This is a genomic window from Pantoea sp. GbtcB22, from assembly GCF_019091025.1.
In the GTDB taxonomy this organism is placed as follows: domain Bacteria; phylum Pseudomonadota; class Gammaproteobacteria; order Enterobacterales; family Enterobacteriaceae; genus Pantoea; species Pantoea leporis.
The window spans coordinates 1-57,671 of sequence record NZ_JAGXKB010000010.1 but is presented as its reverse complement, the minus strand read 5'-3'; the positions used below and the strand labels follow the sequence as shown (position 1 = coordinate 57,671).

Here is a 57,671-nt window from a genome sequence, read left to right as displayed (position 1 = left end):
GGTTCAATACCGGAACTGGGCAACCCGGGTCGCGATATAAAATTTCAAAATTCTCTATACGAGATAGTTATGTAAATCACTTCTCTCTCTCGTTCTTTAATTTTCCGACAGAAAAGCGAGGCAAAAAAATGGAGCCTTTCGACTCCTTCTTACTTACGCTTTGGTTACCGCAAGTATCTTATTTATTTCACCCTGAATGCCCTGACCATGGCCAAAGTAATCCGGACGGATACGCCAGAGTTCGCCAGAATTGTACCGGGCAACAGAAACCTCTTCCCCATCAAGCAGGTGATCGTATTTGATTTTAAGGATCCCGATAGCCTGCAGTTTCATTGCGTCTGAGTAATCACGGTCAACAAAGACATAGCCTACCCCGCCATAAATTTCATTGAACGGAGACGAGCAGGAAACAGACATATCCTGCATCCCGTCAAAATAACTGTCCCGGTATTTCCACGTTATCTCTTTTATCTGCTCTTCCGTCGGGCCATCTGTCCAGTTCACGCTGACGCTGTCATAACTTCGCTTGCGAACAGAAAATTTAACGCCCGGAAATTTCGCCTTCAGCTCTTTGCGAATATTTTTCGTCACCTGCACCGCTCCTTTTTTCTCCTGCGACAGGTCTGAATATTCCGGTGCGGATTTCATGCGTTCACATTCAGCACGATATTGTTGCTCTTCTGCCTCCCGATCCAGTTCTTCCCGGCGCACTTCCGCTTCCGCATTTTTAACTATGCGCTCAACTTCTTCCGGCGTTTTTATTTCCGGAAATATACTCCACTGCCTGCCGTGCAGAATGCTTTCGGGCAGCCTCCGGGATATTGTTCCGCTCTCGAACGCAATATCAAAAGTGGCATTTCCGCCATATGAAACTACACCTGAAAGCGTTCCCACTGAAGCCGTTTTCTGCTCGCCGTGGATGGCAAACACCACCCCACGACCGCGATTGTAGAGCACCGTACTGACAACCTGACCAATGACTACTGCCTGCGCATTTTGCATTTTCATTTCAGTTTTCCTTAAGTCGGTAAAGATGAAAGCGCGACCCGCTGAGGCAGGCCGCCGCACGCTTTCAGAAAGGGATCTCGTTAAGTCCGGCATCAACGCCACTGGCAGTTTCCTGATTTGCACGCTCAGGATTCAGGGCTTTCTCTAGCGTGAGAAAACCACGCGCAACGTCACTGGCCTGGTAGTGATCAAGCCCAGCCTCAATCGCCGCATCGAAGGCCGCCAGAAACTTCTGCACTTCCTCGTTCCGCACCTCAGAAGCCCGACGGATATACTCCCGGCTGGCCTTCTGATATGAGTCCGTGCGATAAAAGACCTGCTCACGACTGGCAATGAGATAACGCCCGGCAGTGTTCTCTCCCATGTCGTACAGCGCCGTCATGCCGCCCTCTGAACCCGTCAGACGTGGCAGCGCCCTGTGCCCCGCCTCAATCAGCGCGTGCGCAGGTCGTTTGCACTGACGCAGATTTTTTGGCCGTTAACCCATGTTTTGGAAGATTCTGAAGCGGCGACGTTGACGTTGTTTGTGTGCATGCTGCATCTCCTGTCAGGTGGTTAATTCATGTTTCGGTGAGTTCCTCGCGGCAAAGGGCTGAGAAGTACGGGCAGGCGGCAGTGACCAGGGCGCCTCCGGCGTGCATTTCACCCTGGTGACTGACGAATGACTGTGCTTGGATTCGCCCGCCGCGTGGAAGCTACCGCAACATGACCACCGCGCCGGTAATGAGCAGGCACACACCCGACCGCAACGCGGGCGTCCTTAGCGGCCACGTCTGTTTGTGGCCAGTGAAAGCGCTGGCGAGAGCCAGCTGCAGGGGTTGGATTGGCCGTTGCCATCAGACCCTAGCCGTCAGGCCCGAAACGCCGCTTCTGGTGGTTCGGCGGAGCTTACCGGCTTGCCGGTTAGCGCAGTCGGGCTCGACGACCCGGCCTGCCGGGGAGCCGAAGGGGGCCATCCGTTTGTTGATGTTTTGAGATTTAATGACCAGGAAACCGGAGAAGCAGCGGCTGCACACTACAAGACTTAACCGCTACAGAAAGCAGAGAGAGAAGTAAGAGAAATGAAAGAGATAAGCGACAACGTAGAGACAGCGCCCCGCACAGATAAAGCGCAGGCGATGGGGGTTGACCGGTGCGTCAGCACCGGTGTTCTCCGGCCCGCAGGGCCGCCCGCTTTTGAGAGCGCCTGAAGCGGGCAGGATTTCCCCCCGCCCCGCTCCCGGCTGACCTCATATTAGTGAGCAAGTCTGTTTTCATACAGGTTAGAGACAAGAGAATCCTTTATGTCTTCCCAGACCATTTCTCCATTATCACCAAACAGCTCAGTGACAATCTCTCTCGTCAGGAGCCAGGCACAGATCACCGCCGCCGGGATCTTCGGGCAACGGAGTGACCAGTCTGTGACTGATTCGCTCACGTGCCCGGCAATGCTCAATGCCACGCTGTGCAGCGCTTCAAAACGATCGCTACGGGATAACTGCGAAGTGCGGTCGCTCAGTGCAATCAGAGACGTCATATCAGCCGCCATAAACGGCGATAAACCACGGGTGTTAAGCCGTGCACCCCACGTTTTGTGCTCGGGACGGACAAAGGCAGCGAGCGCCGCATTAACGTCTGAGTTGCCCAGCCAAGACGCATCAACAACCGGTGCACCTAATTTATCTGCCTGTACGCGAAGCTGACGGGCTGTTTCAAAGTTGTCCCAACCTGATTCCATTGCGGCTTCCTCGCGAAGCACCTGCTGCTCTTCTGCGATGCGGGCAATTTCGACGGGATCGGTGACGTGCGCATACCAGGTCATCTTTCTCGCATCCCCGGTCAGCACTCTGCGGCGCTCGCTGTCATGGATGATGATAATGCGCGGAGAAAAACTGACCGGCCCCATATCGCGCCCGAAATCGCTGTCGTAATAGTCGTGATCTTCTTTGCGCGCGTCCCATTCATCTTCAAGCCAGGCAGCGGCAGCAATAGCCATTGCCTCAGCAATACTCCAGGCGCGTCCCAGATGCATGGTGCTGTCCCGCCAGTAGGTGCCGAAAATCGGGTCGTCTTCCGGATACTCTGCACGGCCTTCCACGTCCACACTGAATGGCTTCTGTTTCTCCGTTTCAACGGCAACAAATTTTTCACGCCCACCAGCTGCCTGTTCTAAAAACGTTTGCAGACCTGGCAGCGTACGCGGATGGATATCCCACCAGAAAATGCGGCCACAATTGATTGCCAGCGCCTCAACGGACTTGACCATTTCATAAACTGCCTCAGAGTTAACAGCCCCTATCTCTGACAGGCTTTCAACGGTAATGGCCGCATCACGCGCGCAGTAAAGCAGATCGTTCTCTTCATCCCACTCAACACCCAAGTGATCCAGTGAATCAAACATGAGCAGCTCACCCTCAATCCCGGCGAGACGAAACAGCAGGTCATTTTTACGCTCAAGCCAGAGCGCTGTCGGGCTTTTCACCCATGTTTTGGAAGATTCTGAAGCGGCGACGTTGACGTTGTTTGTGTGCATGCTGCATCTCCTGTCAGGTGGTTAATTCATGTTTCGGTGAGTTCCTCGCGGCAAAGGGCTGAGAAGTACGGGCAGGCGGCAGTGACCAGGGCGCCTCCGGCGTGCATTTCACCCTGGTGACTGACGAATGACTGTGCTTGGATTCGCCCGCCGCGTGGGACCAACCGCAACATGACCACCGAGCCGGAAATGAGCCGGCACACACCCGACCGCAAGGCGGGCGTCCTTAGCGGCCACATCTGTTTGTGGCCAGTGAACGCGCGGGCGCACGCCCGCTGCAGGGGTTGATTTGGTCGTTGCCATCAGACCCTAGCCGCCAGGCCCGAAACGCCGCTTCTGGCGGTTCGGCGGAGCTTGCCGGCTTGCCGGTTAGCGCAGTCGGGCTCGACGACCCGGCCAGCCGGGGAGCCGAAGGGGGCCATCAGGGTGGTAACGCTTTCAGGTTGAATTATTAGCAAACCGGGGACGCAGCTGCTGCACACAACAAGGCTTAACTGCTAAAGAAAGAAGAGAGGCAAGAGAGAGAAGTTAATCACAGTAAAGATAATCGAGAGACTTCGCCACGCAGAGAGTTAGAGCAGGCGAAGGGAGATGACCGGTGCGGCAGCACCGGCTTTGAGCCTCTATTTTAAGCCCAAAATCTGGAGTATTCCCTGAGTTTGCCGATAACAGCAGTGATTTGTTAGAGGGAAATAATCGGTATGCTGTTATTCAGAATAAAAATTCTACCGCTGGCTGCGATAATGTCTGTTCCGACACTGTCCGGCTGCAGCGCTTTACTCCCACTTGATTACAAAGATTATTCCGGGAAAGATGCCGCGACGTTGGTCGTCCAGCACAGAAAAGGTGAGACAGGTACGCTGTATGTCTCCTTTTATGAGAAAAAGGGTGCGTGTTATGACAGAGTCGAGCGCTACGAACTGGATTCCAGCGTATTCGGTGCTGTAGGCAGCGTGATTTCACGCAAGATCCCACCAGGCAAATTAGTTGCTTTCCAGCAAATCCACGGCGGCGGCAAATTCGCTAAGATTGATGGTGATATGAAATATAACCATGACGGTTACACCGAGATCCAATGGATACCCCTGATCCCACAGCCCGGCAAGCGTTATTATGTGGCCCTGAACTACGGTGCCCGTGAAATCCCGGCTAACTACAGCATTACGACGAATACCGACCCGAGCAAGGTGTTCAACGAGTTTAAGAACGAAATCAAACCCAACTGGGATGCCAACCTACGCTGTCCACATCTTATTGGCGGCAGTTAAAACCGGATGAGCAATATTCCGTGGCCCGAAACGCGCCACCGCGATTCGGCGGAGCTTACCTGTCTGCCGGTTAGCTCCGTCAGACTGACGCCCCCACTTGCCGGGGATCCGAATGGTCATCGCCATTACCTGGCACCAATAAGAGATAATCAGGAATTAATGGGCCATCTGCGGCATCATCGCAGTAGCCTGAGGTCAAGCTGAAACAGCGCGGATAAGCCTGTAAGGTATATCAGGCAAGCCTGACAGCCCGTACATACATGCTATGTTTTGTGTTACTTCTACTCGCCCTCCTCAGTCCAGTTCTCGCTGACCGGAACCCACCCTGGTAAGGTTGCCATGCTCATCGCACAGATTACTGATATCCATGCCGCACCAGATAACGACCATCTGAACCGTTTTGAGCGTGTGCTTTCATGGTTGAGACCTTTGCAGCCAGATATACTGGTGCTGACCGGTGATCTGACAGACGGGAACTGGCCGGAAGGATACGCACAGATAGCAGCGATGCTGAATACGCAGTCTTACCCTGCGCTTGTTTTACCGGGTAATGCGGATAACCGCGACCTGATGCGACAGGTGTGGGGAAAGGATCATTGGGAACTGGACGCTGCTGAAGACGCAATGCATTTCATTCACAATGCACATGGTATGCGTCTGATAGGACTGGACACTTCAGTCAGTGATGAAAACTACGGCGACGTGACAGAGCATCTGGACTGGCTTGAGAAGAACCTGGCTGCGGAAGGTGATACACCAGCGATGGTGTTTATGCATCATCATGTCTTCACATCAGGCATCCCTACCCTCGATGAGACGATGTGCCGTGGACTCAGTGGATTAGAGGCGGTTATCAGGCGGTCCCCAGCCAGGCTGTTAGAGATTGCCTCTGGCCACGTTCATCGCCCTGTCGTTGGCACCTTTGCCGGTATTCCGGCGAGTATCTGTGGTTCTGTCTGTCCGGCAAATCCATTATGGCTGGGTTCAGATACCGTGCCTGCTGCGCATGAGCCCCCGATGCTGATGATCCACCGCTATGAAGGTAGAACACTGAGTAGCCACCACGTGTGCGTGGCGTGATGCATGCGTAAATTACAGCCGTGCACCCGGATGGAATTCAGGTTCAGACATCAGGCAGCAAGTGGTGAATAACCTTCACCGTTGAGTCCATCTCAATGGCAGGATAGTGTTCACGCATGCCTTGCAGCAGCACATCATCCGGCCACTCCTTCGCTTTTCCCATCCTGTCAGCAACATCGGACAGCTTTATTGTCTCAACGCACGTAACCACCACCTGTATCGTATCGGAGGCATCCTGCGTATTCACGTAAAGCATAGGGCCGGGCACAATTTCAGGTTCGCGCCAGCGGATGGTGTGCAGCTTATGCCCTGCTCGAACCTCCGGTAACAGGCGCGGGACAATCATCAGACTCTGCAAGAAAAACTCCTGTGACTGACATCCGGTTCTCAGCCTCAATAACAAAATGTGTGATGTCAGAATAAAGATAAACGCACAGGCGCTGAACCTTTTCAATCCTCTATCAAAGACCGGTCAGCGTTTTAAGCCTTTCTGGGTTTTGCTGCCCCATCCGGAACAGTAACACCGTCTGGGCATTCGGCCGGGTACGGCCCTGGTCCCCATTCTGGTGTGAGGGTGGCTGGTGGACGCCTGGCTACCCTAGGGGATTTGAGCGTGATGTTCCCTTCCTGATAATCCCGGAGCTCCTGCATCCCCTGCAACAACTCGCCAAAAATATTGCGTTCAGTCATTTCTCATCCTCTGTAGATGACGTTGAGCGCAGCAAACTGAGATGTGCGCTGATCTTGAATGCATTAGCAGAAGGGCTCATTTAATGGAGCCGCACTGGATTATGCATTCGCCGGATTGTGTTCTATCTTAATTGACTCATTTTTCTGGGATAAAAGGAATTTCATGAAATCACTACATCTGCTGATGTCAGTCACGTTACCGGTCATGCTTGCTGGATGTGCGACGCCACCCGCCCCGCTCCCCACCGGGGTTGAATACGTTAAACCTGCTCCTGGTGAGACCAGTACCGCTTACATGGGCGATCCTGTTATTAAATCCACGACGGCGCTTGTCGGGGACGCGCTGGAGTTAGGCAGCGCTAAAGGCAGCTTTTCCATTGTCTCGGCCGGGACGTATTGTCATGTCAGTGGAGACGTATACCGTAACTTCGCCAACCCACTGGCTATAGGGCTGGTTAACATCTATGGCAGCGTCGTGATGTACAAAGACTACGTCACCTATGATGCCGCTAAGAATGCGGTTAGTCTCCCGAACAACACAACGTATGCATCGTCTGAGATATCCATCAAGCGCGTGCCGGATGGCGTCTGTATGGTGGGTAACACGACCGTTAAAAGTATTGATTACAACGGGAATGCAGGCGGCGTAATGAAATTCACCTACCGTGAGGCGTCGGCCACACGCGGAGAAACAGCGACCGACTTTACCATTGATGCTAAAGGCAATGATGTTATCACCTATAAAGGCGCACGATTTAAGGTGATCAGCGCGGATAACACATCGATAAAATACACCGTGCTGTCCGGTTTTACCCGCAAGGACAAGTTCTGAAACTGACACGCTGAGGCGTCAGGGCTAAAAAAGCAGCATCCTGCCTGACGGGAGTTCACGGGGAAGTTATTCCAACCTGGTAACGCTTTACCAGAGGTGTATTTTCGCCGCTGTAACGCCCCTCAATAGAAAAACATCGGGAAGAGCCAGTAAGCCATGACACCGCACAACACCACCTCCACCAGCGCAATCACAAAAGCAATGGTACCCAGCACGGTGATTTTTCGGCGAAGCATGTACGTCAGCCCGGAAAGCACGGCGCTGAACAACACGACTTTAAGGATGTAAGACAGCGGTACGAATGCCGGGTGTTCTGTATAGATGGCCAACTTGCGCATGATGCCGAGTAAGACCCCACCGCAAAAGCCCCATCCCCAGAACGTATTCGCCAGACTCAACTGACCGGTAACCAACTTTTTCAACAAAACGAGATCCCTTTTGTGATTTTAAATAGTGCGCTACGCCCCTAAGTCCATCCGTAACGCAAGAAGCCATCATGGGTTATCGACCTTTGAGCGTATTGGTTTAGCCGAATCGTCCCCAAACGTACTTGCTGTCGTTTCAGGTGGCGGTCATCCAATCTGAGGCGTGGACATCATTCGATAGATCATAAATAGGGATAATTGAGTGAGTCTCGAAAATCAACCTGCCGTATTGCCATCAGACCCTAGCCGCAGGCCCGAAACGCACCCGAGCGGTTCGGCGTAGCTTGCCGGTTTACCGGTTAGCGCAGTCGGGCTGACGACCCGGCTTGCCGGGGAGCCGAAGGGGGCCATGAGTTATGAGACAGAGCTGACACTGAGACAGGAAGGAAGAGACAGAACCCTGTGTCAGCACCCACGACATCTCTTATGCCGCCATTAAAGCCGAGATACAAAACCGAAAGCGGATCTGAAAGACCGGGATGTTGAGAGATAAGCGCTGCGTAAAGAGAGGCGCGGTGCGACAGCACCGCCTGTCTCTGGGCCGAATGCCCGCAGGGCTTCAACGGCGGCGGAACATCTGCACCGACATTAAAAGCAGGTAGACACCCAACGCCATAGAAGCGAGCATGATGGCTGAATCATACGTACCAATTACGGCATAAGCCTGATCACCCGCCTCTGTAACAGATTCATTATTGCTCCACAGCCAGAGGCCATACCCGAGAAAACCCATGCCTCCCAAAGGTATCAGCAGTTTCAGTACGGCCATGAAAGCATCATCACCCGCTGCATCGCGTGCTCTGGAGCCAAAAACGCGCGCCACGACAAAACACAGCACCATGCCTGACCAGTATTCAAACGGATTTAACGCCTCTGGAAACGCATAGGCAAAAACCACGCCATAAATACCGCTCAGCACGGCGGCCAGGAACAGAAAACTCATCGCAATCCTCTCATTACAGTTTTTTCAGAGGTCAAAATCCTCTGCACTCACCCGTCGTGTTACTGTAAGCCCATGATACATATAAACATCGTCACTGAACATAAAATGACCCGTGATTATCGTCTGAAAATGCCGCCCTTCTCATGTGCGGACCTTTACTACTGGAGAAGTATCCCCGCACGCTCGGGCGGCATCACAGACACGAGCACCATCACGGCAGGTGCATATCCCCCTGCTCTTCGCTAATAAGCACAAAGTAACGGTGCCGCTGATCCAGCAGGTATTCCCGCGCCTGTTCGCTTATCCACGGTCGCGCCGCCTCTGCGGTGTAGAGGTTATAGGAATGGCATTCTGCTTCGGTCATGACGTGCCCGGTCCAGGTCACATAGCCGGGTTTTAACGGATTTTTAATTGCCTCTGCCAGTCGTTCATGCGTAGTCATAGCTGCCTCCTGTTGCCCCCGCAGCGCACTGCAGGGGATCGCTCGTTAACCTCGCAGGCGTGAATACTGCCAGTGGCAGAACGGGCTCTGCTCATGTGCTTCCGGCAGATGCGCCCGTGCATATTTTTCTAAGCCATCATGTTCTGACCAGAACAACTCCAGCGCGCTCACGGTTAACACGCCGCTGACCTGATAGACATTCGTGCTCTGAAATTCGCGGTTTTCCGGGTGGTCCTCATTTCCAAGGGGATTGGCTGAATGCACGATCCGCGTTTTATATGCCTCGGGTGCCGCGCCTGCTTTGGAGGCGTAAACCGTGACGGTGACCTGCAACTGCTCCAGCGGCTTGATCAACAGCATCTCGGTTGAGGACACATACTTATCCGAGTCAAAATCCGCTTTCTCACGCGTAAACGTGGCGGCCGCCAGGTATTCAAGGTGCATAGCAAAATCGGTCCGCAGCGCGGCGCTGTTGACGTTGAAATCGGGCCGGTTAATGACAAAAAGATGGCGGCGCAGACTGCGGCGAATGGCATCAAAATCGACACCGGAACGTTGAGACTCTTTAACGGGCATGGCAGGTGATGTCATGATGAAATCCTTTATGTGATTTGCCTGAACCAGAGGCGCGCCCGCGCCCCTGCTGTGGGTTGTGTTATCAGTCAATGGCACGAAAAATCGCACTCCCCTCTTCATGCGCAGCGGCATAGGCTTTAAGCGCTTCTGCCCGCTCGTTGAGCACATCGATAAACGGGTCACTGGCGTTTTTAACCCACAGATGCCAGGCAACATGGTTCAGCGTAAACAGCATGGCGGTGATCCCTGCCGCCTCAGCGGTCATTTCGCCGCGATAAAAGTTCGACGGGATCGCCACCCGCTGCTTGCCCTCATAAGATGGCACGACAAAGCATCCGCCATTGTCCGTGGTGAAATACTCGAAAAAGCAGCTCTGGTATTCCGGGCAGTGGTTTCGGAACCAGTTGATGAGCATCCCTTTCGCCTGCCGGACATGGCTGCTGAAATACAAATTAAAAAAAGCCGGACGCTGCAAAATCCCTACCCGCGTTGCCTGGATGGGAGTGTCACCCGATGATTCTTTAGATTCTGAAGCCGTGAAGTTGATGTTCTGCTGTGACATGTTGCTTCTCCTGTTTGCGCTTAATTGATGTTTCTCTGAGTTCCTCGCCGAGAGGGCAGAACAGGCGCGCGGGCATCAGGCAGAACGCAGGGGGAAACGGCAAAGCCGCAGCCCGGAGGGACCGGGTGACGCCGTTTAGCGAAGCGACCCTTGCGTGAGGCCGCCCGTGTGGCAGGTTTCTGCACGGCGAAGGGGCTCAGGAGAACAAAACAGGACAGTAGGTGATGAACAGGGCACAGCCCCGGACGGCAGCAGTACGCCGGTCCGGTCCTCAGCGGCCATAGCAATATGGCCAGTGAAGGCGCTGGCGGACAGCCAGCTGCAGGGGTTGACCTTGGTGTTGCCATCAGACCCAAGCCGCAGACCCGAAACGCGCCCGAGCGGTTCGGCGAAGCTTAACGGCTTGCCGGTTAGCGCTGTCGGGCTGACGACCCGGCCTGCCGGGGAGCCGAAGGGGGACAGAGGAATCAAAACGCCGTCATGGATGATAAGAGGCAGGATAAGTGGAGGAATACATCAGCATGAAGGCCGCCCTCAATACTACAGAACTCATATAACCATCAATGAGACTCGCCATGACAAACGCACCGGCAAAGAATCCACCAGCCTGAACGTCTGTGACGGCCAGAGCTGGCGGAAAGCCATGAGCGGTGCGCCAGCACCGGCTCTATTCTTCCCCTTTTTAAATTCACCACCGCGAAACAGTCTGACCGTTCCCGGGTCATCGTTACACCAACCTGCAGATGCTTTATTCATCAGCCAAATTAAAGATTTCATATCCTTCGCCGATATCACCTTGGTCTTCGTCTGTGATGCGTTCAGGGTCAGCGCTGATTGCAGTACCCCTCAGGACTGATTGCAGGCCGCCACCGAAAAGCCAAGCCTTACTCTAAAGGGAACTCATGAGATTAAAATACGCAGCACTCTTATTCGCCGTGGCCATTACAGGCTGTGATAACAAAAAAGACGTGATTGGTTGTTCGTCTGAAATGACCCAGTCAGCCCTCATGGATTTATTAAAAAAATCTGCTTATGAAGGGCTATCCGAACTGGTCGACAAATACCCTGACGTCACTAACCAGACCAAACGCAGCGCGTTAGACAAGATCAAACTGGTCATCTCGGAAATCTCCACAACCTCAAGTGACTCGGGCAGCACAATGAAAACCTGTGAAGGTACCGTGACGATTACCCTGCCTGCGAACGAATACGCTCAGCTATCTGATGATTCCAGAAAAAACTTTAACCGTAATCTCGACAAGCTAATGGAAAGCCTGTCGCTGGATAACAACGCAAACGCATTCTCAAAACGCATCTCCTATACCGCGCAGGCGACCGACGATCAGAAAACCGTTTTTGTAAAAGCGTCTTCGGAAAACCCTATATCAGTGGGTGCCGCTTCACTGGCATCACTGTCCATCATCAACCCGATCGTTGAGCAGCAGAAAATCCAGCAGGCTAAGGATGCCCAGCAGCGCCAGATTGAAGCACAACAGCAGGCACAACTCCGGGCGCAGCAACAGGCGAAGTATGAGGCGGATCAGCAAATCCAGAGACAGGCTCAGCTTCAGGCGCAAGAAAAAGCTCAGCAGCAGGCGCAGCAAAATACGCCACAACAATCCTTCCAACAGCCTCAGCAGCAAAACGCTGGCAGCCTTGATCAGTCCCGAATGGCGTTTGCGAATGCCGACTCGGACCTGAATACGGCCTGGGGCTCGTTAGCACCAGCGAAGAAAAAGGAGTTGCTGCCCTCTCAGCGTCAGTGGATCAAAACCAAGGATGCCATGTGCGGCAAAGTTTCCATGCAGGGCACAGATGCTGAAGTTAAAAAAATGGTCGACTGCCAGACGCAAATGACGATTTCACGGGTCGCTTTCTTCAGAAACCAATAACTGAAGCCCCTTTAGGCTGGTGGCCGGTGCCTCGCTGGCACCAGCTATCTGCAGGGCTATTCCAGCCGTTTCTAATCAAAATAATTTTAAGGACATGAAATGATTCAGGTTCGTGCGTTTAAAGTTGCAGTAATAGCCTCCTTGTTTACTCCGTTATTCTTACATACAGCCTCAGCAGATCCCGACAGGGACTTTTCAAAAGTTGATTGTAACAGTACGAAAGTGAGGGGGATGCTCCTCGAGACTTACAATGATATTAAGAGCAACTCAGACGATCCTACTGTCATTGATTTGTATGACCAGACAACGTTAGCAGGTGGGGTGAATAAGCTGACCTGTTTCGGGACCTATGAGTTTTCCGACGGTGATAAAATCAAGATGACGTACAAACTGTACAAGAACAGCATCGGCCAGTTCATCAACAGCTTTGAGCCTGACACTAATAGCTAATGATTGTGGTGTATGACGTCTTGGTGTTAGCGGCAATTTGCCGCTAACCAGAACATACAACCCATGAATTAAACGGAAATGACTACGACGTAATGCATTCTGCCTAGTGATGTGGTGCTCCGGTCACCGAAAGCGCAGAGTGAGCAAAATCAGAGAGCAGTTCGCTCTCCGTCCGGCGCAACATGAATCCGTCATTTACCGATGGCGTTGCAAATGACACTTTCCTTCAGTCCGCACCTTGCGCTACATGACAATAAGCTAAATCACACGGTCAGAGCTTCTTACCTTCAAGATGGCAATTATAAGATGTGCCACCGTGTTCATGGATAAACCAGTTTACAGCCTGACCGGAGATACGGTTGATTGAGACCTTCGACATAGTAAGCCATTGCTGTTTATCTCTGGATACTTCGATTGTGTATTCAATTTCTCTGTCATTGACTGTCGGCCTGGCAACCTTAAACCAGGTATCATCCCGCCCCAGTGACTCACCATCAACCGTAACGATCACGGCCTCGGTAAACCATGTGGTTGTCAGTCCGTTTTTTACACACGTACTGCCAGCCTGAGCTTTCATGTTGAAACAGAGTTTGTTCTGAGACAGATAGAGAACAGGCCAGATGCCGGTGGCTGAACGGTCATTTTTTGAAGCAGGCTCACAGACGATCATATTTGTCGCGGCGGCCACATCTGCTAAAGGCAAAGCTAACAACGTTAATAAGATAATGCGTTTCATATACCCGAAATCCTTGTCGATAAATTATTTGTAAGCCATCTCTCCTGCACTCTCTTCAGGCTTTTGAGACAGACCCTGTAGTGACTATCGGCTGTTATGTGCGGATCATTAACCAGTTAAGCCAAACTGAAGGGAAATCTACACCTGTTCAAAGTGTCCCTGCGCTATAGATGGGCCAGCGCTTTTAGCGTGTCGGGATTTTGCTGCGCCATGCGTATCAATAACACCGCCTGGGTATTCGGTCGGGGACAGCCCTGCTCATGGTTTTGATAGGTAGCTTCACCTGTGTGGAGAAGCTGTGCAAATACCGCCCGGGGAAGGTTCAGCTTTTACCGGACGCTGCGACGTTCATCAGGTGAGATAGTTGCTGGTGCCCGCTGAGGAACTTTGTAAGGTTTGAGAAGGACGGATGAAATCGTTGATCCGACAGCACGACCCCATCCCATTCTGTCGATTAGCCATGTCCTACTCGTTCACCGGTCATTTCAATAATCAATATCCGGAGTTAATGGCTCCGGACAATACAGAACATCAGGTTATTTACGCCTGCTGCCAGTTAAATAGCGACATTGACGCAGGTATTAACCTTTCATAGTTTAAGATTATTCATCAGATTTACAGAGAATGTTTTTTCTAATTTTTTCTGTGAAAATGAAATGCTATCAAGTTCCGTATACAAATCACAATATATCCTAAATCGTTTATAGGAAGTGTATGTTTCAGCATGCTCCAGTAAATGCTGAATTACAGTGGACAACCCTGCGGTCTGTGGTGCAACCACTGCCTTGGAAAAATCCCCAAGCGACACTTTCCTTTTAAATAAAGACGGTTCTCTAAAACTACTATTTAGTAATTTACTCCATGCATCATTCCAATCATCAATCACATCCTTTTTTTCTCTTAGCCCCTTACAACGAATTATCTCCGCACTGTATAGCGAACCACTGGCTCTTAACTCTTTATAATCCTCTCTGAGCTGCGCAACAACATCTATCGAGTGTTCCTGGCTTAAGGATTGATCAATAACTAATGATAAAAAGGGAGGGACGTTTTCTAAATAATCATTGAACTCCTCTCCTAATGCTACAGAAACTGATTTAATCAGGGACTGATAGTGAGTGTTTAGTTCATTTACCTTATTCATATGAAAAGGTAATGTTTTTGGCTGGTAACCATCAATATCACGAAGAGATAGTGGAAGAATAGCACAGCATTTTTTTAGATCGCTGATTTCATTGATTAATGATAACTGCCACAGCCTTAACCATGAAAATGACAGAAAACCTTCACTGGCCATCTGGTTGTACTCTTCTGGATCATAATATCCAGAATGTTGTGAAAACCATAAGTAATCATCATTTTTTAATGAATCCATATCAGGAAAATTAAGTGACAAATCGATGGTCAATCCTTTGGTCAGTTCATCTGAATTCAGAAGTGAACTTGATTCAACATATTCAAATATAGATTGATCGGGATCCAGCTTTTTTAGTACAAACTCGTCTTTATATCTTTCTGGAATAACAACCTTATCAAACATTATGTATGCATCTAAAAAACCCGAGACACGCGACATCAACTCTGAAGACCACTCAGAGATATAGCTGCGAGGCATAACCCAGTACAGAAACGCATCTATTGACCAAAAGGGAATCGTTGTTTTCATATCACTCCATACTTTAAAAAATGAAACCACAATGAAATAAAGTGAAAAGTCATTTCAGGATTTAGCCGCCCTTGATTGTCATGTTATATCGCTGGGAAAACGATACGACAACTGAAACGTTTTGGTTTAAGTGATCTTTTACTTATCTGCCTACTGTATGATAACAGCCAACATTCTCTTTTCGCTTCCAGCGCACTTTCATTAATTTCTACAGGAATAACCGGGACAAAAAAACCGTTTATTGGCGCAAATCTTACTGACTTTACTTCAGACGTTCGCCATCAGACCCCAGCCGTCAGGCCCGAAACGCACCCGTGCGGTTCGGCGAAGCTTACCGGCTTGCCGGTTAGCGCAGTCGGGCTGACGACCCGGCTTGCCGGGGAGCCGAAGGGGGCCATCAGTCTGTTAATACTTATAGCTTTTCACAGGTGGGAACCTGCGCAACAGCTGAGGCACCCTGAAAAGATTAAGATCAGCAGGAAGAAAGGAATTAGAAGCAAGTCAGGAGTGAAGCAACATTCCAGAGAGAGCTGGCGAAGGGGTTTGGGCGGTGCGTCAGCACCGGCTTATCCCGGCACGAAGTGCCGCCCGCTTTCAAGGCCGCACCCGCTACGGGCACTGGCCAGCCTGATAATCGGCACTAAAAAGCCCCTTTCAGGGCTAGTGATGTTACTCAGTGAACAGCATCAGTGACCCAGCGCTTTCATGGCAAACACCGTGACCGTTGCAACAGCACCGATCATGCCGCTCGCTATCGCGACAGGATACCAGAACGTTTCACGGGTCAACTTGCCGGCTTCCGCATTCAGCTTTTGCGTTTCTGCCATCAGCTTAGCGATTTCCGCGTGAATTTTATTGGTGTTCAGCTCGTTCATATCGGTCGCCGACATTGGTTTTCCCTTTTCGGGCAGGGTCGCAGCCTTTCTGCGCCCTTCTGTCATTATATCCCGATGGTCTGCCCTGCACCACGCCACCGGATAAAGTTTAATCAGGCCAGTTTCCTGGCCTGCTGCGTTCAGTTCGGCTACCAGCGATGGGCGATCATGCCTGGCATCAGCCGGTAGCCCACGTCGTACTCCAGCACCGCGACGGGCCAGTTATCTCGCAGGTAAATCCGCAGCCCTTCAGGCTCCTCGGTTGGCTCATGAATGACGCTGCACATGCCAAGCTCCTCCCACGGCACGGCGCTGAATCCGGCAAAGGTTCCCGCTTCGCAGATGTACGCATACAGATCCGCAAACTGCGCCGCAGTCAGATCCTGCAACGGCTCCTGCCCTGCTCCACTGGCGGCAAGGTTTACATCCGGTGTCGCCTGTGCGACGATTCGGTTATCAAACATGTCGTTACTCCTTCGTGATTGATGTGACCGATAAGAGTTGCCGCTCGAACCGGTCGTTAAGAGAGCAGGCTTATGCCTGCTTTTTTAATGCGCGTTTTCCGCCGCCATCGCCAGCACGGCATCCAGCACCAGATCCGCGTGTTTTTTCCAGGCATAGTCCCGGCACTCGAAATAACGCCCGCGAATATGCGCGAAAATATGCGTCACCTTCCCGGAATACATTTCACTGCATTTGAACGTCTCGCCTGCGGGTGAGGACTGCCAGTCCAGCGGCGGCAGCACGGTCAGCTGATCCATCCAGCGCGCTTCACTCACCTCCTCCCACGGCCTGAACAGGCGCGTACAGAACAGCGCATCCGCTTCGGATTCGGTCATCAGCACCATGTCGGCATACTGCACCTGCAACTCTTCCAGGGTTTCAAAGCTGAAAACGGACATGGTGCTCCCGTCGTTCAGCGTGATCGCCTCACTGAAAATTTTTCCCGTATCGATCCGCACAAACACCCGCTCCTCAGCCTGTGTGTTCCTGCCCTTAACCCATGTTTTGGAAGATTCTGAAGCGGCGGTGTTGATGTTCTGTGTGTGCATGCTGGTGCTCCTGTCAGGGGGTTAATTCATGTTTCGGTGAGTTCCTCGCGGCAAAGGGCTGAGAAGCAACGGCAGGCAGCAGAGACAAGGGCGCCGCAGGCGTGCACTTCACCCTTGTCTGTGATGAGTGTCGGTGCTTGGATTTGCCCGCCGCGTGGACAGTTCGCAACATGACCACCACGCTGGAAATGAGCAGGCACACACCCGACCGCAACGCGAGCGTCCTTAACGGCCACGTCTATTAGTGGCCAGTGAAGGCGCTGGCGTGAGCCAGCTGCAGGTGTTGATGTTCGCCATCAGACCCCAGCCGCAGGCCCGAAACGCCCCGCGCGGTTCGGCGAAGCTTACCGGCCTGCCGGTTAGCGCAGTCGGGCTGACGACCCGGCCTGCCGGGGAGCCGAAGGGGGCCATCTCCATGAAATGACACAACGAAGCGACGACAGGAGCAAAGTGGAATGTGTAGCAGCGGCAACATCATCGCAGCAGCCGGAGGGGACCGGAAATAGAACGGATAATCGCTACCCGGAGTATTCGCGTTATCTGATGCTAACTGGAGCTGCCATGGCCCCTGAATTCAAAGATTCAGTCAGGGGACAGTAGATTGCGGAGTTGGGAAGGCAACGCTCATAACAGGGAATACGTGCGTCTGTTTATCAGCGTTGCCTCTTGAGGCGTATCTGGAGATCAGTCAGCGCACAGACTGTTTAGTCTGTTCAATAAGGCCCATAAAATCTTCCACAAAGCGCCTGGCAACCGCTTCATTCGATATCATGTACTCTTCGTGCACGACGGATTTGAAGCGAATGCTCATCGTGCCGTATATCGCCCAGGGAATGGCATAGTTGTCGTTGAACCGCTTGTCCGGCCCCCCATTTTTGTTTGCATACCGCCACGTATTTCCATCAACCTGGCTGTCTGCCGGCACGGGATCAGTTTCAGCGAACCTTGTACGCCCGTATTCTAAATTGATATCTGAGATGGAAACGACCGCAAATTTTGATTCGCTCTCGATGAGCAGGAAACCCGGGAAGATATAGACGTCCCCTCCGTTGCGGTTCTCCAGATGCGGAACCAGCGCGAACTCGTCATTATTCGAGGCGGGTAAACATGACGGTCTGCCCAGACTGAAGGTGACCGGCTCACGGGAAACCTCCTGGTCAGCCTGAGTACGCTGCTTAAATTTATCGGTCTGTTTGTAGGACAAGATATCCCAGATTTTTTTACTCCGGGACACTTCTCCAAAGGACCGCCTCAGCGCACTGTAGTACGCCAGTATTTTCTCATCGCCCCCCCAGTCAAACATGACACCCGTACTTTCGAGCGCAGCCTGTCCGTTATTGATCTCTTCACCGGCTGCACTGGCTTCTTCCGTTATCGAAGCGAGCTTCTTGCTGAAGAGGCTGCGCAGGACGATCATGCCGTAAAAACGTGCCTTTTTATCGAGCCTGGTTTTATGCGCATGTAAATTCTGTAGGGTCTGAGTAATCGTCTGACGCGTCATTTCAGCCTGATTTATCACATCCGCAAGTTCAGACATCCCCATGTCACCAATCACGTCTATATCAGCACTCGCAACAGGCGTGGCCAGACGATCATCGTAACCAATACCCGGGGAGGGAAGATTACCGGGGTCTGAATCATAGAATGTATGCCCCTGAGAGGAGCGAGGTCTGGGTTTTTGTCCGCCGAGTTTTTGACTGTATGACAGACCTGAACCTGGAATACCGAACGTGGCCCGGGCTCCATTTCTGCCACCAAAATTCAGCATGGCGCCAGGGGCTCCTAACGACCAGCTGGTTCCGCTTGACGACACGTTGAGATAAAGCCCCGGCGCAATTTTAAGTCGCTTTCTGAATCGTAATCCCATAATCCCTCCTCCATGACATTAAGAATAATCTTAACGACATTACTCTGATGAAGGAAGCATTCGGGCTTTGCGTTCACTGAATTTGCGCCGTTTACGCTGTCGTAACAGTGTATGGGGAAAACAAGCTGATCACTCACGGGCGGAATTCATGTTGTGCCAGTGAGAGTGTCGCTACCAGACCTTTTTGACAATACAGGACTGCTTTTCACCCGATTTCATCAGGATAAGGGTAAATTTATAGCCAACCGGAACGGCGCCTTCACTGGGCATTGCTAATGCAAACTTCTCAGAAATGACCCGCGACGTTTCTTTAGCATTGTTATCGAGCATGAAAATCTTGAAAGAGGTTTTATAAGGTCCCTTTTTTCCGAGGCAACTGGCTTCAATATCGTAAATGCCATTCTCAGGTATCCAGAGCCCGGTTAAATTAACCCGGTCAGTAGGCCGGGAGGCCTTGACCTCTTGTCTCGTCTGTGACTCGCCATCAAGCTTTCCCGCTTTATAGCCTTCCGCGTAGATATCGCTTTTCGTAGCGAAGTGCGTTATCACGCCAGCGGCAATCGACACCCCTAAAAACCACCCCAGCTTGCTGATAGGGGTACCTTTATGCCTGGCGAGTTCCTTCTGCAGATGACTGACTTTTTCCTGTGCCGCTACAGCAACTGGGGCAAGCTCCTTTAACTGAGTCTCATTAGACTCAGAGCGCTTGTACCATTTGATGGCCTGCTCTTTGGCCTCACGCAGTTCAGCGGCATATTGCATGCCGGACTCACCTGTACGGCGCAACTCAACGTTCTCAGCTTCAAGCTGCCTGAGCCTGTTTTGCGCAGCCTGATGGGAACGCACTGCCTGTGCGTGCTGCTCACGCAGAATGAGCAGCTCTGCCTGATGCGTATTTTGTCCTTTTTGCTCGAGATAATCCGATGGATTTACGCCTTCAGATTGCATTGTCGCGGCTGCCAGCTTCAGTGCCTGAGCAGCTTCATTTGCATTGCTGTTATTCAACGCTGACTGCAAAAATTTTGCTAATTTTGACATTAGTGTTTAATTATTGAGTGGACACAAACAGATGCACGCTGATGTCGGGCATCCACATTGCGGCAGGGCACCAAATGTATGCGCTTTCCAGTGCCTCAGAACGCCGTCCGATAGATGCCGAAATCGCCGTTCGACCCGTAGCCGACACGATAGATGAGAACGCCATCTTTTTTGACTACCCCCGGAATTTCTACCATCCCTCCGCCACAAATTCCTTTGGGCCAGGCGCTGAAAACATGTTCACCAGTAGGGGGATAGAAGATAAATTTTTCTGCGGTATCCATTTCAGCGAGAATTTTTCCATCCATAAAGATCTGAGTGAGGCATGCACTTCCGCCAAACCCTGAATCACGCTTAATGATGACCTCACCACTTTCGTCGCCAGCTTTCTTAGATAAAGAATGGTCCAGTACTCTCTGTTCTGGGACGGACTTTGCTTCTTGATTGCTGACGGGTGTACTGGCGCAGCCAGTGATGGCCATGCTCAGCCCACAGACAATGATTGCTGTTGTTTTCAACATATTCTTCATTCGGTCAGATACCGACACTGTGCCAGAGCATAATGGCTTATCGCCTCGGGGAACTTGCCCATGGCTCTCTGGGCGGCAGGTGAGAAAGGTTGCCCCTTCATATCCTTATCGGTAGGAAATGCCTGTTCTGTTTTTTGTTTGGCTTTTAATGAGATAGCATCACAGTCCGCGCCATGATTAATGCCTTCGGTTACGAACTGATTAACATTCTGAACAAACTCATCCGCCATTTGCATGCCGGCCAGTTGAGGATTCTTTAGCGCTTTATCGGTCAGACTGTCAGTGAGCGTTCCGGCTTTAATGAATGCCTCCGCTATTTCCTGCTTTGCCATGTACACGGCCATTTCTGTTTCTGTGGAAGCACAGGCAAGTGAAGTATTTAAAAGCGCAACACACAGAATTATTCTTATTGTTCTCATGGAAATCTCGTCTCGCTCATCATCCCTGAACCGCTAAGGGGGTTTCATTCAAAGCCTTGAACAGGGCTTTCCACGGACCTTACCGACAGATGTAGCTCGACCCGACAAACTGACAGGAGGTGCCGTTAGTGCCAACCAGGCTACTGCCAACCTGGTTATACAAAACCGTATTGGACCCTGAAGAATATGACTGAACTTGTGGCGCGGTGTATGACTGGCTTTGATTCAGGACCTGCTGGCCTGCGTTCTGAAAAGACTGCCCGGTCTGCTGCAACTGTTGGTTAAGCTGTGCCATCTGAATCTGCTGGGTGATCTGCTGGGTTTGATACTGCTGCATATCATATGCGGTTAAGGCATGGCGATACTCTGTACCGTCTCCGTTTTCATCCATACACATGATGGTCTGTGGTGCGACAACCCGCATCAGACGGCAGTTGTCATCACCTGCCATATAATAATCACCCTCAAAAAAATTTGGCTGTGCCTGACGCGCGCACCCCACAAGCAACATAGCGAAAACAAATATAAGTTTTTTCATTTTTATCCCTGAATATTGAAAACAGATTCTTCTTATTGCACGCAATCCTCCAATAGAGGTTACAAAAAGTAAATATCCTAATTAATTAAAATATCTACAGTTTGAATGCATTTTTTACATCCCTGATGGTTAATTGAGCACCCCACATTGAGATAACTGGTCTGACTCTTGCCATCAGACTCCAGCCCCAGGCCCGAAACGCCAGCGCGGTTCGGCGGAGCTTACCGGCCTGCTGGGGAGCCGGAGGGGGCCTTGAGACCGGGTAAACGTTGAGACCCTGTCACACGGGACAGACAGAAGAGAAACCGATTAAGGCAGAAGGAAAATGAGGGGGGTGTATCTGAATACAAAAATCGGTGAGCCTTCCATTTAAGCTGAAGACATCCGCTATCCGCACGCAGGCATGAATAAAAGCAGTCTCTATAGTTAATGCACGGTTATCCCACTTACGGGATGCTGCATAGGGAATACACGCATGGAATCATTTTACTGCTATGCAACGCCCACCAGTGCGGGAGGCGTTATCATCCACCAGAAAGGATGCTCACACCTCGGGGACGCCGCTTCACGTATTTTTCTGGGATCAGTCTACAAATCTTACCAGGCAGTCAGCCTTGCAAGGCGCCACAGTCCGGATGTGTCACTTTGTCCCCGGTGCATGGGCATGTGAGTTACCCAGTCAGTAGCGTGGCAGCGCAAGTGTCACCAGAAGCTGTGAACGTTTCACCACCGGATGATCATAACGGCCTCGACGAGTCCGCAATCGCTCTTAAACGGAAAGCGCGGGTATCGGGTGCGTAAGCACCAGACTGGGTTATCCCGTCGGGCTTCTGGCCGGTTCCTGCTGATGTGCATTATCCCACAGGCAAATCTTCCTGCCTGCGGGAACACCCGTTATTTTCGCAGGGAAAGCAGCCGGGTCAATAGCCCACGCGGTGCGTTCAGGCGTGAAGTCTCAGCAGGCGTCAGCACCTTCGCTGGGGGAGGCGTACGCTGTTCAATCTCAGCCACAACGTCATTCCACGCCCATTCTTCATCCTCCGGTTCGCGAGCCACGTAGCATGTCAGCGCACAATCGCATGCCCGGGCAATGCTCCGCGCGAGCGACAGCAATGACGGCACACCCTCTGAAGGATCGGCATCGGTAATAAACTGGCCGTTGAGGTAAAAGGCCTCGGCACAGTTGCTCAGTGTGATATGGCAGCACTGCCCCAGCACCTCACAGGACTTTGTATGCGAATCCGCATCCCCACTCACATTCCCTGTCATACGCGCTCTCCCTGAATCTGTTTGACTCTCGCCATAAACGGCGGCCACTGGCTGAACCGTATGGCGGGCATACGTGCAGGCCTGCCCGCCCGCAGGGCCAGGGCAAACTGCGCTGCCAGTATTTCAAGCTTATGATCATAACGCATCACATTATCTCCTTCCTGTCGGGTTATCCGGGACGGTTGCCGCCGCCCGGTCGATGTAGCAGAAAAGCGCACTCACCAGTCGTGGGTCACAAATCCCTGCTGAACAGGCGCATTCTGATCGAAGTGAAACAGACAAATGTCCGCCTCCCGCGCAACAGTCCCCAGCAGGTGGCACAGATCTCCCGACGCACCGCGACTGGCAAGCCAGACCAGCCTTTCTCCGTCTGTATTCAGGCGAATGAGCCAGCCGCACCCGGTGTCATGGATCCAGGTAAATGCACCCTGCACGCTCTGATGCGGTGTGGAAAGCAGGGTGAGTAGCGCGCTGTCGGCGTAAGTGAGGTGCGCATTATTGAGGACCAGGCATTTTTCAATGCTCTGTGAGGCCTGCGCCTTCCCTTCCTCCCATCTTTCCGAGGGATTTTGAGCGGCGGTGTTGACGTTTTGTGTGTTCATTCCGGTTCTCCTGCAGGTTGGTTAATTCATCTCTCGTCGGGACTTCTCGCGGCAAAGGGCGTATGCGCAACGGAGAGCGGAAAAAGCAGGGTCGGCGCAGCCGTACATTTCAGCCTTGCTTTTGTCCGGGCGACGGTGCGATTCCCAGCCCTCCGCGGGAAGGCAGATGAGAGAGAGCCATCAGCACAAACCGGGATGCACACGCCCGGCGCGCCACCGGCGGGACGTCATAAGAACATCGGAGAGGCCGATGTGGTGAACGCGTGGGCCGTGGCCCACTGCAGGCGTGGGGGTGTGGTACCTGTCCACCCTCCAGCAAGTCCAAACCTCGTGTCCACTGCAGAATGTCGCAGAGTGCGGAATGCGCATGAGTGTCGTAGAGTCACGGGAGATGTTGTGAGAAATTGGGGATTGATAAGGAGCGGCATTGAAGCTATTCGATTATCTGAAGATGGTGAGTCCGGACCTGACGCCGGAAACCACCAAAGTGCATCTGGCGCAGATCAATGAGTACAAAGAGGATCCGCTGGTTAAATTCCGTGAAGAGACGTTTGATGACTGGCAGTGCTGGCAGAAACGGCTGGAATTCAGCCGCCGTTATGTCGTCTCACTGATCAGGGTATCGGGCACCGAAACCTGGCTGTTTGCCGGTGCTTTTGAGCAGCTTGGCAATACGGGTAAGCAACCTTACCCTGACCGCGAGGAGCTGTATTACCACTACAACCTTATGAAGATCCCCGAGACCGAAGAATACGTGGGGCGCATGTATGTCAGCTTTAAAAATAGCGCCCGCAACTTCATCCGCTTGGGGGAAAGCATTCAGGATGAACTGGTTGTCAGCGCCATCTCGCCTGCCCGCCTGAGCTTTGGTGAGTTTCCCGGCTTCCGGAACGTTGTACTCGACAGAAACAGCATCGGTGCGATCCTCAGGCTCGATCTTCAATCCTGGAGAGCGGCCCTCTCCGTGGTTAAAGGTATCTACGTATTAACCGATCGAGACGGCGGTAAACTCTATGTGGGCAAAGCCGATGGGGTTAAAGGTATCTGGGGCCGGTGGGAGGATTATTTCGGCTCGGGCCATGGCGGGAACATCGGCCTCAAAGAGGCATTCGGGACCGGTGACCCTGGCAGGCTTCAGAACATTACCTTCGCCATCCTTGAAGTCATGGATCCCAATGCCGGGGAAGGCGAAATTGATCGCCGTGAAACACACTGGAAACAGATACTGCTTTCACGTGAATTTGGTCATAACAGAAACTGATGCAGAAAATGGCCTCCCGGACAGGTGCAGCCACGCCGTCCGCGACTGCGCCCAGATGTTGAGAAAAAACTTTTCTCTGGGCGTGGCGATTTTAAGGCCGGAGGGGCGGGTATATATCAAGCTTCGACAAGGGCACTACGTTCTTGCAGTGATTTGATGAGTGCTTCCGTTGATATGATGTAACACTTGGGGAGCGGGTGTGCATCAAAACCCAGCTTAAGCGCAAAGGCCTCACTGTTTGCATTAACAGACTCAATCGCCAGAAATTTATAGTCGTATTTCTGTGCAATCACCGCCAGATTTAGCAGCAGAGCCGTGCCATGTCCCGCATGTTGCTTTTCAAAGCCTATCCGGGCAATAACGATGCTTTTCTGATCCTCACAGACCCACGTGCGGCCAAACCGGAGATAGATATCATATCTTTTCCTGTGTGCCATAATGCGAAAGTTTTCTTGCCCCGCCTCTAAATTGTCACAGATGTATACGCCCTGCTGCTTATAGGCATACACCTCGAGAAGGTACTCACTGACCTTCCCAAGGATAGCTTCGGCCTCTTCCTTATAAATCATGATGGTGCTGGTATCACCAGGGATGTTATTCATATACACCTTCCTCTTCATCACTGTTTAGACTGGTAAGGTAAATCCGTGACAGGGCTCAGGGGATCTGATTTTGGGCGAACTTCAGCCCGTCACACCCCAAACCCTGAACCCCAGAATCACAACTGCATACAGGCTGATCGCGATTATGCTGACGCAGGTCCCACAGGTTATAGGCTTCGCTGACTCACCGGTACCGAGGTAGTGCGTCTCAAGCACAATGATATTGGCCGCAGGTGGCAGGAGACAAAACAGATACAGCGTTGCCGGATTCTCAGCGATGAGCCTGAAATGAAATATCCTGGCGAGGATCAGCAGCAATGAGATCAGTATGGCCATCACAACAGACTTGAGAAGAAACGGCTTGATCTCCTGCAGGATATCGCTGCCCGATAGCCTGATTTTCGACAGCCAGATCCCCAGAACAGCCATGCCGAGGAAACTCATCATAAACTTGGAAACGTCATAGAGCCCTGCGCACCAGCGGGTCACCTCCTGACTGAAAGGAATCAGCACCACACCGGCAATCAATGCCAGTACCGGCGGTGTCTGGACCAGTTTGAACAGACTGAAGCGGCTTCCTGACAGCATACCCGCTCCCACCGAATTGCCCACGATGGAACTGCCGACGTAAGCGGCAATGATGATGGTCGAGGCGTCGTTACCGAAAAGCGCGCTGGCCACGGGCAGCCCCAGCCATCCGATATTGAGATAGCTGAAGCACAGGCTTTTAACAGGATCGCGCATTATCCACCGGCTTACCACCAGCATGGTCAGCATGCATACCGCCGTGGCAGTAATAATGGTACTCATGCTGCTGAACCGGGAGGAGATGTTAAACATGATGACGATGGGGATCGCAATGCGCGTTAATACCCACGACGCTGCCGTTTTGAAATCCAGGGCGGTTTTGCCGAGAAGCCAGCCGGCAAAGAGATATATCAGAGGAAAGAAAATGGTCACAATGCTTCCTTTGCGTCTGCTGAGCTGAACTCTACAGCCCATTTTTTTGCCCAGGTCTCCGCACAACGAGCGTTAAACCAGAAGGCATTGGTCGAAAAAAGACTTCCTTTACTGAGCGGTCCGATATTAAACAGGCCGGGTACATTGCGGTTATTTACCCGGCACTGGAAAGTCAGCGGGTCGACATTTATGCCGCCGCAAGGGTGCCCCTCAATCAGCGACTGGCTCAGCAGGTCCTGCAACAGAGGCTGCGTCGTATCACTGATGTTAAGTCTTCCCCCCGTGGCATCCCACAAATGATGGAATGAAAGCGTTTCTGAAGGGGTCTGCAGATGATAACAATTGTCAGCGTATTGCGGAGCGGCCAGCGCCTGATGGAATCTCACTCTACCCTGAGCGGATGCCTCAATCAGTTCGCTGAAGACCTCTTGCGGGATCGGATGGCGCCAGGCGGCCCATACCGCGCCGTACATTTTCATAAAGCGCAGTTTTTGAACCGTGGTAAAAGCGTTCCAGAGCTTGTGCATATAAGGGCGGGTTGAGACCAGCACGTCCTGCCAGGGCAGGTTGCTGTTAGCGGCGCGCGTAAGCAGCATTCGAAAATATTCAGTCTGCCTCCCTTCCCGTAGCAACTTCATTGCAAACCGGAATTCCCCGGTTTCCCGGAGCAGATAGAATTCTTTACGGAGCAGGCGCGAGAATACGTTCAGCATATCTTTATTGCCCGCGGTAGCAGACATAATGTTACGCCAAGTCAGATGTACCGGTGTATACCGGTTACCGTCTGTCAGACACGTCAGAACATAACCGCTGCGTGAATAGAGATGGATCTCCGCCTGACTTTTGCCAAATGCATAGCGGAACGCATCTACGGCTGTGAGACCGCTTCCGGCGATAAGCAGCGGTGCGGCAGAAGACAGATCAAACTGCGAATAATGCGAAATATAACCAGGCTGACCGACGAACGCAGGAAAGGCGCTTTCAGACAAGGCTCCCAGGCACATGACAACGTTGCGGGCATTTACGTTGTTACCCTTCTCGTCTCGCAGGGCAAATCCTGCGCCGTACCTGCGGATGCTTACCACACTGTTGTGAAACTCGTCGATATGCAGAATTCCTGCCTGCCTGATGTCCCGATAGGTCTGGCGAATAAAATCAGAGTATCTGAGGCGGGTGGGCCAGCGCTCCCTGGAATCAAACCGGGATCGCAGCCAGTGAGCAAACTCATCCGGCTCGGTCGGCGTGACCGACATCATACCGGGTGGGGTGTTGACCTTGTGCAAGGTATCAGCATCACCAAAGGCTAATCCCTTGGCAAAGCTGGCAGAGGGATTAAATACGGCAAATCGCGGTTTAACAGCGCCAACATTATACACTTCATCCTGGGCCTGGCTGAGCAGGCTGGTTCCTGTCGCCCCCAACCCTACGACTGCAACGTCATACATGATCAATACATCCTGTTAATCATACGGGACGCTTATATAACAACAACTCACTCAAAAGGTAAATGAATCTCAATTAATGTAAATAAACTTAAAGAAAAAATTTAACTTAATGATAAATGGTTTATTTTACCACTAATAAAAACAATCAATTAAGATGGTGATGAAATTCGGTAGTTCCATCCGTGCCAGCAATTGATAAATTTTACTTTTATTTGATGCTTATGGAAATCAAACGGAATGGGCTACAGTGTCTGAACTTTCTGCAGAATGGCTGAGCGGATCACTCCCGCATCTGGATGCCGTAAACATCCGGCCGTTCAAATCCCATAAAATGCCTGCCTCGGTGCTCTATAAAATGGAGGTGGTATCAATGAGCGTCTTTACAGTGCAATCCGCATCATCTGATACCTTGTCCGAATGATTGGGCGCAGTTTTAAATGGATCCGCCAGGTTGCTGATCGCGATGATTCAAAACCTAATATGCCTGGTTGCTCTTTTACCCCATGGGGGTGCCTAAACAAGGATTTCCCAGGGCAGATTTGGCGATACGCTCGGCTTTGTAGAGGCAGATAATGAGCCCCTACCAGCAGGATGCTTAAAGTGCAGGTGAGCTTCGCTATCGGAAGGCAGCATTTCCTCTATTATCTAGTGGTATTCATTCACACTCAGCATTGCCGTATCTATCCATTACACTGTCGTTATATTCCGCCGGCTTATGCTGTCAGACCCCAGTCGTCATGTCCGAAACGCCAGTTGCGGCGATTCGGCGGAGCTAGCAGGCTTTGCCGGTTATCTGAGTGGAGCTTGACGGCCCGGCTACGCCGGGGAACAGAGGGGGGGAGTTCTGAACTAAATAACTGCATTCGCCCGTACCGGATAAAACTATGTTAGGCGCAGTGAAACATAACTACTACCTCAGCACAATATGAGTGCTGAGTGCCAGAAGCGGACGTGGCTAGAAACAATATAAGCTCGTTAGCTTGGGGCTTATCAGTCATATAAATAAATCGTCCGGGCTGGATTTAAATCGTTAATGAGGGGGAGTGTAAGCATTGAGTTTTTTGCTGATACTAGAAACTTTCAGCGCGCAAACTGCTACCCAGCACCATACTATGAAAGCCACGCCAAAGACGAATAGATCTGTTAAAATTTGCATGCTATCACTCTGTGAGGAACTTCTGTATATCTCAGCACCTATAAATATTAATAACCATATTAATACTAGAGGTACTAGCCATTTATGGAATTTATGGGGATATATTTTTCCATCATTAATTGTATACATACCCTGGTACCGTAAAATTGCCTTTAGGGATGGAATCGAAGACTGTGCATGTTCTGAACAAAAACATATGATCTTATAAGATAACTCCCAATCTCTGTGTAGTCCAAACGACTGAAGATGTAACTGTTGTTCAGCCTTATCCAGCGGAGCGGATGCTGGCGCAGCAGAGTTTCTGAGCCATTTGACCGCTTTTACTCGCTCAGGCAAAGGGCGTGAAAAAAAGTCGCTTCGATGAAACTGCATATACACTTTTGTTATAGCACCGAAGATGGCAATCAAAACACTGGAAACTACGGGGATATTGAACAGATCCTTTAATTCGCCAAACATAACTTTTATCTTACTCCTTTATCATAATTGGGGATTAATACCTTACTCATAACAACTTATTAGCATCTGGTTCGCTACAATAGCAGAATATCATCCGTTTCAATTTAATTAATAGACGGCCTATTTAGTGATACCTCTATCTGACTACAAGAAAACTGCGAGCTGCCGCTTTTCGCTCATGACTGCAATACGGCAGTTGGGTGCAAGAAGCGGACATTCCGTGTGAATCCGCACTTCTATGTTGTCCCGCCTTTCAACTTATGAGTTTGCTGTTTATCGCTTATCCATGTCGATAGCTTCGCTAACGCACAAGCATACTTCGGTGCCGACCGAAGCAGCATGCCTTTGTCATCATTAAACTGTCCGTAAATTAGCAACGGAGCGGACCATGATTGCAGTACTTTTTGAGGCAGATGCCCTGCCAGAGGCCCAGGAAAGATATCTTCAGCTCGCTTCGGAGCTGAAGCCTCTCTTATCCGACACGCCCGGCTTTATTTCAATTGAGCGTTTCCAGAGCCTGACTACGCCCGGAAAGATTCTTTCTTTGTCGTGGTGGGAAGATGAGGAGTCTGTAGCCGGATGGAAGCAAAATGTAATGCATCAGGCCGCTCAGAAAGAAGGTAAGCAGTCGATTTTTTCATTCTACAGAATACGGGTAGCCAGCGTATTCCGTGATTACTCTTCTGATAAGGGAACAAATTCGCATGTATGACATTCACGTTATTCTTAAAAATAGCCCGGGCTCACTTGGTTCACTGGGTAGTGTACTGGGTGGAAACGGAGTGGGACTTGAAGGTGGTGGAGTATTTACAGGACCTGAAGGCGGGCACGCACATTTCCTGGTTGAAGACGGCTATAAAGCACACAAGGTGTTGACTGAAGCCGGTTTTGACGTCTGCAACGTGTGCCGTCCCCTGGTGAGAAAATTACCTCAGGAACGGCCTGGAGAGCTGGGAGAAATAGCTGACGCAATTGCCCGGAATGGCATCAATATTCTGGTACAGTACAGCGATCACAGTAACCGGCTCATTCTCATTACGGATGATGATGTCCGGGCAGCCGAAGTCACCCGAAGATGGGCAATACCTACTGAATGAACCTCGTTAAAACAAAGCGCGACAGTGAGCCAGATGATGTCCTTGAAACATCAATGGTAATGGTGGCTTCTGCGATGTCTGACCCGTCAAGGGTAAGTATTCTGTGCGCCCTGATGGACGGGCGCGCATGGACAGCTACCGAACTTAGCGTAGTGGCTGGCATAGCAGCCTCGACAACCAGCGGGCATCTGAACCGACTTCTCAGCAACGGTCTGGTCATTTGCCTGACGCAGGGGCGTCATCGCTATTACAGCCTTGCAGGCCATCATATCGCCGGACTGCTGGAAAACCTGATGGGAGTTTCCATGGGGACTTCCAAAGCCCCCGTTTCCAGTACGCCGGTCTATCTGCGTTACGCACGCACCTGCTATGACCATCTGGCAGGCGAGCTTGCTGTCAATATTTATGAATTTATGCTGCAGGAAAAATGGCTTGAAGCAGATGGCTCGGAACTGACATCAGCCGGCAAAATGCATTTTGAGAAAATGGGCGTATTGCTTAACTCTCGCACACGACGTAAGCCCTGTTGCGGCTGTCTGGACTGGAGTGAAAGACGTTTCCATCTCGGCGGTGACGCTGGCTCAGCCCTGTTTACACTTTTCCTGCAAAAAGAATGGGTAACGCGTACACAGGGATACCGTGAAGTGAACGTAACCGATTCAGGCCGGGTTGCAATATATCGGCTGTTTAAGCTGAAGATCACCTGACCTTAAATCATATACCGGTTGATGTGATCGGGTGACTCAAGATGCCTTCATCTGACTCTTCCATTTTACGTAAAAGGTCCGCTCCTCGCTCAATTACCGGCCTGCCGGTTATCGCAGTGGGGCCTGCCGGAGAGCTGAAGGAATCCATGCGACATGGCAGGCTTGATCATCTGTGACCCAGATAGGCATAGCGTGAGAGAAGAGAGACGGACAGTAAGGTAAGAAAAGAAGCGAAGCCAGCACGCGATAAGATTGTACTCACGACAACGGCTATTTGCTCACGGACATAACCGCCAGCAGTCTCTATAGCTAATAAAGAGACTCTATCGACGACCACTTGCAGAGAGAGAACAAGTATGGAGCCTTCCTGTTACTGCTATCCGACCCCGACCAGCTCTGAAGCGCGGCAGCTGAAATTGTGCTGAACCGCCTATTTGCTTCAGATGAATTATGATAACTAATTCTGTGCCGGGAATGGCGGTATGCTCTCCTCTGCGTTATTTAATGTAGCATCCCATGACCACCAGCCCTCATTGCCGTACTCCTTGTTATACCCTTCGGTTTTCACCGCACGTCGCGCACGGTATTCATCCGTGTTCATGCCAAACACTTCCATCGGTACAGACTCTTTGCCTTCCACGTCCGTCAGGACAAAATCCGGCAAGGTGTCTTCCTCAGCATCAAAGCGTAGTGGCTTGATAAAGCATCGCTCCTGCTCACACAGGCGGGCTTCGATAATCGCCTCGTAACCTGAGTCAACCGGGATAAAGCGCGGCGTAACGCGCATCAGCGCGATCCCAATGACCTCCGCTTCCGTGATGGGAACATTACGGCCGTTGATTCTTTCAAAGCGAAGCGTCGGCGGCTCCGTTTCCAGAATGGCGACAACTTTTTGGCCCTTCGTCCAGGCACTGAGTTCGGCGCCAAAGCTGCGCTCACACGCCCGAAAAACGTTGGGTGATACGCACAGATTTGGAAAACCCAGCGGACTGGAGAGGCGCAGACGCCCCGTCTGAATTTCGGTATAGCCTTCGGCGGCATCGGCTTTCAGCAGCGCGATAACCACCATGCGCTTTTTGTTCTCCGTTGCAAAACGGACCCGCTGCTGGTTCACCTGTTTTTGCGCCCCTTCATTTGCGGCACTGACCAGCAGCACGTCGGAGAGCGTCATCCTGCTGACGCGGATACTTTGCGCCGTGGTGTTGATCCGGCTGGCAAGCCACAGCGCATTGCGTGGCCGGTTCTTCACGTACTGCGGTTTCCACGTGTTGATTTCAGCCTGCTGCCAGATAAAGTGCCCCAGCCCCAGCAGGCTCATAGAGGGTTTGGTTTTACCCGTTCGTGGGTGTCTGGCGGGGTTCACGTCAGGCGCGGAGTTGTTATTGCCACTCTGTCGGGAGAGTCCGACCGGCAATGTGATGCTGAACGTGCCATCAGCATTAACCGTCACTACGCTGGAGGCGTAGGTTTTTGCCGAGGCTTCATCGGCCCAGACCGAGTAAAAACGACAGTCATGCCGGTGCTGCCCCCCCGTGTGTTGCCAGGCTGAGAGATAGAACCGGTCATGTTCTCTCAGGTAGCTGACAACGAGCCTGCGGAGTGTCAGATCCTCATGCTGCCCCCTGCAGAGGCAGATCACTCTGGCCTCCGCCTTATTCGCGCGGGCATCCTTTAACTTTGTTCGCCATTCTCTGTTGTGATCGGACTGTGCAGGTGCCGGGAAGGTTCCGCCCTGAGGCAACCCGGTTATCTGAACGCTGTACATTATTCCTTTGGCCATGCTGCCTCCCATTCATTAACTGTCTGATTAGGTTAGCGGGTGTCGCGTTAAAGTGGACCTGAGGCGACTTTACAGGCTCAGTCAGTGAAAACCCAGCCTGTTTTTGGCCGTGCCGCCTTTACGCTTAAGGCTGGCCACCCTGCTTTTTGCCCCGCCAGCGCACATGAATGACAAACGGGGATGTCGCTGCTGTTTGCCATCAGACCCCAGCCGTCAGGCCCGAAACGCAGCCTTACGCGGTTCGGCGAAGCTTACCGGTTTACCGGTTAGCGCAGTCGGGCTGACGACCCGGCTAGCCGGGGAGCCGGAGGGGGCCATGTTCGTAACGCGTTTAACTCACCCCGGAGCCCGCTTTGCCCTGGGCCACGGGAAAAGACAGCGCTGACCGCCCCCCGGTAACATTGCCTCCGTAAAGAACAAACCGGAACGCCCCGCGCGAATAACCACTGCAAAGAGCAATTGCTGCCTATAGCGGATAGGCATCTTGCCGCGCAGTCAACGGCGTAAGGAGACGGCCGGTGCGCCAGCACCGGGCTCTTCCGGGCCCGCAGGGCCGCCTGCTTTTCCGGCGCTCGCAGGCAGCAACGGGGGCCAGACCCGGCCCCGCCGCTTTACAGTCCGATGTTCTCATCCAGCTCGGCGAGATAATGCATTTCCGCTAGGTCCACCAGCGACCTAAACGTCACTTCACCGCTGGTGATGTCCTCCTGCTCACACAGGTGCATCAGGTTGGCAATCAAATCCTGAACGGCGGTAAACGCATCATCGCCACGGCCATCGAGCCCGACGCGTCGGGCAAAGACCCAGAGCGCCTCAGCGGCAACCGTGGCCCGATCGGTGTTACCCCAGATAAGCGCCGGGCGTTCGGTGCCTTCCGCCATTGCGGCAATCTGCTCGATGACGTCCATGCGCACCGGTTCACGTTCGTCAGTTAATGCAGGGTTTGTTTCTTTATCCATCGGTAAGGTTTGCGAAGTAGACATGTTGATCTTCTCTTTGGTTATCGATGTTCAGTGAGGCCCCGGCTTCGTCGTGGAAATCAGGGGCGGGGAATGGCAGGGCTTACACCCTGCTTTTTTCTGTGGTTTATTCGGGCTTGTAGGCCACCAGGCGCACCACGCTTACCCCCGTTCCCGCAAACATGTCCTGGTGAATACCCGACCAGCTACAGCTCCAGTCCTTAAGCAAATCCTTAAACAGCAGGCCCGCAGGCAGGATCGCAGCCAGTCGCCCGCCGGGCTTCACCAGTTCAGCCGCCGCATTCAGATGCGCCATTGCGCGGCCCTCGCTGTAGGGTGGATTCATCACCACCACGTCAAAGCGTTCGCGCGTCTCCTGCGCCCACTGCAAAAAATCCCCTTCGATCACACTAAAGCCCTTGGCCTCCAGCACGCGGCAGTGCAGCGGTGAGATCTCCACGCAGGTGGTCTGCGCCATCGGCATCAGGTCAGCAAGTCCACCCATGCCCGCGCTCGGCTCCAGGCACTTGTCCCCCGCCTGGATGGCTACCTCATCGAGCAGCAGTGAGGCAAGCACCTCGGGCGTCGGGTAAAACTGGTGTGTTTTCTGATCCGGCAGCGCCCCACTCAGCTGAATATCCTGAATCGCCGTTGTCGGGTCGTAGTCGAACTCATACCAGGTGAGCGCATTGATGTTCTTCTTCACGCCGCCGAGGCTCATCAGCACCTTTTCCGCCTCGGCGCGTGCGGCCTTGTCTCCCTCCCGGTAACCTTTAAAGCGGCGGTTAAACGGATTTGTCGTAATGGGTTCGCACGGTTCGTCCCAGCGGTTAGGCTGAAAGGGTGTGGTGCGCTCGATCTCCAGCTCGCTCAGCTCCGCCAGCACGGAAAACGGTAAAAGGTTAGATTGCAGGGCAAAACTTTTTGCTTTTGTTCGCGGCTTCTGGCGGTGTTCTGCCGGGATCGCTGCCGGATACAGGAAGGCCAGAATGTCATTCAGACGCCAGGCCATGTCAGGATGAATTTCCAGGTGCGCCGTGCCTTTCAGGAAGGCTTTGACGCGCAGCGCCCCGCCATCGAGCGTGAGCCACTCCCCGGCGCGCTGGCGTGCAATCTGCAAAATTTTGTCGGTGGTGCGGTAGCTGGTGGGATCGCGTCCCATGAATCTGGCGATCACCTGGCGCAGGTCATCAATGTAGCCGGTGCGCTGGTAGTTATTGCCGCCCCACTCATCATAAACGCGCGCCATGATCATGCGCTTGCCGAAGCCTTCCGGGCGGTTGGTGACGTGTTCGCCGGAGAGATTGCGAAAGATGCCGTCTACGCGCTCGGAGAAAAACTTCTCACGCGAAAACAGCAGCTCGGAGAGCGTGGAACGCACGGTTGCCTCCTCAAAGTCCGGCGCTTTCATCTCGCGGATCTGCTCGTCCCACTCGTTGCGGCGATCGTTGGGCATATACTCATACACGTCCGTCAGACTTAACGCCTCCTGCCAGTACGCCGCATTCAGCGACGCCACAGCACCCGTGACGTTAAACACCTCCCCCACGGAAAAACCGTAACCGCCCCGACGTCCGCTCAGATTACCGCTGATAAAGTGCGCCACTGCTGGCGCGTTCTCATGGCTTGTCACAACGCCTGCGATTTCCCCGATGATGGCGCGGGTGTGCTGATAACGCCCCAGCAGTGAATCCACCAGATCGGACTCAACCGGTGCAAAAAAGCCCTCCCCCAGTACCTCACCCGCCTGACTCAGATCGCCCTGGCCTTTAAGAAGAGATGATTCTCTAGATTCTGAAGCCGGGGTGTTGACGTTCTGCTGTGACATGTTGTTTCTCCTGTTTGCGTTTAAGTGATGTTTCTCTGAGTTCCTCGCCGTGGGGGCAGAACTGGCGCTCGGGCATCAGGCAGAACGCAGGGGGAAACGACAAAGCCGCAGCCCAACGGGACCGGGTGCAGGCGTTTAGCAGAGCGACCCTTGCGTGAGGCCGCCCGTGTGGCAGGTTTCTGCACGGCGAAGGGGCTTAAGAGAACGAAACAGGAAGGCAGGTAATGAACAGGGCACAGCCCCGGACGGCAGCTTTAAGCCGGTCCGGTCCTCAGCGGCCACGGCTATTTGTGGCCAGTTAACGTGCTGGCGCTCAGCCAGCTGCAGGATTTGGCATTCGCCATCAACCCCGGGCCTTCTGGCAACTCGGAGGAGCTTAGCGGCATGCCGGTTGGCGCAGTCGTGCTGACGATCCGGTTACGTCGGGGAGGCGAAAAGTGGTAGCAAAAATAGGAGTACGTAATTGCAAGTGACTTGACTGGCAGCTCAGTGCCAAGAGCAGACGTTCAGCTTTTTATTTTTTGGCATGAAACTGCGTGCTCTTTGGACGTTCAGATTATTTTGTCCAGTTTTAATTAATCCATCCAGTTTCTACGCTTTTTTGCTCTGGAGGCGTCTAGAAGGAAGTACGGGAATATTTCGTGAAAGTAAGGAACTTGTGGTTCATTGATACCATTTTGTATCTCTCTGAGTTCCACTGCATCCCTGAGAGATACCAACAAAAAATAGTACGGCTGCAACATACATATTATTACAGACGCAATACATGGTGAAACTTTGATAATTTTCCAGTTTAGCATACGCTGATCAATATGAGTCATAATATGCCCATCCAGTCCAAAATCATAGGTATATCCATAAAGTCTATTTTTATCAGCCCATCCAATAATTTCAGTTTGAAGCTTTTCCCTCTTGTTCGCTGATATGTGTTTCCAGTAGCAGGCATTGAGTATCCCGTTCCACTGTTTAAGCGGATCATTTATCTTTTTTTTATCTTCAACAATCGTGTTCAGGTTGTAGTATCTGGTTTCCTTGCCAAACTCTGATAGCATTGTCAGAATTAATTCCTGCTCATCGTTGAGTTTCCATTCTTTGTTGTTACTATTATTATAATTTTCAGCAATAGCCACGGCCGTCTCATGTAAGGCCAATATATCATGACCTTTCTCCCTCAGTTGCTTATATGATGGTTTATGAAATTCATTTTCAATCATAAACTGCACTACATATATAATCTTAAAGAAGCGCTCCAGCCCCGTTGATAGTTGAAAGAAAGCGTTATAAAAGCTTCCTTTATCGTGATACTTGCACTTATTCAGAGCCGTTAATCCTCCACGTAGCGAAGCGCTTGCCAGTAATGCCTCTGTTGTGAATTGCCTGAAGGATGCACCAAGCATATAAATTCCTTTTAAGTTTTACATCAGTAAAATTTAGTCTAAATCTTTTCAAGACCATAAAAATCAGTAAGATAGGTAGTTACATTCACCAAACTTTCTGAGAGACATAAATGATTGACGATAATGATGTTAAAGTCTTTGCAAAAGAAAAGGAAGAAATGCTGATCAGCAAGCTTTCTTCTGGCAGAGAGCATTCTCCATCGAGTGCAGATACAAGGCAAAGAAACGAATTTGAGCGAGACTATGCGCGCATTCTTTACTCTTCTTCGTTCCGGCGGTTACAAGGAAAGATGCAGCTGTTTGAAGTCGATCCTCGAAAATTTAACCGTAACAGACTGACTCATAGCCTGGAAGTCGCCCAGATTGCCAGAAGCATCGCATCCGAACTTGAACTTGAACATCGCGTTGTAGCCGAACTGGCTGCACTTGCGCACGATATTGGCAACCCTCCGTTCGGCCACTCCGCCGAAAAACAACTTAACAAGATTGCTAAGGACTTCGGCGGCTACGAGGGCAATGCGCAGGCACTCAGAATACTCAGAAGTCTTGAGATAAAGCATCCATATTGCTCCGGCCTCAACCTCACCCACCGCGCCATTCTCTCTGTCGTTAAATATCCCTTTAAAAATGAAAATAGCAGCAAAAAATTTCTTTATGATAATGACTACAAATACTACACAGAGTTAGTAGAGGAATATAAATTAGATTTGCAGTCAGGTGAGAAAACTATTGATGCGCAGATAATGGATCTGTCAGACGAAATTGCATATGCCGCGCATGACCTTGAGGATGCACTAAGCCGTAGTATGGTCAGCATTGAGGATATCGTTTATGAGTTTGGAAGATCCGATTACAAAGATTCAATTGGTTTATTAAATGAAATCATTGAAAATTCAAAAGTCACAGCTTCGAAAGCATTCAGACTCAATTCATCCGAAGAGTTCGCCATTATATTCAGAAAAGAATTGACATCCAATATTGTTAATGTGCTTGTTAATGATATTACTGTCACTCAGGGTGCAAATGGCTTCAGGCAACTTGGGTTTGGCACTAAAGAGAATCTGTCTTCCGGTCTTAAAGATATCGTATTTAAAGTCATCATGCGCAAAAGAGACATTAAAAGCTATGAGCACAAGGGAAACATGATTATCAAAGAATTATTTGATTTCTATAATTCTGACGATAACATAGAATTTATATCACCCCAGATGTATCGCACGCTTCCGAAAGAAAAAATTTACAATGAAATAAATCCTCTTTATCAGAAAGATAAAGAACGGGCCATTGTCGACTACATCTCCGGCATGATGGACACGTTTGCCATCCGCGAGTGGGAAACGCATTGCAGAAAATGACCTGACTGACATGCACATCAAGAGCAGATTCAGCTCCACTCTTGTCACTGGACAGAACAGTGATTCTGTCCATTACCCACGTCCTTATCCCCTCGCTTCTGTGGATAAGCCACATCTGGTGCGCCTGTGCCAGTCTCTGCCGTGTTAATTGCGCTCGCTCCGTGCAAATCGTGTTGTTCAGCCTGGACGAAAGAGCACATTCGGACATAACGTCCAGTAACAAAGTCAGTCAGATCGGAATTAATCATCTTTACTTTACTGCGTAAATGCAAATCGCGCGGTTTCTAAACATCATATGTCCTCTGCTCGCTCATAGCTGCCTGTCAATCTGGTCGCATTTTTGTTGGCGATGGTTATGTAAAATGCAAACGCATAGCCAAGTAAATAATTACACACCAGAATCAAATGCAATGTTCTGTTCGCTTGAATGACTAACCGGTAGCCATGACATTGTCCGTCACCCTCAGACCCCAGCCGTCAGGCCCGAAACGCAAACTGCGCGGTTCGGGCCTGACGGCTTTGCCGGTTAGCGTAGTCGGGCTGACGACCCGGTTCATCGGGGAGCCTAAGGGGGCATCTGGCTGATATTGCGTTTGCCTTTGAGTGAAAAAAATCAATAGGTTCAGCATCCGCTCAGCAGGTGTATAAACAGCCGTAGGTATAAGAGATGTAGAAGAGTAAGGCTGCATCCCCGGGTGAACAAATACAGTCGAAGGGGAATGGATGGTGCGTCAGCACCGTCTATACCTGGCACGCAGTGCCGCCCGCCGTTCAGCGCGCTTAAAGCCGGCGGAGTGGCCCCCGCCCTGCTGGAGAGTTCAGGCAATGACTCAGCCGTTAAGGTGCCCCCGCTCTGCCAGTGATACCACCTCGTTGCCTGCCACAATAATATGATCGATAACCCTCACCACCACGAGTTCAAGCGCCGTTTTGAGACGTCCAGTGATTGCGATGTCTGCTCGGGACGGCTCTGGCGTGATGAATGACGGATGATTGTGGCTAAGAATAACGGCGGCGGCATTTAACTGAAGCGCCCGCCGAACGACCTCACGAGGATGGATTTCAACACTCGCGATGGATCCTTCAAATATCTCCTCATAGGCTAGGAGCTGATGCTGGTTATTCAGGAACCCCACCGCAAACACCTCACGGTCACGCCCCGCAAGCTTGGCCCGGAAAAACTCGGCAGACACCGAAGACGAGTCAAAGGTGGTGCCCGTGGGATAGCGATAGTCAATCGCCAGCACCGCCTCGGCCAGAATCTGGCTGTCTGTTGCCATCACGTAGTTGCCCTGCGTATCGCGCACGTGAAGCCGGGTGAAAAAGCGCACGTTATCAGTGATGTGTTTTGATGATGATTCTTCAGATTCTGGAGCCGAGGTGTTGACGTTCTGCTGTGACATGTTGTTTCTCCCGTTCAGTTTCATGTGATGTTTCTCCGAGTTCCGTCGCCGTAAGCGCATAACCGGCGCGCGGGCATCAGGCTGAATGCAGGGGGAACGACAAGGCCGCAGCCCGGAGGGACCGGGATTAGCCGTTTAGTGAGCGCCCCTTGCGTGAGGATGCCCGTGTGCCAGGTTTCAGCACGGCAGAGGGCGTTGGGAAACGAAACAGAACAGCAGGCGATGAACAGGACATAGCCCCGGACGGCAATATGTATCGCCGGACCGGTCCTCAGCAGCCACGGCCTGTCGTGGCCAGTGAACGCGCTGTCTCCAGTCAGCTGCAGGGGTTGGATCTGACGTTGCCATCAGACCCCAACCGGAGGTCCGGAACGCCGCGCGATTTGTAGCCAAAAGATTCTACGTCTATGACAACACTGAGTATTTCTGTGATACTTTGCTGTAAAAAAATCGAGTGGCCTTCATGAAAAATGTCAAAACCAAGAATGGCGTCAGTAGAAAGAAAGTCAATAATAACGAATGGATGGTCTACTCAAAGAACAGTGCTTTAGGTCATGCTGGTGAGTATTTATTTGCTTACTGGATTTCAAGGTACTTTGAATGGCCTTGCCGGTTACTAGATATCGATATGGGTATTGACGCACAAGTAGAGGTATACACAAACGACCACCGTTCAACAGGCTCTTTCATTGGCGTGCAGATCAAAACGACAGGCGAAGTAGTTAATACCAGTGGCAGTGTTCCGCTCAGCCTCAACAACCTCGTTTACTGGAGCACATGCAACGACCCTATTGTTGTGGTTCTCATTTCTCTCGACTCGTCCAACTGTCAAATGGAGCCGAGGATCTATTGGCGACATCTTGACAAAAACCTGATTGACAGTCTGGTTGAAAAAGCCAGAAACAATACCGAAAAAGAAACTACCCTCATCTTCACCGCTACTGATAGTGTTCTTCTGACCTCTCACAAGATCACCTGGTCAAAGCTATGGATGCGCCCAGAAGATGAATCCTATGTTAAAAGGATTGATGGGCTACATAAAGCCTTACAGAATCTGGTTGACGATTACAATCGGGGATATGAAAGAGACAAAGAAAGAATCCCCGCAAGTGGAAGCGACTTTTGCGTTGACCTGAATAATTTTCTGAACGATTGCGATGAATTATCAGTAATCAGAGGTTCCAATAAGCAACTTGATCTGCAATTTCCAAGTGTAATCTCATTTCATGATGATTATTATGAATATGAAGATATCTTATTAGGTGCTTTTACCCTTATGGTTGAAGCTCAAGGGTATTACATTAAAGAGGATCTAAATAAGTATGTTGCACCTATTAATCCAAAACTCCAGGCCATTTTCACCTATAAATATATTAAATAATGCGTTAATTTTTAACGATTCATCACAGTTATGAGAATTCGTTAACATCCCATTTGTCATTCATTTGAATGATGAGGAATGATTAAAACTAAGGCAAGTAAAAAATTGATGACTAACAAGGGCATGCAAGGATGGTTTCCGCGATGAAACGAGAAAAGTGCCCTTCTTCAGCTAGTTAAGTTTAAGAGCAGATTCAAAGCATCTTTCATTTTGATATTCTTCTGAAGGATGGATAACAAGAATCTTTATCACTCATGCTTAGTCCAGATAAAATGAGGAAGTTATCGACTGAAGCTGAAACGAAAAACAGGGTTAATAACGGAGCCTCATCCTGAATAATCAGGTTGCCCTGCTCCTCATTGGTTTACACAGCACACTGTTAGTCATTCCTGATTTTCGCTTACCGCTGCCCTTTTAGCTTTGCCTACGACACGTGAGTGCCAAGAAGGGGCATGGCAAAGTTTTCCTAATGCCCATGGACTGTTAACCCCACCATCCTGACCACGATCGGGCGTACAAACAATATGCAGAAAAAGGCAGCGGGCATGGCAACCTTGTAAGCATTGATAACATTTGACATGTAATGAGGCCCGAAACCGAACTCCGAAAAAGTAATAACTAAACTCATCAGAAAGGCCATGATGGTCGCCATATAAAGTGCAAAGATGTAAGGTGAAGTGTGTTTTGGAAAGCGTATTCTGGCGATCTTTTTCGTTGTTGCATTCGTCATAGTGTTACCCTGTTCAACCGTGAGTTAGCGAAACAGTCGCTAAACTACCAAGTAAGTCAACGTGTTAGTAGAACACTTCAGCTTTAATCACCATTAAGTGAAAGTAACGAATTTTGCATTGAGGTCTTATGGACTTGTTGGGGTTGATCAGTACCTATATCCGTGTAGTGGAGAACGGCAGTATTGCAGCGGCTGCACGCGCTAAAGGAATGAGCCCTGCAGCAGTCAGTCAGAGCCTTTCCCGTCTGGAAGCGTATCTGGGGGTACGTCTGCTATCACGCACAACCCGAAGTATGACCCTTACCGAAAGTGGTAAACGCTATTTCGATAAAGTTCGCCACATTCCGTATGATGTTGAACTTGCCTCGCAGGCTGCTGCATTCGAAACAAAACCGCAGGGGCAACTTTGCATCGCCACGACTGCGGCGTTTGGACGCTACGTTCTTGCACCACTGATGCCAGAATTCAAATCGGTTTACCCCGATATTGATATTGAGCTGATCAGTACCGATCGTAACGTTGATCATCGGTTAGAGGGAGTCGACGTCAGTATCCGCATCGAGGCACAACTGAACGAACAGCTGATTGCCCTGAAAATTGCATCTTTACCTTTTATCTTCTGCGCAGCCCCGGCATATCTGGAGCGTGCGGGCATACCAGAAAATCCCGAAGAATTGAGTCAGCATGCCTGCCTGGTATTTCGCTATCCAACTGATGGGCGCTTTTTGCCTTGGACATTTATGGTTGACGGTCAAAAGGTGGCGGCGAAACTCAATCCCGAATTTATTAGTGACGATATTGATATCATTGCTAATATTGCAATGAATGGTGGTGGTATTGCTCGCCTTGCGAGTTTTATTGCACAACCGTTAATCAACAATGGTCAACTCATCGCATTATTTCAATCCAGCCAAAGCATCGAAAGCCCTATCACATCTTCCCCTATGAACATTTATGCGTGCGTCAACGACCGTTCAGCGCTCAACTCAAAGGTCAGGGCATTTATAGCTTTTTTGGAACAGGCGATGCAGTCAGCGTGATCTCAATCGTGAAAAAGTGGATGGTCTTTGGCTAATGCAGACTTATGGCACGTACATGCTTTAAGCTCCCCCGTTTATTAACATAAGCTGATCGTAGTAACGTCTGCTCCTCCTTCACGACAGCCATACGCATCCTTTTAGCCCCAAACATACAGATAAAAACTCATCCATTTTGTATTGGATTACTGACCTCGCTTTTGATACTTGCCATCAGACACTAGCCAGAGGCCCGAAACGCATCCCTTCGCGATTCGGCGGAGCTTACCGACTTGGCGGTTAGCGCAGTCGGGCTGGCGACCCGGCCTGCCGGGGGATCCGAAGGGGTATGAGTCAGGACGGTTCATCCTGATTAACATCATGAGGACGCCACTGCAGGAACCGCTATCCTTATAGGAGGAGGAAAAACTATGTGCGGGCGATTTGCGCAGTATCAGAGCCGGGACGTTTACTTTGATGAACTTGGCATCGCCGACAGCGACTATGTTTACGACCCGGAACCCATCGGGCGTTTCAGCGTCGCACCCGGCACCAGTGTGCTGTTGCTGAACCAGCGCGCCGGCGAGCTGAAACTCGATCCTGTGTACTGGGGCTATGGCCCTGAATGGTGGGACAAGCAGCCGCTCATCAACGCGCGAAGTGAAACCGCCCCCTCCAGCCAGATGTTTAAGCCACTGTGGAACCACTGCCGCGCCGCGGTGTTTGCAGATGGGTGGTATGAATGGTTGCGAAGCGATTCGGGGAAACAGCCCTATTTCATATACCAGAAAATGCATGAGCCACTATTCTTCGCAGCGATCGGCAAAGCCCCCTATGACGACCCTCACGGGAAAGAAGGCTTTCTGATTGTTACCGCCGCCAGCAATAAAGGCATGGTAGACATCCACGATCGCAGGCCGCTGCTGCTGAAGGCGTCAGCCGTAAGCGAATGGCTGAGGCACAGGATGCCGCATTACCTGAAAGCGATTTCAGCTGGCATCCCTTTTCGAAAAAGGTTGGCAGCCCGAAAAATCAGGGTAAGGAACTCATTGAAAATATTGAATGAACATATCGCTTAGCCCACTGAGAGTTTTAGCCAAGCTGCATTTACTGAAAAAAATGAGGCGCATATGAACAACACTGAAGAAACGACAATTGTGATAAATGGCGTAACGCTGAGTCCCGATCAGGTTCAGTCTTTGATGGCTGCATCACAGTGCTACAAGTTTAAACTCATGGGTTACAGGTTTAGTGAAGACGTGACTTCAAGGGCATTAAGCGACGCCTTCCTGTCAGACATATGTTCAGTTGAAGCGCTGTTAAACCAGTCTGTTCATGAAGACCATGTGTAATACGCAACGGCTAATTGCAGGATGAAACAATCAATACGAGTAAAGTTGCCAGAGCATTCATCTGATAATAAATTGACACGTATTCTCCACTGCCACTTTATATGTTGATGAGTGCTGCTGAAATGAGTCACCACGTTTCTGGACTGTCCGTCCCTAAAGCCAGACGTTATTACAACGGCCTGATTGTTATGACCGTTTTGCCCGGAATATGCTGAAGTCGGACAATCCCGATGTTTATAAGCCTTTCTGGTCCCGGGTCATTGAGGATAACTGCGTCCGATTTGAACTTTTCAACGAGTATTTCCATTCAAGGTCGTTAACCAACTGCCCCCTCTATTTAAACATTCTCGGGCAGGAATGCCACATAAGGCCCGGCAATAACTACACTCAACGTATATGTAAATTAAAAATGAAGGCATATGCGTTTATCGAAGGAATCGCTTAAAACACTCGAAAATCTGGCAGACGGTACCCGTTTGATGCTTCGTGGGGATATGGCGCATGGGTTTGAGATCCGCTATGACCCAGAAACCTCCCGGCGCAGGGACAAAACGTGCCGGAGTTTACCGAAGATGAAGCGTGCAGGATGGATTGAATTCGTCACACCCCCACTTAATCATCATCGCTATTACAGCGTGAAGCTGACCTCAACAGGGACTGAGATTCTGAATATCCATAAAGAAAACCCCATGCACTGACCTTTCCCTTTCACTTCCCTGACCTCGATACAGCCAAAGTGCCTAAAAGCGTCTTTTTAAGCCCTGCCCGGAATACTGTTCCAGACTTTCGCCATCAGACCCCAGCCGCAGGCCCGAAACGCATCCCGTCGCGGTTCGGCGAAGCTTGGCGGCGTTGCCGGTTAGCGGAGTGGGGCTGACGATCCGGCAACGCCGGGGAGCCGGAGGGGGCCATCAGGGAGTAAATATTTTCTATGTTGAAGAAGATAAAAGCAGGAGAAGCAGTTGCACCACAACAGGATTTTCAACAGCAGCAGGAAGCAGAGCGTGGTGACCGTGAAACAGCATGACCGGGAGAGAAAGCATAGGCGTAGGGGAAATACCGGTGCGTCAGCACCGGCTCTTCCCGGCCCGCAGGGCCGCCGGGTTTAACGCCGCAGGATCCGGTACCCCGTGACCAGCATCATGATGCCCAGCGCCATCATGACGTACGGTAACCCGGCACCCATTGTGCTGTTCACCGCATCTGGGCTGTCCGCCGCATCCGGCATCGCTTCACCACTTCGTGAAAGCCAGGTTCCCCACGCGAGCATTCCCAGCCCGGCAACTGGTATCAAGCCTTTCAGCAACACAATGAAAAGCATATCCCCGCTGGCTCGCCTGCCTTCGAGGCTACCACACGCGCCAGCAGTAAGCAGATGACCATACCCATTGTGTATTCGGTTAACGGGAGTAAGCTGATCGTGCTGATAAACGCCCTGTGCCAGCAGCAACTGCAACGCTGTCAGGCGACGACCGCCGCAGGCCACGCCCAGCAGGCCGTCAGGCATATCATGCGCGATCAGGTTATGCAGCAGACCGACGTTTTTGATGGTGGCCGCCAGCGACTCAATGCGCGACTGCACGTAAACCTTCCTGCGCACGTTCAAAGGCGACACCGCCAGACGCGACAGCGGGATCATCTCAATTTCCACTTTCTCCAGCGCCTGCTCAACCGCCATCGCTGCCGCCTTATCAGCCTTCGCTTTCGCGGGACGACGAACGGGTTTGGTCTTTAAAACCGATGATTCTTTAGATTCTGAAGCCGTGAAGTTGACGTTCTGCTGTGACATGTTGTCTCTCCTGTTTGCGTTTAAGTGATGTTTCTCTGAGTTCCTCGCCGTGGGGCAGAACTGGCGCACGGGCATCAGGCAGAACGCAGGGGAAAACGACAAAGCCGCAGCCCGCAGGGACCGGGTGCAGACGTTTAGCCAGGCGACCCTTGCGTGAGGCCGCCCGTGTGGCAGGTTTCTGCACGGCGAAGGGGCTCAGGAGAACGAAACAGGAAGGCAGGATATGAACAGGGCACAGCTCCGGACGGCGGCATTTTGCCGGTCTGGTCTTTAGCGGCCACGGATTCTCGTGGCCAGTGAACGCGCTGGCGGTCAGCCAACTGCAGGGTTTGGGGTTTCGCGTTCGCCATCAGACCCCAGCCGCCACAGGCCCGAAACGCATTATTCCGCGGTTCGGCAGAGCTTACTGGCAAGGCCGGTTAGCGTAGTCGGGCTGACGACCCGGTTTACCTGGGAGACGAAGTGGGGCATTAATGCTTTTAAAGGGAGATTGGGATCGAAGCAGTTAGTTATTAAAAAGTAAGAAAAAAGCATGACACCTCATGTTCGTATAAGTGCCTAAATAACGTGTATCTGGCAACAATTCTCACTCACTTTGAGCTAATGAGCTACGTGCTTTAGCCAGTAGCCAGTCGCCTCATCACCAGTAGACTCTGCGTAACCCGTTAGTGCTTTCATATCGAATCTCAAATCTGTAGACAAATCGCACAATCTGAATGTATAACGAGCAATTAGGATTATTCTCAATCACCGACGAATGTCTGGCACCCTGCCCGCGGCTCTCACTTGGATGACAAATATGGAAATTGAGAAAAACACGATTGATGATGTTATGCGGGCTGTGTTTGAAAATATCCTGTCAGATGGGGTTCCTGTTGAAACAACACGGGGGCCGACAAAAGAGATTCTGGGTACACACATCATTTTAAACAATCCGGTTTGCCGGATCAGCAGAACGGAATCCAGAGGTAAAATATTCACCTGCCTGGGTGAGTTAATGTGGTATCTATCCGGCAGTGACGATGTCGAATCTATTCGCTATTACATCTCAAAATACCGGGATTCTGCGGAGCGTGATGGCACGATTAATGGCGCCTACGGGCCTCGTCTTTTTGGCACCAAGAATGGAATCAACCAGATTGAGAATGTCATCCAGCTTTTAAAAAAACGCAACACATCCAGACGAGCAGCCATACAACTGTTTGATGCAAAAGACATATCCCGCCACTTTGTTGATGTTCCCTGTACTGTCGGGCTTCAGTTTGCGGTAAGGAATGATTCCCTCGATATGTTTACATTCATGCGTTCTAACGATGCGCGGGCAGGACTGGTTCACGACATATTTGCATTTACGATGCTTCAGGAGATGATCGCAAAAACCTTGGGTTTAAATCTGGGTGTTTATCGCCATTATGCGGCAAGTCTGCACATCTATACCGAGGATATTCCCCTCATTGAGGCTGCGCTTAAAGAAGGTTATGCGCCATCTGCACCAGTAATGATGGCAATGCCCACAGAGGATGTAACTCACTACATATGCATCATTGTTGATGCAGAGAAACGCATCCGTGAGGGTGATATTCCAGATATTGACGCGTTAAGACTGAGTGAATACTGGAAAGATGTTCTTCGTATGCTCGCGATATTCAGGTGCAAAAAAGACAAGGACCTGACAACTGCGCGTGCCGTTGCAGGGAAATTGCAAAATCAGTCCTACAAAATTTATCTTGAGTGGTTGTGAGGGAGAAAAATGAAACGACAGGACCTCATTGATGAAATTTCAGAACAGCTAGAATCATTCAGTCAAAACGAAATTCCCCTAAGGGGTTTAGATACCCCAGATAAAGTCACAACGCTCGCCGCACAGATACTCGACAGCAAACGTCGCATTGAGTACATTGCAGCCATAGGCGATAAAAGAATATCCCCGCTACGGGCAAATCCGCACAGTGACATTTTTGATCCGCTACGGGCAGCCTGGTTACATATTCAGGAAGGGAATGTGGATGAGGCGTGCTGGCTAATTTTCCTATCTACACACTTTGGCAAACATCTGAAATACGGATGGCAGTTGTGTGCCGACATTTACGGTGGGCTCGGTGGCGATGTATGGACCTGGGAGAAAGTGGTAGCGGAAGTAGACACCTTCCACGCCTGGTATGAGGGCTGCTACCGTCAGATGATGGCAGATGGTCAGCAAAGAAGGTTTGGTAACCACAGAAAGTACGAATCTCTTAGGCCGGACAGCAAACGCACCCTTCCACGTGTCATCAGCTCATATGTAGCGTGGGTCGGAAACGCAGGCAGCCATGAAGCACGATTTGCTGAAGCCAAAGCCGCATCCAGTAGTCAGGAAGAGTACTTTGATATTCTTTACCGCAGCATGAGGGCTGTTTTGTCATTTGGGCGTGCTGGTAGATTTGACTTCCTGACCATGCTCATCAAGTTCGGCATTATAGATGCCAAACCGGGAACGCTCTATCTGAACGGAGCAACAGGCCCGCTTAATGGTGCCAACCTTCTCTTCTACGGTGAGGCGAGAAATGCGGCTAATTTTAAAGTTCTGGACGATCTTCTGGCGAGGCTCAGCGCCTTCATGAACATGGGGTTGCTTGAAATGCAAATTCTTGAAGATGCTCTGTGTAACTGGCAGAAATCCCCCTCTTGCCACGTTTACTTTGGAGGTTGATTTCAGCAAAGATCTTCACGGTTATATTTAACCTTAAACCTGGCAAAATGGTCATAGGGAATTTTTTTGGCATGCTGTAACTGCCCCAGCACGATCCCTTTTGACACGCCAATTTTCCGAGCAAATTTAATAATATTTTTCCAGTTTCGGCCATTCAACATATCAAATTCAGCACGGTGCGCTGGTGGGATCAGGACGCCACTGGAAAATTCGTTCGCTTCCTGTTCTTCATTTTCAGAAAGACCACTCATTCCTTCAATACGGTGCTGTTCACAATTATGCAGCACCAGATGCCCAACCTCATGGAATAGCGTGAACCAGAAATGGTCGTCTCTCAGATATCGAAAACTCATTATCAGTGTCGCTTTGCCGGGTTCAAAAAAACAGGTAGCCCCGCTTGCTGGACATCCTGTCGGCGTTGGCAGGATCACAAGCGCTACACCAGCGTCAGCGAGTATGCTGCGGATAGCAGGAAGAAATACTTTGGGATCAGGCTCAAGAGAATGTTTTCTTAATGCTTCCAGACTGCCTTGAAGTGCATCCTTATCCCACGCATAAGTTCTCTGTTTCCGCGAGATATACTCAGCTTTCTTGAGCCAGGTAATTACGGCCATTTCTTCAGTTCTGAAAGCTTCGGATTTTCTGAACGCGATAGCAGTTTGCTTATTTTTATAATAATTAAACCATTCCGGTACGGATGATACGCCAAAAAACTTCAGGCAATATTCGACTTTTTTATTACCACTCAGCCCTTTCGGGATCCACCCCAGTTTACTCATATCTGACGTAGGCAGAGACTGCACCCATTCATTATTTTGGCGAATGATCGCATCTTTATGTTGGCGATATTTATCTTCACGATTGAGCCAGAAATTCGTGCTGACATCGAAGAGTGATTCAAGCTTGTTGGCAATATTCTCGGTGAGAATGAGCTCACCTGAAATCAACTCACGACCTTTAATAAGGGAAAGGCCAACTCTTTTACTGAGCTCTTCTTCATTGAAACCATGTTCGTCCATGAGGTCTATTATGGTATCTCCGGGGGCCGACACCCAGTCCGGGTTAAATCCATGGTGAGAAACCATAATCTTCGCCTATATGAACCAATTTCAACCGGGTTACCCGCCCCCAGTCCAGTGAATTGTCTGCATGCCGGGGTGGATCGAGATGCCCATTTACAAAGTACATTTTAACCCCTTCTGCGAGGTTAATTATAATGTAATCACATCCATTTTCGCATAAAAACTCTGTTTTAAGAAAACCCGGAAGCTCATCTACCGATGCTGAAGACCAGATATCAGCACACCGCACGCGCAGTTTTGCAGCAACGGCAACGCCGAACAACTTTATCCCTGCTTCTTTGAACTCAACTGAATCCCTGAGTTCGGAACTGTAACAAAAAATCTGCAATGGGTTACCAACGCTGATCGATTTATCAAAGAATATTATAATCTAATGTATAAAAAATCCACGATTTATCGGGGTGTTACACGGGGATGTCAATGAAATACCTATTATAACACTCACTGCTTTAGGGAAATTGCCATCCAATAATGGTGAATAAAACTTATAACTGAAATCTAATCATTTTTCCCGCTAGAGCTCCCGGTCCCCACGGAATGTGAACTCGTCTTGTTGCGAATCGCGCTGATCTCCATGCGGTATTCTGTTCATCAGATTGAAACGCACTGTGACCTGTCGGCTGCGCATGGGTTACGAAGATCACCTTAACCTTTATCAGTACTTGCTTGAGAGCGCGATGAACATAACCCCATATGCAAGGTTCCCCTGTCGCTTACTATAATTCTGAAAACGTTATAATGTAGTCAAGTACAGGATTTGCTCCATTTCGCCTTAATTCCGCTCATGAACCTGCTACCGGTTTGCAGGGTTATGAGTCCGGGGGCAATGAAACTCCCCACGACAACACCCACTTCATCTTGGAAAAAAACCATCATCACGTTCTGGTCCAGATAAACGGTGAGTTGTGTCGTGAGATTAACGATATTGATGGGGCCGTAAGCATTAATAAAGCCATAGTTTCTCTCAACCGTTTCACTCAGGATTCCGGAAAACTTGGGAGTTACAGTGGTATAAGGCCATCCAGTATCAAATGAAGCCGTAAGACCATTCATACCGCTCTCTGCCAGAATTTGTGCATATGCGTTCATATCAGAGTTAGTTGGCGGGCTGTTTATCAGACCGTTTGCATAACTCTGTATCTCAATGGGCAATGAGCCAAAGTCTTTCGTCAGCGCGTAGATCAGCGAGTCCATATACCTTCCTTACTGTTTTAAAATCAGAAAGCTGGTGAGAAATGCCTGCCAGCAGGATGGTCACGTCATGGCTTAACCGTAGATATTTGAGTAGTGGTGCTCAGTAATTGAGCTCAGCAGTTGATTATTGACCGTACTCCTCCAGATTTCTTCATTTTCAGTTTGTAAATTTAAGAAGCTGGTTATTCAACTACATTTCACCAACACTCGCAGGGTAGAAGCATTTTCTCCGGTATGGACGCCTTGGGAATGCTGCCCTCCTTGCTACCACTTCGGCGGGACCATAAAGAAGCTTCCGGTAAATTCACGTTGTGCAGCAACGTGAGTCAAGCCCTGGATCCCTAGATGTTTAGTTCTTGCCCTGGTTAGTGGCTGAAAGCGTAATCGGTTCAGGAGTACCCTGTTAATCAGCATCAGCTGATCCGTTTCACGGTCTGAAGCTTGGTATTCAGATTTGACGTTGATAACAGTGAATTTGCTTTTGAATTTTGCCATCAGACCCCAGCCGTCAGGCCCGAAACGCCTCCCTCAGCGGTTCGGCGAAGCTTGCCGGCTTGGCCGGTTAGCGCAGTCGGGCAGACGACCCGGCCTGCCGGGGAGCCGGAGGGGACCAAAAGGCAGTTAATGCGTTTGCTTTTAAGGGACAGAACACCAGAGGTATAGCTTCCGCACAACAGTGTAATAAACAGCCGTAGGCAACAGAGATAGAAGAGAGGAATGCAGCATCCCCGACAGAAATAGCACTCGCGGAGGGGAATGACCGGTGCGTCAGCACCGGCTCTCCCCGGCACGCAGTGCCGCCCGCCGTTCAGCGCGCCAAAAGAAGGCGGAGTGGCCCCGCCCTGCTGGAATGACCAGGCGATGACTTAGCCGTTAAGGTGCCCCCGCTCCGCCAGTGATACCGTTTCGTTACCTGCCACGATAATGTGATCGATAACCCTCACCGCTACGAGCTCAAGCGCAGTCTTGAGACGCCCCGTAATAGCGATGTCTGCTCTGGATGGCTCCGGCGTGAAGGACGGGTGATTGTGGCTCAGAATGACGGCGGCGGCATTAAGCTGAAGCGCCCGGCGAACAACTTCGCGAGGGTGGATTTCAACACTCGCAATGGATCCTTCAAAAATCTCTTCATAGGCCAGCAGCTGATGCTGATTATTCAGGAACCCCACCGCAAACACCTCACGTTCACGCCCCGCAAGCTTTGCCCGGAAAAAATCGCCAGACGCTGAAGATGAGTCAAAGGTGGTGCCCGTGGGATAACGATAGTCAATCGCCAGCACCGCCTCGGCCAGGATCTGGCTGTCTGTTGCCATCACGTAGTTGCCCTGCGTATCGCGCACGTGAAGGCGGCTGAAAAAGCGCACGTTATCCGTGACATTTTCCAGTGATGATTCTTCAGATTCTGGAGCCGAGGTGTTGACGTTCTGCTGTGACATGTTGTTTCTCCCGTTCAGTTTCATGTGATGTTTCTCCGAGTTCCGTCGCCGTAAGCGCTTAACCGGCGCGCGGGAACCAGGCTGAACACAGGGAAAACGGCAAAGCCGCAGCCCAAAGGGACCGGGTGCAGACGTTTAGCGTGCGACCCTTGCGTGAGGACGCCCGTGTGCCAGGTTTCAGCACGGCAGAGGACCTCGGGGAACGAAACAGAACAGCAGGCGATGAACAGGACGCAGCCCCGGACGGCACGACGTAACGCCGGTCCGGTCCTCAGCGGCCACGACCTGTCGTGGCCAGTGAATGCGCTGGCTGTCAGCCAGCTGCAGGTGTGGACGTTGCCATCAGACCCAAGCCGCAGGCCCGAAACGCCGTCTGTGCGGTTCGGCGAAGCTAACCGGCATTGCCGGTTAGCGCAGTCGGGCTGACGACCCGGCTTGCCCGGGAAGCCGGAGGGGGCCATGAGTTAAGATCAGTTCATCCTGAATAACTTCAGGAGGACGCCGCTGCAGGAGCCACTATCTTTAATGGGGGAGGAACAAACTATGTGCGGACGCTTTGCGCAGTACCAGAGTCGGGACGTGTACTTAGACGCACTCGGCATCGCCGACAGCGACTATGTTCACGATCCGGAACCCATCGGTCGCTACAACGTTGCGCCAGGGACGAATGTGGTACTGCTGAACCAGCGTGACGGCGAGCTGAAACTCGATCCAGTTTACTGGGGATACGGCCCTGAATGGTGGAACAAGCCGCCGCTGATTAACGCACGCGGTGAAACCGCCGCATCAAGCCGGATGTTTAAGCCACTCTGGAACCACGGCCGCGCCGTAGTGTTTGCAGATGCATGGTATGAGTGGAAACGAAGCGGTGAATTAAAGCAGCCCTACTGTATTTACCAAAAAAACCACGAACCCATGTTCTTCGCGGCGATAGGCAAAGCCCCCTATGACGATCCTCACGGGAAAGAAGGTTTTCTGATCGTCACGGCTGCGAGCAACAAAGGCATGGTAGACATACACGATCGCAGTCTGCTGGTGCTGAAGGCATCGGCCGTCGCCGAATGGCTGAGTGAAGACACCTCGCCGGAACGTGCAGAGGAAATTGCCAAGGAAGCCACGCTGCCGAAAAGCGATTTCAGATGGCATCCGGTTTCCAACAAAGTTGTAAGCCCCAAAAATCAATGTGAAGAACTAAATATGCAAAGTGAATCATCTGCCATTTAATAGCATCTGAAGCGAGGTGATCAAAGAAATCTGAAGCACGTTAAGCTCATTATCAACGGGGACGTCGCTCAATTAAGCTTGAAATGATCTTTACTTCTTTCCACATTTTACGATTGGCCTTACTTACATCATCCCGGTGCCATAGTAAAATTGGCTAACGTTGGATAAAAATCTACATTAACACCTGCCAAGGGATTTCTGGGGACGACTTACTAACCTGCCATATTTAATCTCAAACGATATCCAGCACGCTAAAAATAAACCTCAAGATTAACCGCCTAAATAGCATGATTTTGACTTAACTCCCCACTGTATTATTACAGCAGGGAGTTGAGTTACTTAAGCGTATTGAAAATATTATTGCTCTTCGACTATCTCAGTCTTTTTAGCTACCAAATTGTAAACTACCAGCAAGGCAAAAATGCCTGTAATAGCCATCGTGATAACTTCTGGAGTCATGAAACGAGCCATATTGCCGAGGAAAATACCTACCACACCAAAATCGGCATCAGAGAAGGTGGTATTTGTCAGTCCGATTGCACCCAGCACAGGTAATAGCGCAACAGGAAGGAATGTAATTAATACCCCATGCGCGAACGCTCCAAGCATAGCTCCTCTTTTACCTCCGGTGGCATTACCAAAGACACCTGCAGTCGCACCGCAAAAAAAGTGAGGCACTACACCAGGAAGAATAAGCACCCAGTTAAGCTGACCAAGAATAAACAGGCTGACCAATCCTCCTACAAAGCTGGAAATAAATCCAACGAGTACTGCATTTGGTGCATAAGGAAAGACAATTGGGCAGTCGAGAGCAGGTCTGGCATTTGGCACCAGTTTTTCAGAAAATCCGGTGAAGGCAGGAACGATCTCTGCAAGGATTAAACGCACGCCCTGAAGAATAATGAACACGCCAGCAGCAAAGGTTATTGCCTGGATGAATGAATATACCAGATAATTCTGTCCATGACTAAAGTGACTTTCAACATAATCCTTCCCGGCAGAAATTGACAGGATCAGATAAATAATCATCATAGTCAGTGAAATAGAAATGGTACTGTCACGCAAAAAACTAAGGTTTTTTGGCATGTTCATTTCTTCTGTAGATTTAGACCCCTTACCTACAACCGAACCGATCCATCCGGAAAGAACATAACCTACGGTACCTGTATGTGCTAAAGCAACCTGGTCATTACCGATAATTTTCCGCATGTAGGGCTGAGCAATAGCCGGAAAAATCGCCATCAGCAATCCCATGGTCAGTGAGCCGGTATAGATAAGCTGAACCCCTTCGAACCCAGCCACAGAAAGAATTATTGCAACCATGCATGCCATATAAAATGTCACATGCCCGGAAAGATAGATGTACTTTAAACGAGTAAATCGGGCTACAACGATGTTTGCCACCATACCAAAAGCCATAATAAGTGTGGTAGGCGCACCATATTTCGCCAATGCAATGGAAACCATAGCTTCATTGTTTGGAATGATGCCTTGAACATGAAAAGCCTGTTTAAAAATATCCCCTAATGGGGATAGTGATCCTACTAGAACTGCCGCACCGCCGGAGAGTACAAGGAAACCCAAAATTGTTTTTACGGTTCCTTTAATGACATCAGGAAAGCTTTTTTTCTGTGCGATAAGTCCGAACAACGCTACTAACCCGACAAGTATTGACGGGACTTTTAGAACATCAACAACAAACTGTAAAAGGTTTTGGATAAACATAGAAACCCCTGCGGAAGATTATTTCACTGGCACAAAAAATTCATTATTTATTGAAGTATTCTTTTAACTTTTCTTCAAGTTCCTTAATATCAATAATATTGTTAATGACAATAACTTTTTCAGAGGGGAGGTTTGCACTATAGGCAATGTCCCTTCCCATAATGAATACATTTGCAAGGTCACTTGTTACAGAGCCCAAATCGGAATGCTCCACTTCCGCAGTTACTTCCAATTTCTTCAGCACTTTTTTGATGTTCATTTCCATCATGAAACTGCTGCCTAAACCTGCACCACAAACCGCCATTATTTTCATGATAATATCCTTTCTATATTCAGGTTTTATTTATTGAATAAGTAACTTACACAACTCATCTTTGTTAGATGCAGTGAGTATTTGTTCCATTCTTTCTTCATCAGAAAGCACTTCAGCAAGATCAGTAATCATTTCAATATGACTATCGCTATCAGGTGCTGAGAACATGAATAAAATCCGTACAGGATCGTTTTCCTCTGCGTCGAAATTAACACCATTCTTGATCATAAGAATTGAGAGACCAAGCGATAAGGCACCTTCTTCTGGTCGGGCATGAGGCAAGGCAATATAAGGTGCAAGAACAAAATAAGGTCCAATAGATTCTTTGTTGGAAATAATTGCATCAATATAGCTTTGTTTTATAGCACCTTCACTCAACAAAGGTTGGCCCACTTTATTAATGGCACTTTTCCAGTCAGAAAGTTCATTCACAAATGCAATACGGTCAGGTGTCAACCACGCAGCGATACCAGCCATCTTTCACCTCTCTTTATTCTACTCGCTTACAATGTGGCGGCGAACCGCCATAAAATTTATTACGCTTAATTCAGCAACGCTTTGGCGCGATTAACTACATTTTCCGTACTAAATCCAAAATGTTTGAATAACACTGCGGCCGGTGCTGATTCACCAAAACTGTTCATGCCAATCACATCACCATCAAGACCTGCGTAGGCTTTCCAGAAACCGGCAATGCTTGCTTCGACAACCAGACGTTTTCGCACGGAATGCGGCAAAACGGCTTCTTTCCAGGCGTTATCCTGTTTTTCAAATCGCTCAACACAGGGCATCGATACTACCTGAATGCTGTAACCTTCCTGTTCAAGAGTTTCCGCGGCTTCCGTGGCCAATTCCAGTTCTGACCCGCTGGAAATCAGGATCAAATCTGGGGTACCTTCGCAGGCTTTCACAACATAACCGCCGCGCTTAATAGCTTGCAGTTGGTCTTGTGTTCTGGATTGTTGTTTCAAAGGCTGACGAGTGAAGATTAAAGCGCTTGGACCATCCAGTCGCTCAATTGCCTGCTGCCAGGCAACCGTTGCCTCAACCTGATCACAACCTCGCCAGGTTTCCATATTTGGTGTCAGACGGAGTGCTGCAAGTTGTTCAACTGGCTGGTGTGTTGGACCATCTTCACCCAACCCAATAGTGTCATGCGTATAAACGAAAATACTGCGCTGCTTCATTAATGCAGCCATGCGCACAGCATTACGGGCATATTCCATAAACATCAGGAAAGTGCCACCGTAAGGTATGAAACCACCGTGCAATGCAATTCCATTCATTATGGCGGACATACCAAATTCACGTACGCCATAAGGCAAATAGTTACCTGCTGCGTTGTCATGGGTGATATCGGTTACTTTATCGTGGCGTGTAAGATTTGATGGAGAGAGATCGGCAGACCCCCCCAACAGCTCAGGTAACACTTCAAAGAATTGATTGAGTGCTTTCTGACTTGACTGACGCGTTGCAAGATTCTGTGGGTTATCCTGCAATGATTGGATGTATTGTGCAGAGACTGAGGTCCATTGCTCAGGCAGCTCATTATGGCTTCGACGCAACAGCTCTGCCGCTAAGTCAGGATAGGATCGCTGATACCGAGAAAATAGCTCACTCCACTCTTGCTGCAAGCTCCGCCCTTTTTCCTCAGCATTCCAAAGCGAATAAATTTCCTTAGGGATTTCAAATGGCGGGTGATTCCATCCCAGAGACTTACGTACAAGTGCGACTTCATCAGCACCCAAAGGAGAACCGTGACTGTCGTGACTGTCAGCTTTATTGGGCGAACCGTACCCAATTGTGGTTTTGCAGCAGATGAGCGTGGGGCGGGAAAGATCCTTACGTGCTTCGTTGAGTGCAGCTTCAATCTGTTGCGGATTGTGCCCATCAATACTTTCAATGACCTGCCAACCATACGCTTTATAACGAGCGGCTGTATCTTCAGCAAACCAGCCATCCACATGGCCATCAATTGAAATATTGTTGTCATCCCACAAGGCGATAAGATTTCCTAAACCTAATGTACCAGCCAGTGAGCAGGCTTCATGGGAAACAC

58 protein-coding genes and 1 pseudogene are annotated in these 57,671 nt (G+C 50.4%); 18 read left to right on the top strand and 41 right to left on the bottom strand.

Going from position 1 to position 57,671, the window contains the following annotated elements; genetic code table 11:
• Positions 1–153: 153 nt before the first annotated feature.
• The 3 genes from KVT28_RS22570 to KVT28_RS22560 all read right to left on the bottom strand — a co-directional run bounded on the left by KVT28_RS22570 (position 154) and on the right by KVT28_RS22560 (position 3,520).
• Positions 154–1,008 (bottom strand): LPD29 domain-containing protein, encoded by an 855-nt coding sequence (locus KVT28_RS22570; RefSeq protein WP_217550222.1) that lies wholly within the window; start codon positions 1,006–1,008, stop codon positions 154–156.
• A gap of 64 nt (positions 1,009–1,072) precedes the next feature.
• The gene (locus KVT28_RS22565) at positions 1,073–1,390 is read right to left on the bottom strand and encodes a hypothetical protein (protein WP_217550220.1); all 318 of its coding nucleotides are present in this window, start codon (positions 1,388–1,390) and stop codon (positions 1,073–1,075) included.
• An 852-nt stretch (positions 1,391–2,242) separates the two neighbouring features.
• Positions 2,243–3,520, bottom strand: coding sequence for a hypothetical protein (locus KVT28_RS22560; RefSeq protein WP_217550218.1), 1,278 nt, complete (start codon positions 3,518–3,520; stop codon positions 2,243–2,245).
• A 701-nt stretch (positions 3,521–4,221) separates the two neighbouring features.
• On the opposite strand from KVT28_RS22560, the gene KVT28_RS22555 reads away from it, so the two are divergent.
• Together KVT28_RS22555 and KVT28_RS22550 are read left to right on the top strand one after the other, a co-directional pair.
• On the top strand, positions 4,222–4,788 hold the full coding sequence (locus KVT28_RS22555) for a hypothetical protein (RefSeq protein WP_254633617.1): 567 nt from the start codon (positions 4,222–4,224) through the stop codon (positions 4,786–4,788).
• Between the two features lie 339 nt (positions 4,789–5,127).
• Positions 5,128–5,868, top strand: coding sequence for a metallophosphoesterase (locus KVT28_RS22550; protein ID WP_217550216.1), 741 nt, complete (start codon positions 5,128–5,130; stop codon positions 5,866–5,868).
• 43 nt (positions 5,869–5,911) lie between these two features.
• Here KVT28_RS22550 and KVT28_RS22545 read toward each other — a convergent pair whose 3' ends face one another.
• Positions 5,912–6,226: an ASCH domain-containing protein gene (locus tag KVT28_RS22545; protein WP_217550214.1), complete on the bottom strand. Its 315-nt coding sequence runs from the start codon at positions 6,224–6,226 to the stop codon at positions 5,912–5,914.
• 495 nt (positions 6,227–6,721) lie between these two features.
• On the opposite strand from KVT28_RS22545, the gene KVT28_RS22540 reads away from it, so the two are divergent.
• Complete coding sequence (locus KVT28_RS22540; protein ID WP_217550212.1) at positions 6,722–7,390, top strand: hypothetical protein; 669 nt, start codon at positions 6,722–6,724, stop codon at positions 7,388–7,390.
• A gap of 122 nt (positions 7,391–7,512) precedes the next feature.
• Here KVT28_RS22540 and KVT28_RS22535 read toward each other — a convergent pair whose 3' ends face one another.
• The 6 genes from KVT28_RS22535 to KVT28_RS22510 form a co-directional block, all read right to left on the bottom strand.
• Positions 7,513–7,815, bottom strand: coding sequence for a hypothetical protein (locus tag KVT28_RS22535; protein WP_217550211.1), 303 nt, complete (start codon positions 7,813–7,815; stop codon positions 7,513–7,515).
• Positions 7,816–8,374: 559 nt separating this feature from the next.
• Positions 8,375–8,758: a hypothetical protein gene (locus KVT28_RS22530; RefSeq protein ID WP_217550209.1), complete on the bottom strand. Its 384-nt coding sequence runs from the start codon at positions 8,756–8,758 to the stop codon at positions 8,375–8,377.
• 211 nt (positions 8,759–8,969) lie between these two features.
• A complete protein-coding gene (locus tag KVT28_RS22525) occupies positions 8,970–9,200 on the bottom strand; it encodes a hypothetical protein (protein WP_217550207.1) in 231 nt (76 codons plus the stop codon).
• Positions 9,201–9,245: 45 nt separating this feature from the next.
• A complete protein-coding gene (locus KVT28_RS22520) occupies positions 9,246–9,872 on the bottom strand; it encodes a hypothetical protein (protein ID WP_217550205.1) in 627 nt (208 codons plus the stop codon).
• Positions 9,859–10,338, bottom strand: coding sequence for an antirestriction protein (locus KVT28_RS22515; protein ID WP_217550203.1), 480 nt, complete (start codon positions 10,336–10,338; stop codon positions 9,859–9,861). Before KVT28_RS22515 ends, KVT28_RS22520 begins: the two co-directional genes overlap by 14 nt.
• Before the next feature lie 549 nt (positions 10,339–10,887).
• Positions 10,888–11,115 carry a hypothetical protein gene (locus tag KVT28_RS22510; RefSeq protein ID WP_217550201.1) on the bottom strand — a complete coding sequence of 76 codons (228 nt, stop codon included), beginning with the start codon at positions 11,113–11,115 and terminating at the stop codon, positions 10,888–10,890.
• A 125-nt stretch (positions 11,116–11,240) separates the two neighbouring features.
• Between KVT28_RS22510 and KVT28_RS22505 the strand changes: the two genes are divergently transcribed.
• Complete coding sequence (locus KVT28_RS22505; RefSeq protein WP_217550198.1) at positions 11,241–12,230, top strand: hypothetical protein; 990 nt, start codon at positions 11,241–11,243, stop codon at positions 12,228–12,230.
• 99 nt (positions 12,231–12,329) lie between these two features.
• Positions 12,330–12,680: a hypothetical protein gene (locus tag KVT28_RS22500; protein WP_217550196.1), complete on the top strand. Its 351-nt coding sequence runs from the start codon at positions 12,330–12,332 to the stop codon at positions 12,678–12,680.
• Positions 12,681–12,951: 271 nt separating this feature from the next.
• On the opposite strand, the gene KVT28_RS22495 is transcribed toward KVT28_RS22500, so the two are convergent.
• From KVT28_RS22495 to KVT28_RS22440, 12 genes are all read right to left on the bottom strand, one after another.
• The gene (locus KVT28_RS22495) at positions 12,952–13,416 is read right to left on the bottom strand and encodes a hypothetical protein (RefSeq protein WP_217550194.1); all 465 of its coding nucleotides are present in this window, start codon (positions 13,414–13,416) and stop codon (positions 12,952–12,954) included.
• A 589-nt stretch (positions 13,417–14,005) separates the two neighbouring features.
• On the bottom strand, positions 14,006–15,082 hold the full coding sequence (locus KVT28_RS22490) for a hypothetical protein (protein ID WP_217550192.1): 1,077 nt from the start codon (positions 15,080–15,082) through the stop codon (positions 14,006–14,008).
• 686 nt (positions 15,083–15,768) lie between these two features.
• A complete protein-coding gene (locus KVT28_RS22485) occupies positions 15,769–15,972 on the bottom strand; it encodes a hypothetical protein (RefSeq protein ID WP_217550190.1) in 204 nt (67 codons plus the stop codon).
• 134 nt (positions 15,973–16,106) lie between these two features.
• Positions 16,107–16,421: a hypothetical protein gene (locus KVT28_RS22480; protein ID WP_217550188.1), complete on the bottom strand. Its 315-nt coding sequence runs from the start codon at positions 16,419–16,421 to the stop codon at positions 16,107–16,109.
• Positions 16,422–16,505: 84 nt separating this feature from the next.
• Positions 16,506–17,009, bottom strand: coding sequence for a hypothetical protein (locus KVT28_RS22475; RefSeq protein WP_217550186.1), 504 nt, complete (start codon positions 17,007–17,009; stop codon positions 16,506–16,508).
• 688 nt (positions 17,010–17,697) lie between these two features.
• Positions 17,698–18,876: a DUF4236 domain-containing protein gene (locus tag KVT28_RS22470; RefSeq protein WP_217550184.1), complete on the bottom strand. Its 1,179-nt coding sequence runs from the start codon at positions 18,874–18,876 to the stop codon at positions 17,698–17,700.
• A gap of 171 nt (positions 18,877–19,047) precedes the next feature.
• Positions 19,048–19,914 (bottom strand): HlyD family secretion protein, encoded by an 867-nt coding sequence (locus KVT28_RS22465; RefSeq protein WP_217550182.1) that lies wholly within the window; start codon positions 19,912–19,914, stop codon positions 19,048–19,050.
• A 95-nt stretch (positions 19,915–20,009) separates the two neighbouring features.
• Complete coding sequence (locus tag KVT28_RS22460) at positions 20,010–20,435, bottom strand: hypothetical protein (RefSeq protein ID WP_254633616.1); 426 nt, start codon at positions 20,433–20,435, stop codon at positions 20,010–20,012.
• Between the two features lie 5 nt (positions 20,436–20,440).
• Entirely contained in the window at positions 20,441–20,776 is a 336-nt protein-coding gene (locus tag KVT28_RS22455) for a hypothetical protein (protein ID WP_217550178.1), read from the bottom strand.
• 166 nt (positions 20,777–20,942) lie between these two features.
• Positions 20,943–21,401 (bottom strand): hypothetical protein, encoded by a 459-nt coding sequence (locus tag KVT28_RS22450; RefSeq protein ID WP_217550176.1) that lies wholly within the window; start codon positions 21,399–21,401, stop codon positions 20,943–20,945.
• An 894-nt stretch (positions 21,402–22,295) separates the two neighbouring features.
• Positions 22,296–22,670, bottom strand: coding sequence for a hypothetical protein (locus KVT28_RS22445; protein WP_217550174.1), 375 nt, complete (start codon positions 22,668–22,670; stop codon positions 22,296–22,298).
• 218 nt (positions 22,671–22,888) lie between these two features.
• Positions 22,889–23,272: a DUF5983 family protein gene (locus KVT28_RS22440; protein WP_217550172.1), complete on the bottom strand. Its 384-nt coding sequence runs from the start codon at positions 23,270–23,272 to the stop codon at positions 22,889–22,891.
• Positions 23,273–23,699: 427 nt separating this feature from the next.
• Here KVT28_RS22440 and KVT28_RS22435 point away from each other — a divergent pair, with 427 nt between their 5' ends.
• Positions 23,700–24,533, top strand: a complete 834-nt coding sequence (locus KVT28_RS22435) for a GIY-YIG nuclease family protein (protein ID WP_217550170.1) — start codon at positions 23,700–23,702, stop codon at positions 24,531–24,533.
• A 116-nt stretch (positions 24,534–24,649) separates the two neighbouring features.
• Here KVT28_RS22435 and KVT28_RS22430 read toward each other — a convergent pair whose 3' ends face one another.
• The 4 genes from KVT28_RS22430 to KVT28_RS22415 form a co-directional block, all read right to left on the bottom strand.
• Positions 24,650–25,135, bottom strand: coding sequence for a GNAT family N-acetyltransferase (locus tag KVT28_RS22430; RefSeq protein WP_217550168.1), 486 nt, complete (start codon positions 25,133–25,135; stop codon positions 24,650–24,652).
• Between the two features lie 81 nt (positions 25,136–25,216).
• On the bottom strand, positions 25,217–26,095 hold the full coding sequence (locus KVT28_RS22425; RefSeq protein WP_217550166.1) for a permease: 879 nt from the start codon (positions 26,093–26,095) through the stop codon (positions 25,217–25,219).
• Complete coding sequence (locus tag KVT28_RS22420) at positions 26,092–27,540, bottom strand: FAD/NAD(P)-binding protein (protein ID WP_217550164.1); 1,449 nt, start codon at positions 27,538–27,540, stop codon at positions 26,092–26,094. The genes KVT28_RS22425 and KVT28_RS22420 overlap by 4 nt, the downstream gene beginning before the upstream one ends.
• Before the next feature lie 1,030 nt (positions 27,541–28,570).
• On the bottom strand, positions 28,571–29,155 hold the full coding sequence (locus KVT28_RS22415) for a hypothetical protein (RefSeq protein ID WP_217550162.1): 585 nt from the start codon (positions 29,153–29,155) through the stop codon (positions 28,571–28,573).
• Between the two features lie 388 nt (positions 29,156–29,543).
• Between KVT28_RS22415 and KVT28_RS22410 the strand changes: the two genes are divergently transcribed.
• Genes KVT28_RS22410 through KVT28_RS22400 form a run of 3 tightly spaced genes read left to right on the top strand, consistent with a single transcriptional unit; the run spans position 29,544 to position 30,959 of the window.
• Positions 29,544–29,867 (top strand): antibiotic biosynthesis monooxygenase, encoded by a 324-nt coding sequence (locus tag KVT28_RS22410; protein ID WP_217550160.1) that lies wholly within the window; start codon positions 29,544–29,546, stop codon positions 29,865–29,867.
• A complete protein-coding gene (locus tag KVT28_RS22405; RefSeq protein WP_217550158.1) occupies positions 29,860–30,252 on the top strand; it encodes an amino acid-binding protein in 393 nt (130 codons plus the stop codon). The genes KVT28_RS22410 and KVT28_RS22405 overlap by 8 nt, the downstream gene beginning before the upstream one ends.
• A complete protein-coding gene (locus KVT28_RS22400; RefSeq protein WP_217550156.1) occupies positions 30,249–30,959 on the top strand; it encodes a helix-turn-helix transcriptional regulator in 711 nt (236 codons plus the stop codon). The genes KVT28_RS22405 and KVT28_RS22400 overlap by 4 nt, the downstream gene beginning before the upstream one ends.
• 457 nt (positions 30,960–31,416) lie before the next feature.
• Here the strand turns inward: KVT28_RS22400 and KVT28_RS22395 are convergent, their stop codons facing one another.
• The 4 genes from KVT28_RS22395 to KVT28_RS22380 form a co-directional block, all read right to left on the bottom strand.
• Positions 31,417–32,739 (bottom strand): DUF1173 family protein, encoded by a 1,323-nt coding sequence (locus tag KVT28_RS22395; RefSeq protein ID WP_217550154.1) that lies wholly within the window; start codon positions 32,737–32,739, stop codon positions 31,417–31,419.
• A gap of 611 nt (positions 32,740–33,350) precedes the next feature.
• The gene (locus tag KVT28_RS22390; protein WP_217550152.1) at positions 33,351–33,722 is read right to left on the bottom strand and encodes a hypothetical protein; all 372 of its coding nucleotides are present in this window, start codon (positions 33,720–33,722) and stop codon (positions 33,351–33,353) included.
• A 103-nt stretch (positions 33,723–33,825) separates the two neighbouring features.
• Entirely contained in the window at positions 33,826–35,526 is a 1,701-nt protein-coding gene (locus KVT28_RS22385) for a DUF4942 domain-containing protein (protein ID WP_217550150.1), read from the bottom strand.
• A 575-nt stretch (positions 35,527–36,101) separates the two neighbouring features.
• Positions 36,102–36,923 carry a hypothetical protein gene (locus KVT28_RS22380; RefSeq protein WP_217550148.1) on the bottom strand — a complete coding sequence of 274 codons (822 nt, stop codon included), beginning with the start codon at positions 36,921–36,923 and terminating at the stop codon, positions 36,102–36,104.
• A 113-nt stretch (positions 36,924–37,036) separates the two neighbouring features.
• On the opposite strand from KVT28_RS22380, the gene KVT28_RS22375 reads away from it, so the two are divergent.
• Complete coding sequence (locus KVT28_RS22375) at positions 37,037–38,278, top strand: dGTP triphosphohydrolase (RefSeq protein ID WP_217550364.1); 1,242 nt, start codon at positions 37,037–37,039, stop codon at positions 38,276–38,278.
• An 830-nt stretch (positions 38,279–39,108) separates the two neighbouring features.
• On the opposite strand, the gene KVT28_RS22370 is transcribed toward KVT28_RS22375, so the two are convergent.
• Complete coding sequence (locus KVT28_RS22370) at positions 39,109–39,681, bottom strand: JAB domain-containing protein (RefSeq protein WP_254633614.1); 573 nt, start codon at positions 39,679–39,681, stop codon at positions 39,109–39,111.
• Positions 39,682–40,144: 463 nt separating this feature from the next.
• Here KVT28_RS22370 and KVT28_RS22365 point away from each other — a divergent pair, with 463 nt between their 5' ends.
• Positions 40,145–41,062: a DUF4365 domain-containing protein gene (locus KVT28_RS22365; protein WP_217550146.1), complete on the top strand. Its 918-nt coding sequence runs from the start codon at positions 40,145–40,147 to the stop codon at positions 41,060–41,062.
• Positions 41,063–41,528: 466 nt separating this feature from the next.
• On the opposite strand, the gene KVT28_RS22360 is transcribed toward KVT28_RS22365, so the two are convergent.
• Positions 41,529–41,792, bottom strand: coding sequence for a DUF2798 domain-containing protein (locus tag KVT28_RS22360; protein WP_217550144.1), 264 nt, complete (start codon positions 41,790–41,792; stop codon positions 41,529–41,531).
• 128 nt (positions 41,793–41,920) lie between these two features.
• Between KVT28_RS22360 and KVT28_RS22355 the strand changes: the two genes are divergently transcribed.
• The 4 genes and pseudogenes from KVT28_RS22355 (at position 41,921) to KVT28_RS22340 (ending at position 44,858) form a co-directional block, all read left to right on the top strand.
• Positions 41,921–42,832 (top strand): LysR family transcriptional regulator, encoded by a 912-nt coding sequence (locus KVT28_RS22355; RefSeq protein ID WP_217550142.1) that lies wholly within the window; start codon positions 41,921–41,923, stop codon positions 42,830–42,832.
• Positions 42,833–43,239: 407 nt separating this feature from the next.
• A pseudogene (locus tag KVT28_RS22350) lies at positions 43,240–43,874 on the top strand (SOS response-associated peptidase family protein).
• A gap of 64 nt (positions 43,875–43,938) precedes the next feature.
• The gene (locus KVT28_RS22345) at positions 43,939–44,160 is read left to right on the top strand and encodes a hypothetical protein (RefSeq protein WP_217550140.1); all 222 of its coding nucleotides are present in this window, start codon (positions 43,939–43,941) and stop codon (positions 44,158–44,160) included.
• Positions 44,161–44,579: 419 nt separating this feature from the next.
• Positions 44,580–44,858 carry a hypothetical protein gene (locus KVT28_RS22340; protein WP_217550138.1) on the top strand — a complete coding sequence of 93 codons (279 nt, stop codon included), beginning with the start codon at positions 44,580–44,582 and terminating at the stop codon, positions 44,856–44,858.
• A 407-nt stretch (positions 44,859–45,265) separates the two neighbouring features.
• Here KVT28_RS22340 and KVT28_RS22335 read toward each other — a convergent pair whose 3' ends face one another.
• Positions 45,266–45,949 (bottom strand): ParB N-terminal domain-containing protein, encoded by a 684-nt coding sequence (locus KVT28_RS22335; protein ID WP_217550136.1) that lies wholly within the window; start codon positions 45,947–45,949, stop codon positions 45,266–45,268.
• Between the two features lie 799 nt (positions 45,950–46,748).
• Between KVT28_RS22335 and KVT28_RS22330 the strand changes: the two genes are divergently transcribed.
• Together KVT28_RS22330 and KVT28_RS22325 are read left to right on the top strand one after the other, a co-directional pair.
• Positions 46,749–47,690, top strand: coding sequence for a thymidylate synthase (locus KVT28_RS22330; protein ID WP_217550134.1), 942 nt, complete (start codon positions 46,749–46,751; stop codon positions 47,688–47,690).
• Between the two features lie 9 nt (positions 47,691–47,699).
• Positions 47,700–48,638 carry a hypothetical protein gene (locus KVT28_RS22325; RefSeq protein WP_217550132.1) on the top strand — a complete coding sequence of 313 codons (939 nt, stop codon included), beginning with the start codon at positions 47,700–47,702 and terminating at the stop codon, positions 48,636–48,638.
• Between the two features lie 2 nt (positions 48,639–48,640).
• Here KVT28_RS22325 and KVT28_RS22320 read toward each other — a convergent pair whose 3' ends face one another.
• The 4 genes from KVT28_RS22320 to KVT28_RS22305 all read right to left on the bottom strand — a co-directional run bounded on the left by KVT28_RS22320 (position 48,641) and on the right by KVT28_RS22305 (position 52,350).
• Entirely contained in the window at positions 48,641–49,723 is a 1,083-nt protein-coding gene (locus tag KVT28_RS22320) for an ImmA/IrrE family metallo-endopeptidase (RefSeq protein ID WP_217550130.1), read from the bottom strand.
• Entirely contained in the window at positions 49,701–49,982 is a 282-nt protein-coding gene (locus KVT28_RS22315) for a hypothetical protein (RefSeq protein WP_217550128.1), read from the bottom strand. The genes KVT28_RS22320 and KVT28_RS22315 overlap by 23 nt, the downstream gene beginning before the upstream one ends.
• Positions 49,983–50,464: 482 nt before the next feature.
• Positions 50,465–50,914, bottom strand: coding sequence for a hypothetical protein (locus tag KVT28_RS22310; RefSeq protein ID WP_217550126.1), 450 nt, complete (start codon positions 50,912–50,914; stop codon positions 50,465–50,467).
• 866 nt (positions 50,915–51,780) lie between these two features.
• Entirely contained in the window at positions 51,781–52,350 is a 570-nt protein-coding gene (locus tag KVT28_RS22305) for a JAB domain-containing protein (RefSeq protein ID WP_254633613.1), read from the bottom strand.
• A gap of 543 nt (positions 52,351–52,893) precedes the next feature.
• On the opposite strand from KVT28_RS22305, the gene KVT28_RS22300 reads away from it, so the two are divergent.
• Positions 52,894–53,574 carry an SOS response-associated peptidase family protein gene (locus KVT28_RS22300; RefSeq protein WP_217550358.1) on the top strand — a complete coding sequence of 227 codons (681 nt, stop codon included), beginning with the start codon at positions 52,894–52,896 and terminating at the stop codon, positions 53,572–53,574.
• 357 nt (positions 53,575–53,931) lie between these two features.
• On the opposite strand, the gene KVT28_RS22295 is transcribed toward KVT28_RS22300, so the two are convergent.
• The 4 genes from KVT28_RS22295 to KVT28_RS22280 form a co-directional block, all read right to left on the bottom strand.
• A complete protein-coding gene (locus tag KVT28_RS22295) occupies positions 53,932–55,299 on the bottom strand; it encodes a PTS ascorbate transporter subunit IIC (RefSeq protein WP_217550124.1) in 1,368 nt (455 codons plus the stop codon).
• Positions 55,300–55,342: 43 nt separating this feature from the next.
• Positions 55,343–55,612: a PTS sugar transporter subunit IIB gene (locus KVT28_RS22290; protein ID WP_217550122.1), complete on the bottom strand. Its 270-nt coding sequence runs from the start codon at positions 55,610–55,612 to the stop codon at positions 55,343–55,345.
• 30 nt (positions 55,613–55,642) lie between these two features.
• Positions 55,643–56,089, bottom strand: coding sequence for a PTS sugar transporter subunit IIA (locus KVT28_RS22285; protein ID WP_217550120.1), 447 nt, complete (start codon positions 56,087–56,089; stop codon positions 55,643–55,645).
• A 65-nt stretch (positions 56,090–56,154) separates the two neighbouring features.
• The coding region (locus KVT28_RS22280) for a transketolase (RefSeq protein WP_217550118.1) at positions 56,155–57,671 on the bottom strand (1,517 nt) is incomplete at its 5' end.

Coding starts and splice junctions, on each gene's coding strand:
- KVT28_RS22510 (WP_217550201.1), bottom strand. CDS start 11,115: ATGAAATCTTTAATTTGGCTGATGAATAAAGCATCTGCAGGTTGGTGT.
- KVT28_RS22410 (WP_217550160.1), top strand. CDS start 29,544: ATGATTGCAGTACTTTTTGAGGCAGATGCCCTGCCAGAGGCCCAGGAA.
- KVT28_RS22455 (WP_217550178.1), bottom strand. CDS start 20,776: ATGGCAAAGCAGGAAATAGCGGAGGCATTCATTAAAGCCGGAACGCTC.
- KVT28_RS22505 (WP_217550198.1), top strand. CDS start 11,241: ATGAGATTAAAATACGCAGCACTCTTATTCGCCGTGGCCATTACAGGC.
- KVT28_RS22400 (WP_217550156.1), top strand. CDS start 30,249: ATGAACCTCGTTAAAACAAAGCGCGACAGTGAGCCAGATGATGTCCTT.
- KVT28_RS22305 (WP_254633613.1), bottom strand. CDS start 52,350: ATGTCACAGCAGAACGTCAACACCTCGGCTCCAGAATCTGAAGAATCA.
- KVT28_RS22445 (WP_217550174.1), bottom strand. CDS start 22,670: ATGACAGGGAATGTGAGTGGGGATGCGGATTCGCATACAAAGTCCTGT.
- KVT28_RS22285 (WP_217550120.1), bottom strand. CDS start 56,089: ATGGCTGGTATCGCTGCGTGGTTGACACCTGACCGTATTGCATTTGTG.
- KVT28_RS22360 (WP_217550144.1), bottom strand. CDS start 41,792: ATGACGAATGCAACAACGAAAAAGATCGCCAGAATACGCTTTCCAAAA.
- KVT28_RS22370 (WP_254633614.1), bottom strand. CDS start 39,681: ATGTCACAGCAGAACGTCAACACCTCGGCTCCAGAATCTGAAGAATCA.
- KVT28_RS22460 (WP_254633616.1), bottom strand. CDS start 20,435: ATGTTGAAAACAACAGCAATCATTGTCTGTGGGCTGAGCATGGCCATC.
- KVT28_RS22470 (WP_217550184.1), bottom strand. CDS start 18,876: ATGGGATTACGATTCAGAAAGCGACTTAAAATTGCGCCGGGGCTTTAT.
- KVT28_RS22420 (WP_217550164.1), bottom strand. CDS start 27,540: ATGTATGACGTTGCAGTCGTAGGGTTGGGGGCGACAGGAACCAGCCTG.
- KVT28_RS22560 (WP_217550218.1), bottom strand. CDS start 3,520: ATGCACACAAACAACGTCAACGTCGCCGCTTCAGAATCTTCCAAAACA.
- KVT28_RS22485 (WP_217550190.1), bottom strand. CDS start 15,972: ATGTCGGCGACCGATATGAACGAGCTGAACACCAATAAAATTCACGCG.
- KVT28_RS22365 (WP_217550146.1), top strand. CDS start 40,145: ATGAAAAATGTCAAAACCAAGAATGGCGTCAGTAGAAAGAAAGTCAAT.
- KVT28_RS22295 (WP_217550124.1), bottom strand. CDS start 55,299: ATGTTTATCCAAAACCTTTTACAGTTTGTTGTTGATGTTCTAAAAGTC.
- KVT28_RS22480 (WP_217550188.1), bottom strand. CDS start 16,421: ATGTTTGATAACCGAATCGTCGCACAGGCGACACCGGATGTAAACCTT.
- KVT28_RS22380 (WP_217550148.1), bottom strand. CDS start 36,923: ATGCTTGGTGCATCCTTCAGGCAATTCACAACAGAGGCATTACTGGCA.
- KVT28_RS22390 (WP_217550152.1), bottom strand. CDS start 33,722: ATGTCTACTTCGCAAACCTTACCGATGGATAAAGAAACAAACCCTGCA.
- KVT28_RS22330 (WP_217550134.1), top strand. CDS start 46,749: ATGGAAATTGAGAAAAACACGATTGATGATGTTATGCGGGCTGTGTTT.
- KVT28_RS22500 (WP_217550196.1), top strand. CDS start 12,330: ATGATTCAGGTTCGTGCGTTTAAAGTTGCAGTAATAGCCTCCTTGTTT.
- KVT28_RS22465 (WP_217550182.1), bottom strand. CDS start 19,914: ATGTCAAAATTAGCAAAATTTTTGCAGTCAGCGTTGAATAACAGCAAT.
- KVT28_RS22385 (WP_217550150.1), bottom strand. CDS start 35,526: ATGTCACAGCAGAACGTCAACACCCCGGCTTCAGAATCTAGAGAATCA.
- KVT28_RS22310 (WP_217550126.1), bottom strand. CDS start 50,914: ATGGACTCGCTGATCTACGCGCTGACGAAAGACTTTGGCTCATTGCCC.
- KVT28_RS22415 (WP_217550162.1), bottom strand. CDS start 29,155: ATGTTTGGCGAATTAAAGGATCTGTTCAATATCCCCGTAGTTTCCAGT.
- KVT28_RS22340 (WP_217550138.1), top strand. CDS start 44,580: ATGCGTTTATCGAAGGAATCGCTTAAAACACTCGAAAATCTGGCAGAC.
- KVT28_RS22325 (WP_217550132.1), top strand. CDS start 47,700: ATGAAACGACAGGACCTCATTGATGAAATTTCAGAACAGCTAGAATCA.
- KVT28_RS22430 (WP_217550168.1), bottom strand. CDS start 25,135: ATGAATAACATCCCTGGTGATACCAGCACCATCATGATTTATAAGGAA.
- KVT28_RS22475 (WP_217550186.1), bottom strand. CDS start 17,009: ATGCACACACAGAACATCAACACCGCCGCTTCAGAATCTTCCAAAACA.
- KVT28_RS22530 (WP_217550209.1), bottom strand. CDS start 8,758: ATGAGTTTTCTGTTCCTGGCCGCCGTGCTGAGCGGTATTTATGGCGTG.
- KVT28_RS22335 (WP_217550136.1), bottom strand. CDS start 45,949: ATGTCACAGCAGAACGTCAACTTCACGGCTTCAGAATCTAAAGAATCA.
- KVT28_RS22540 (WP_217550212.1), top strand. CDS start 6,722: ATGAAATCACTACATCTGCTGATGTCAGTCACGTTACCGGTCATGCTT.
- KVT28_RS22550 (WP_217550216.1), top strand. CDS start 5,128: ATGCTCATCGCACAGATTACTGATATCCATGCCGCACCAGATAACGAC.
- KVT28_RS22570 (WP_217550222.1), bottom strand. CDS start 1,008: ATGAAAATGCAAAATGCGCAGGCAGTAGTCATTGGTCAGGTTGTCAGT.
- KVT28_RS22290 (WP_217550122.1), bottom strand. CDS start 55,612: ATGAAAATAATGGCGGTTTGTGGTGCAGGTTTAGGCAGCAGTTTCATG.
- KVT28_RS22565 (WP_217550220.1), bottom strand. CDS start 1,390: ATGACGGCGCTGTACGACATGGGAGAGAACACTGCCGGGCGTTATCTC.
- KVT28_RS22395 (WP_217550154.1), bottom strand. CDS start 32,739: ATGGCCAAAGGAATAATGTACAGCGTTCAGATAACCGGGTTGCCTCAG.
- KVT28_RS22345 (WP_217550140.1), top strand. CDS start 43,939: ATGAACAACACTGAAGAAACGACAATTGTGATAAATGGCGTAACGCTG.
- KVT28_RS22555 (WP_254633617.1), top strand. CDS start 4,222: ATGCTGTTATTCAGAATAAAAATTCTACCGCTGGCTGCGATAATGTCT.
- KVT28_RS22440 (WP_217550172.1), bottom strand. CDS start 23,272: ATGAACACACAAAACGTCAACACCGCCGCTCAAAATCCCTCGGAAAGA.
- KVT28_RS22495 (WP_217550194.1), bottom strand. CDS start 13,416: ATGAAACGCATTATCTTATTAACGTTGTTAGCTTTGCCTTTAGCAGAT.
- KVT28_RS22355 (WP_217550142.1), top strand. CDS start 41,921: ATGGACTTGTTGGGGTTGATCAGTACCTATATCCGTGTAGTGGAGAAC.
- KVT28_RS22300 (WP_217550358.1), top strand. CDS start 52,894: ATGTGCGGACGCTTTGCGCAGTACCAGAGTCGGGACGTGTACTTAGAC.
- KVT28_RS22525 (WP_217550207.1), bottom strand. CDS start 9,200: ATGACTACGCATGAACGACTGGCAGAGGCAATTAAAAATCCGTTAAAA.
- KVT28_RS22515 (WP_217550203.1), bottom strand. CDS start 10,338: ATGTCACAGCAGAACATCAACTTCACGGCTTCAGAATCTAAAGAATCA.
- KVT28_RS22320 (WP_217550130.1), bottom strand. CDS start 49,723: ATGGTTTCTCACCATGGATTTAACCCGGACTGGGTGTCGGCCCCCGGA.
- KVT28_RS22450 (WP_217550176.1), bottom strand. CDS start 21,401: ATGAAAAAACTTATATTTGTTTTCGCTATGTTGCTTGTGGGGTGCGCG.
- KVT28_RS22490 (WP_217550192.1), bottom strand. CDS start 15,082: ATGAAAACAACGATTCCCTTTTGGTCAATAGATGCGTTTCTGTACTGG.
- KVT28_RS22405 (WP_217550158.1), top strand. CDS start 29,860: ATGTATGACATTCACGTTATTCTTAAAAATAGCCCGGGCTCACTTGGT.